55 protein-coding genes and 1 tRNA gene (1 of these 56 cut by a window edge) are annotated in these 56614 nt (G+C 67.4%); 31 read left to right on the top strand and 25 right to left on the bottom strand.

Features of this window, described 5'->3' with window-relative positions; all coding sequences use genetic code 11:
• Window positions 1–147 carry the start of an acetate--CoA ligase gene (acs, locus tag ACR2JI_RS11045; protein WP_526390110.1) on the bottom strand. 1815 nt of this gene lie to the left of the window's left edge, so only the first 147 of its 1962 coding nucleotides appear in the window; it begins with the start codon at window positions 145–147; the stop codon falls past the left edge of the window.
• Window positions 148–314: 167 nt separating this feature from the next.
• Here acs and ACR2JI_RS11040 point away from each other — a divergent pair, with 167 nt between their 5' ends.
• On the top strand, window positions 315–1073 hold the full coding sequence (locus ACR2JI_RS11040) for an oxidoreductase (protein ID WP_526390109.1): 759 nt from the start codon (window positions 315–317) through the stop codon (window positions 1071–1073).
• A gap of 384 nt (window positions 1074–1457) precedes the next feature.
• Here ACR2JI_RS11040 and ACR2JI_RS11035 read toward each other — a convergent pair whose 3' ends face one another.
• The gene (locus ACR2JI_RS11035) at window positions 1458–2306 is read right to left on the bottom strand and encodes an HAD-IB family hydrolase (RefSeq protein ID WP_526390108.1); all 849 of its coding nucleotides are present in this window, start codon (window positions 2304–2306) and stop codon (window positions 1458–1460) included.
• Window positions 2307–2662: 356 nt separating this feature from the next.
• Between ACR2JI_RS11035 and ssd the strand changes: the two genes are divergently transcribed.
• From ssd to ACR2JI_RS11000, 7 genes are read left to right on the top strand one after another with little or no spacing between them, the layout of a single operon-like run.
• The gene (gene ssd / locus ACR2JI_RS11030) at window positions 2663–3718 is read left to right on the top strand and encodes a septum site-determining protein Ssd (protein ID WP_526390107.1); all 1056 of its coding nucleotides are present in this window, start codon (window positions 2663–2665) and stop codon (window positions 3716–3718) included.
• Window positions 3715–4875 (top strand): TadA family conjugal transfer-associated ATPase, encoded by a 1161-nt coding sequence (locus tag ACR2JI_RS11025; RefSeq protein ID WP_526390106.1) that lies wholly within the window; start codon window positions 3715–3717, stop codon window positions 4873–4875. Before ssd ends, ACR2JI_RS11025 begins: the two co-directional genes overlap by 4 nt.
• Complete coding sequence (locus tag ACR2JI_RS11020; RefSeq protein WP_526390105.1) at window positions 4875–5663, top strand: type II secretion system F family protein; 789 nt, start codon at window positions 4875–4877, stop codon at window positions 5661–5663. The genes ACR2JI_RS11025 and ACR2JI_RS11020 overlap by 1 nt, the downstream gene beginning before the upstream one ends.
• Entirely contained in the window at window positions 5660–6232 is a 573-nt protein-coding gene (locus ACR2JI_RS11015) for a type II secretion system F family protein (RefSeq protein WP_526390104.1), read from the top strand. Before ACR2JI_RS11020 ends, ACR2JI_RS11015 begins: the two co-directional genes overlap by 4 nt.
• Before the next feature lie 42 nt (window positions 6233–6274).
• The gene (locus ACR2JI_RS11010) at window positions 6275–6478 is read left to right on the top strand and encodes a DUF4244 domain-containing protein (protein WP_526390103.1); all 204 of its coding nucleotides are present in this window, start codon (window positions 6275–6277) and stop codon (window positions 6476–6478) included.
• Window positions 6475–6801: a TadE family type IV pilus minor pilin gene (locus ACR2JI_RS11005; protein WP_526390125.1), complete on the top strand. Its 327-nt coding sequence runs from the start codon at window positions 6475–6477 to the stop codon at window positions 6799–6801. Before ACR2JI_RS11010 ends, ACR2JI_RS11005 begins: the two co-directional genes overlap by 4 nt.
• Complete coding sequence (locus ACR2JI_RS11000) at window positions 6785–7150, top strand: Rv3654c family TadE-like protein (protein WP_526390102.1); 366 nt, start codon at window positions 6785–6787, stop codon at window positions 7148–7150. The genes ACR2JI_RS11005 and ACR2JI_RS11000 overlap by 17 nt, the downstream gene beginning before the upstream one ends.
• Here the strand turns inward: ACR2JI_RS11000 and ACR2JI_RS10995 are convergent.
• Together ACR2JI_RS10995 and sftH are read right to left on the bottom strand one after the other, a co-directional pair.
• Entirely contained in the window at window positions 7147–8175 is a 1029-nt protein-coding gene (locus tag ACR2JI_RS10995) for a PAS domain-containing protein (RefSeq protein WP_526390101.1), read from the bottom strand. The genes ACR2JI_RS11000 and ACR2JI_RS10995 overlap by 4 nt on opposite strands.
• A gap of 297 nt (window positions 8176–8472) precedes the next feature.
• Window positions 8473–10815: a DNA 3'-5' helicase SftH gene (gene sftH, locus ACR2JI_RS10990; RefSeq protein WP_526390100.1), complete on the bottom strand. Its 2343-nt coding sequence runs from the start codon at window positions 10813–10815 to the stop codon at window positions 8473–8475.
• 261 nt (window positions 10816–11076) lie between these two features.
• Here sftH and ACR2JI_RS10985 point away from each other — a divergent pair, with 261 nt between their 5' ends.
• From ACR2JI_RS10985 to topA, 3 genes are all read left to right on the top strand, one after another.
• On the top strand, window positions 11077–11280 hold the full coding sequence (locus tag ACR2JI_RS10985; RefSeq protein ID WP_293307026.1) for a cold-shock protein: 204 nt from the start codon (window positions 11077–11079) through the stop codon (window positions 11278–11280).
• 119 nt (window positions 11281–11399) lie between these two features.
• The gene (locus ACR2JI_RS10980; protein WP_526390099.1) at window positions 11400–11978 is read left to right on the top strand and encodes a hypothetical protein; all 579 of its coding nucleotides are present in this window, start codon (window positions 11400–11402) and stop codon (window positions 11976–11978) included.
• 139 nt (window positions 11979–12117) lie between these two features.
• Window positions 12118–14919, top strand: coding sequence for a type I DNA topoisomerase (gene topA, locus ACR2JI_RS10975; RefSeq protein WP_526390098.1), 2802 nt, complete (start codon window positions 12118–12120; stop codon window positions 14917–14919).
• Window positions 14920–14929: 10 nt separating this feature from the next.
• On the opposite strand, the gene ACR2JI_RS10970 is transcribed toward topA, so the two are convergent.
• A complete protein-coding gene (locus tag ACR2JI_RS10970; RefSeq protein WP_526390124.1) occupies window positions 14930–16576 on the bottom strand; it encodes an adenylate/guanylate cyclase domain-containing protein in 1647 nt (548 codons plus the stop codon).
• A gap of 44 nt (window positions 16577–16620) precedes the next feature.
• Here ACR2JI_RS10970 and ACR2JI_RS10965 point away from each other — a divergent pair, with 44 nt between their 5' ends.
• From ACR2JI_RS10965 to ACR2JI_RS10955, 3 genes are all read left to right on the top strand, one after another.
• Window positions 16621–17835 carry a DNA polymerase III subunit delta' gene (locus ACR2JI_RS10965; RefSeq protein WP_526390097.1) on the top strand — a complete coding sequence of 405 codons (1215 nt, stop codon included), beginning with the start codon at window positions 16621–16623 and terminating at the stop codon, window positions 17833–17835.
• A 56-nt stretch (window positions 17836–17891) separates the two neighbouring features.
• A tRNA-Thr gene (locus ACR2JI_RS10960) sits at window positions 17892–17967 on the top strand.
• Between the two features lie 7 nt (window positions 17968–17974).
• Window positions 17975–18139 (top strand): DUF2256 domain-containing protein, encoded by a 165-nt coding sequence (locus ACR2JI_RS10955; RefSeq protein ID WP_526390096.1) that lies wholly within the window; start codon window positions 17975–17977, stop codon window positions 18137–18139.
• Window positions 18140–18141: 2 nt separating this feature from the next.
• Here ACR2JI_RS10955 and ACR2JI_RS10950 read toward each other — a convergent pair whose 3' ends face one another.
• The 3 genes from ACR2JI_RS10950 to ACR2JI_RS10940 all read right to left on the bottom strand — a co-directional run bounded on the left by ACR2JI_RS10950 (window position 18142) and on the right by ACR2JI_RS10940 (window position 20620).
• On the bottom strand, window positions 18142–18609 hold the full coding sequence (locus tag ACR2JI_RS10950) for a hypothetical protein (RefSeq protein ID WP_526390095.1): 468 nt from the start codon (window positions 18607–18609) through the stop codon (window positions 18142–18144).
• A 77-nt stretch (window positions 18610–18686) separates the two neighbouring features.
• A complete protein-coding gene (locus ACR2JI_RS10945; protein WP_526390094.1) occupies window positions 18687–20339 on the bottom strand; it encodes an alpha/beta hydrolase in 1653 nt (550 codons plus the stop codon).
• Window positions 20324–20620, bottom strand: a complete 297-nt coding sequence (locus ACR2JI_RS10940) for a hypothetical protein (RefSeq protein WP_526390093.1) — start codon at window positions 20618–20620, stop codon at window positions 20324–20326. The genes ACR2JI_RS10945 and ACR2JI_RS10940 overlap by 16 nt, the downstream gene beginning before the upstream one ends.
• Before the next feature lie 168 nt (window positions 20621–20788).
• On the opposite strand from ACR2JI_RS10940, the gene ACR2JI_RS10935 reads away from it, so the two are divergent.
• Window positions 20789–21286 (top strand): hypothetical protein, encoded by a 498-nt coding sequence (locus ACR2JI_RS10935; RefSeq protein ID WP_526390092.1) that lies wholly within the window; start codon window positions 20789–20791, stop codon window positions 21284–21286.
• A 5-nt stretch (window positions 21287–21291) separates the two neighbouring features.
• Here ACR2JI_RS10935 and ACR2JI_RS10930 read toward each other — a convergent pair whose 3' ends face one another.
• Window positions 21292–23109 (bottom strand): hypothetical protein, encoded by a 1818-nt coding sequence (locus ACR2JI_RS10930; protein ID WP_526390091.1) that lies wholly within the window; start codon window positions 23107–23109, stop codon window positions 21292–21294.
• Between the two features lie 44 nt (window positions 23110–23153).
• On the opposite strand from ACR2JI_RS10930, the gene ACR2JI_RS10925 reads away from it, so the two are divergent.
• Window positions 23154–24092, top strand: coding sequence for an NAD-dependent epimerase/dehydratase family protein (locus ACR2JI_RS10925; RefSeq protein ID WP_526390090.1), 939 nt, complete (start codon window positions 23154–23156; stop codon window positions 24090–24092).
• A gap of 25 nt (window positions 24093–24117) precedes the next feature.
• On the opposite strand, the gene ACR2JI_RS10920 is transcribed toward ACR2JI_RS10925, so the two are convergent.
• The 5 genes from ACR2JI_RS10920 to ACR2JI_RS10900 are packed head-to-tail and all read right to left on the bottom strand — an operon-like array spanning window position 24118 to window position 31656.
• Entirely contained in the window at window positions 24118–24456 is a 339-nt protein-coding gene (locus tag ACR2JI_RS10920) for a DUF2304 domain-containing protein (protein WP_526390089.1), read from the bottom strand.
• Window positions 24453–25160, bottom strand: coding sequence for a polyprenyl-phospho-N-acetylgalactosaminyl synthase PpgS (gene ppgS / locus ACR2JI_RS10915; protein ID WP_526390088.1), 708 nt, complete (start codon window positions 25158–25160; stop codon window positions 24453–24455). The genes ACR2JI_RS10920 and ppgS overlap by 4 nt, the downstream gene beginning before the upstream one ends.
• 24 nt (window positions 25161–25184) lie before the next feature.
• Complete coding sequence (locus ACR2JI_RS10910; RefSeq protein ID WP_526390087.1) at window positions 25185–26456, bottom strand: polysaccharide biosynthesis protein; 1272 nt, start codon at window positions 26454–26456, stop codon at window positions 25185–25187.
• On the bottom strand, window positions 26453–27757 hold the full coding sequence (locus ACR2JI_RS10905; RefSeq protein WP_526390086.1) for a M1 family metallopeptidase: 1305 nt from the start codon (window positions 27755–27757) through the stop codon (window positions 26453–26455). The genes ACR2JI_RS10910 and ACR2JI_RS10905 overlap by 4 nt, the downstream gene beginning before the upstream one ends.
• The gene (locus tag ACR2JI_RS10900) at window positions 27754–31656 is read right to left on the bottom strand and encodes a Pls/PosA family non-ribosomal peptide synthetase (protein WP_526390085.1); all 3903 of its coding nucleotides are present in this window, start codon (window positions 31654–31656) and stop codon (window positions 27754–27756) included. The genes ACR2JI_RS10905 and ACR2JI_RS10900 overlap by 4 nt, the downstream gene beginning before the upstream one ends.
• Window positions 31657–31834: 178 nt before the next feature.
• Here ACR2JI_RS10900 and ACR2JI_RS10895 point away from each other — a divergent pair, with 178 nt between their 5' ends.
• Window positions 31835–32803: a TerC family protein gene (locus ACR2JI_RS10895; protein ID WP_526390084.1), complete on the top strand. Its 969-nt coding sequence runs from the start codon at window positions 31835–31837 to the stop codon at window positions 32801–32803.
• Window positions 32804–32806: 3 nt separating this feature from the next.
• On the opposite strand, the gene ACR2JI_RS10890 is transcribed toward ACR2JI_RS10895, so the two are convergent.
• On the bottom strand, window positions 32807–33274 hold the full coding sequence (locus ACR2JI_RS10890; RefSeq protein WP_526390083.1) for a 2-oxo-4-hydroxy-4-carboxy-5-ureidoimidazoline decarboxylase: 468 nt from the start codon (window positions 33272–33274) through the stop codon (window positions 32807–32809).
• A gap of 70 nt (window positions 33275–33344) precedes the next feature.
• Complete coding sequence (locus ACR2JI_RS10885) at window positions 33345–33833, bottom strand: inorganic diphosphatase (RefSeq protein ID WP_526390082.1); 489 nt, start codon at window positions 33831–33833, stop codon at window positions 33345–33347.
• Between the two features lie 148 nt (window positions 33834–33981).
• Between ACR2JI_RS10885 and dacB the strand changes: the two genes are divergently transcribed.
• From dacB to hpt, 4 genes are read left to right on the top strand one after another with little or no spacing between them, the layout of a single operon-like run.
• The gene (gene dacB / locus ACR2JI_RS10880) at window positions 33982–35349 is read left to right on the top strand and encodes a D-alanyl-D-alanine carboxypeptidase/D-alanyl-D-alanine endopeptidase (protein ID WP_526390081.1); all 1368 of its coding nucleotides are present in this window, start codon (window positions 33982–33984) and stop codon (window positions 35347–35349) included.
• A gap of 7 nt (window positions 35350–35356) precedes the next feature.
• Entirely contained in the window at window positions 35357–36403 is a 1047-nt protein-coding gene (locus tag ACR2JI_RS10875) for an Rv3626c family coenzyme F420 biosynthesis-associated protein (RefSeq protein ID WP_526390123.1), read from the top strand.
• A complete protein-coding gene (gene tilS / locus ACR2JI_RS10870) occupies window positions 36382–37344 on the top strand; it encodes a tRNA lysidine(34) synthetase TilS (protein ID WP_526390080.1) in 963 nt (320 codons plus the stop codon). Before ACR2JI_RS10875 ends, tilS begins: the two co-directional genes overlap by 22 nt.
• A gap of 21 nt (window positions 37345–37365) precedes the next feature.
• Window positions 37366–37974, top strand: coding sequence for a hypoxanthine phosphoribosyltransferase (gene hpt, locus ACR2JI_RS10865; protein ID WP_526390122.1), 609 nt, complete (start codon window positions 37366–37368; stop codon window positions 37972–37974).
• 8 nt (window positions 37975–37982) lie between these two features.
• On the opposite strand, the gene ACR2JI_RS10860 is transcribed toward hpt, so the two are convergent.
• Together ACR2JI_RS10860 and ACR2JI_RS10855 are read right to left on the bottom strand one after the other, a co-directional pair.
• Entirely contained in the window at window positions 37983–38684 is a 702-nt protein-coding gene (locus ACR2JI_RS10860) for an SIMPL domain-containing protein (protein ID WP_526390079.1), read from the bottom strand.
• Window positions 38681–39649 carry an alpha/beta fold hydrolase gene (locus ACR2JI_RS10855; RefSeq protein ID WP_526390078.1) on the bottom strand — a complete coding sequence of 323 codons (969 nt, stop codon included), beginning with the start codon at window positions 39647–39649 and terminating at the stop codon, window positions 38681–38683. The genes ACR2JI_RS10860 and ACR2JI_RS10855 overlap by 4 nt, the downstream gene beginning before the upstream one ends.
• Window positions 39650–39803: 154 nt before the next feature.
• Between ACR2JI_RS10855 and ftsH the strand changes: the two genes are divergently transcribed.
• Genes ftsH through ACR2JI_RS10825 form a run of 6 tightly spaced genes read left to right on the top strand, consistent with a single transcriptional unit; the run spans window position 39804 to window position 44970 of the window.
• Window positions 39804–42116 carry an ATP-dependent zinc metalloprotease FtsH gene (gene ftsH, locus ACR2JI_RS10850; protein ID WP_526390077.1) on the top strand — a complete coding sequence of 771 codons (2313 nt, stop codon included), beginning with the start codon at window positions 39804–39806 and terminating at the stop codon, window positions 42114–42116.
• A gap of 15 nt (window positions 42117–42131) precedes the next feature.
• Window positions 42132–42734, top strand: a complete 603-nt coding sequence (gene folE, locus ACR2JI_RS10845; protein ID WP_526390076.1) for a GTP cyclohydrolase I FolE — start codon at window positions 42132–42134, stop codon at window positions 42732–42734.
• Between the two features lie 38 nt (window positions 42735–42772).
• Window positions 42773–43585: a dihydropteroate synthase gene (gene folP, locus ACR2JI_RS10840; protein WP_526390121.1), complete on the top strand. Its 813-nt coding sequence runs from the start codon at window positions 42773–42775 to the stop codon at window positions 43583–43585.
• A complete protein-coding gene (gene folB / locus ACR2JI_RS10835; RefSeq protein ID WP_526390075.1) occupies window positions 43578–43976 on the top strand; it encodes a dihydroneopterin aldolase in 399 nt (132 codons plus the stop codon). The genes folP and folB overlap by 8 nt, the downstream gene beginning before the upstream one ends.
• The gene (gene folK / locus ACR2JI_RS10830; protein ID WP_526390074.1) at window positions 43973–44494 is read left to right on the top strand and encodes a 2-amino-4-hydroxy-6-hydroxymethyldihydropteridine diphosphokinase; all 522 of its coding nucleotides are present in this window, start codon (window positions 43973–43975) and stop codon (window positions 44492–44494) included. Before folB ends, folK begins: the two co-directional genes overlap by 4 nt.
• Window positions 44494–44970 (top strand): DUF3180 family protein, encoded by a 477-nt coding sequence (locus ACR2JI_RS10825; RefSeq protein WP_526390073.1) that lies wholly within the window; start codon window positions 44494–44496, stop codon window positions 44968–44970. Before folK ends, ACR2JI_RS10825 begins: the two co-directional genes overlap by 1 nt.
• A gap of 7 nt (window positions 44971–44977) precedes the next feature.
• Here ACR2JI_RS10825 and ACR2JI_RS10820 read toward each other — a convergent pair whose 3' ends face one another.
• Genes ACR2JI_RS10820 through ACR2JI_RS10805 form a run of 4 tightly spaced genes read right to left on the bottom strand, consistent with a single transcriptional unit; the run spans window position 44978 to window position 48999 of the window.
• Entirely contained in the window at window positions 44978–45235 is a 258-nt protein-coding gene (locus ACR2JI_RS10820) for an HPr family phosphocarrier protein (protein WP_526390072.1), read from the bottom strand.
• Window positions 45236–45251: 16 nt separating this feature from the next.
• On the bottom strand, window positions 45252–47246 hold the full coding sequence (locus ACR2JI_RS10815; protein ID WP_526390071.1) for a PTS fructose transporter subunit IIABC: 1995 nt from the start codon (window positions 47244–47246) through the stop codon (window positions 45252–45254).
• Window positions 47243–48223, bottom strand: a complete 981-nt coding sequence (locus tag ACR2JI_RS10810; protein WP_526390070.1) for a 1-phosphofructokinase family hexose kinase — start codon at window positions 48221–48223, stop codon at window positions 47243–47245. Before ACR2JI_RS10810 ends, ACR2JI_RS10815 begins: the two co-directional genes overlap by 4 nt.
• Entirely contained in the window at window positions 48220–48999 is a 780-nt protein-coding gene (locus tag ACR2JI_RS10805) for a DeoR/GlpR family DNA-binding transcription regulator (protein ID WP_526390120.1), read from the bottom strand. The genes ACR2JI_RS10810 and ACR2JI_RS10805 overlap by 4 nt, the downstream gene beginning before the upstream one ends.
• 126 nt (window positions 49000–49125) lie before the next feature.
• Between ACR2JI_RS10805 and ptsP the strand changes: the two genes are divergently transcribed.
• Window positions 49126–50814 carry a phosphoenolpyruvate--protein phosphotransferase gene (gene ptsP, locus ACR2JI_RS10800; protein ID WP_526390069.1) on the top strand — a complete coding sequence of 563 codons (1689 nt, stop codon included), beginning with the start codon at window positions 49126–49128 and terminating at the stop codon, window positions 50812–50814.
• On the opposite strand, the gene ACR2JI_RS10795 is transcribed toward ptsP, so the two are convergent.
• A complete protein-coding gene (locus tag ACR2JI_RS10795; RefSeq protein ID WP_526390068.1) occupies window positions 50811–52961 on the bottom strand; it encodes an FUSC family protein in 2151 nt (716 codons plus the stop codon). The two genes, ptsP and ACR2JI_RS10795, sit on opposite strands and share 4 nt — an antisense overlap.
• Window positions 52958–53521: a TetR/AcrR family transcriptional regulator gene (locus ACR2JI_RS10790; RefSeq protein WP_526390067.1), complete on the bottom strand. Its 564-nt coding sequence runs from the start codon at window positions 53519–53521 to the stop codon at window positions 52958–52960. The genes ACR2JI_RS10795 and ACR2JI_RS10790 overlap by 4 nt, the downstream gene beginning before the upstream one ends.
• A 178-nt stretch (window positions 53522–53699) precedes the next feature.
• Between ACR2JI_RS10790 and ACR2JI_RS10785 the strand changes: the two genes are divergently transcribed.
• Together ACR2JI_RS10785 and ACR2JI_RS10780 are read left to right on the top strand one after the other, a co-directional pair.
• Window positions 53700–54257 carry a TetR/AcrR family transcriptional regulator gene (locus ACR2JI_RS10785; RefSeq protein ID WP_526390066.1) on the top strand — a complete coding sequence of 186 codons (558 nt, stop codon included), beginning with the start codon at window positions 53700–53702 and terminating at the stop codon, window positions 54255–54257.
• Between the two features lie 31 nt (window positions 54258–54288).
• Window positions 54289–55251: a class I SAM-dependent methyltransferase gene (locus ACR2JI_RS10780; protein ID WP_526390065.1), complete on the top strand. Its 963-nt coding sequence runs from the start codon at window positions 54289–54291 to the stop codon at window positions 55249–55251.
• A 69-nt stretch (window positions 55252–55320) separates the two neighbouring features.
• Here the strand turns inward: ACR2JI_RS10780 and ACR2JI_RS10775 are convergent, their stop codons facing one another.
• A complete protein-coding gene (locus ACR2JI_RS10775) occupies window positions 55321–56166 on the bottom strand; it encodes a type IV toxin-antitoxin system AbiEi family antitoxin (protein WP_526390119.1) in 846 nt (281 codons plus the stop codon).
• Window positions 56167–56330: 164 nt separating this feature from the next.
• Here ACR2JI_RS10775 and ACR2JI_RS10770 point away from each other — a divergent pair.
• On the top strand, window positions 56331–56614 hold a 284-nt coding region (locus ACR2JI_RS10770), incomplete at its 3' end, for an SDR family NAD(P)-dependent oxidoreductase (protein ID WP_526390064.1).

Below are 56614 nucleotides of genomic sequence, written 5' to 3'. Positions count from 1 at the left end.
CCAGGACAGCCGATTCGCCTGTCGTGCCCAGAAGGCGAGCCGGTCGGCCTCCGCCTCGTCGTAGAGGTCCGCCGTCGCGTTGGCCGCAGCGGCGAACTCCGCGGACGGCGGGTAATGGGTGGGAGCTTCGTCGTGCGCCTCGGTCATGGTGTGAGCGTAATCACCGGAAAAGGTTTGAGGAGAAGCACGTCACAACTCTCGCCGGGCGGTGCATGTTGCGCGGCGAACGGCAGTCGGACGCCGGGCCAACGGTTCCGAACCCACGCCGCGACCCGGGTTCGTCCGGGTCGGTGGGCGCGGCTAGCGTGGCCGAGGTGACCACCGGCGGGCTCCAGCGACGCGATCTGCTTGCACCCCTTCTGCAGCTTCCGGATGTCGCTGATGCCGCCGAGGCGGCGCGGGCGGCGCTGGGCAAGGCGCACCGGCATCGCACCAATCTGCGCAACTGGCCGCTGACCGCCGCCGAGTCCGCGGTCCGTGGTTCGCGATCCTCCTCGGCACTGGACGGCGGCGGCATCGAACTCGACGCCATCTCCGAGGACCCGGTACTGGCCGGTGCCCTGCGCGCGGGTCAGGCTCTTGAGGGTGGGGCGACCACACTGGTGGGCGTGTGGCAGCGGGCGCCTCTGCAGGCACTGGCACGTCTGCATGCGCTTGCGGCGGCGGACTTGGTCGAAGAGGAGCATCTCGGCCGGCCGCGACAGCAACCGGAAACAGCGGCTCGACTGGACCTGCTCAGCAGCCTGGTGACCGGGGGGAGTTCGGTCGCAGCGCCGGTGCTCGCCGGCGTGGCCCACGGTGAGCTGCTCACGCTGGCGCCGTTCGGAAGTGCCGACGGCGTTGTCGCGCGGGCGGTTTCGCGGTTAGTGTCCATCGCCACCGGGCTGGATCCGCATGGACTCGGTGTGCCGGAAGTGTATTGGCTGCGCCGCGCTGAGGAGTACCGCGCCGCGGCTGCCGGGTTCGCGACCGGCACGCAGGAGGGCGTCGGTGCCTGGCTGCTGATGTGTTGCCGTGGAATGGAAGATGGTGCGCGCGAGGCGTTGTCGATTGCCGAGGCCGCGGCGAAGTAGTCGCCGGTAAATGTCGGAGACATGAAACGGGCGGCGCTCCGAACATTGTGTTCGGCTCGCCGCCCGCTAGCACGGTTCCGAGGTTACCAAGCGTGCTGTGTGGGTTGCGTGGGTCGGCCTCGGCGATATTGCGCCGCGCTGCGACTACGACTCGACCCATGGAGTCGCAGCCCGACTGCTCTGCGCAATTTCGCAGGCCCGCAACACTTCTGCCATCTCCGCGGCGTGCTCCGCGTGGGTGCCTGGAACCGTGCTGGGCCGCTCAGGTCGGGAAGTGGAATCTTCTCTTCCGATGCCACCTTGGCCTCGCCGAGCGTCCGTACACACTGTTTTACTCCGTGACGACCGTCACAGCAAGAGGGAAACGGCAACAGTTTCAAAACACTAGAAACCCAAGCGCCGCAAGACCGAAGAGGTGAGGGCATAGGTCAGTGCGCCGGCCGCCAGCGCGCTGAGTCCGAGTGCGGCGGTGGTCGCCACCGCGGCACCCGATGGTGCGGAAATACGTTCGCGCAGTGGCACCGGCCGGGAGAAGCTCAGCACCGGCCAGCCGCGGGCGGCGGCCTCCCTGCGCAGGGCCCGGTCGGGGTTGACCGCGCACGGATGACCGACCTCCTCGAGCATCGGCAGGTCGGTGACCGAGTCGGAGTAGGCGTAGCAGTGTTCCAACGGGTATCCCTCGATGGCGGCCAGCTCCCGGATCGCGGCTGCCTTGCCCTCGCCATAGCAGTAGAACTCGATCTCGCCGGTGTACTTGCCGTCGGCCACCACCATCCGGGTGGCCATGGCGTGCGTCGCGCCGAGTGCCCGGGCGATTGGCGAGACGATCTCTTCGCCGGAAGCCGACACCACCACGACATCACGCCCGCAGAGGCGGTGGTCGGCGATCAACTCAGCGGCCTCGGCGAAGACCAGCGGATCGACGATGTCATGCAGGGTCTCGTTGACGATCGTCCTGATCTGCTCGACGTCCCATCCGGTGCACATGTCGGTCACGTGCGACCGCAGCCGGTCGATCTGGTCGCGGTCGGCGCCGGGCATCAGGAACAGGAACTGGGCATAGCTCGACTTCAGGACCGCCCGGCGATTGAGCAGGCCCTGATCGAGGAACGGTTTGCTGAAGGCCTGAGCGCTCGGTTTCGCGATGACGGTCTTATCGAGGTCGAAGAATGCGGCCGTGCGGGCTGCGGTCACGGCGTCAAGGATAGGCGCGCCGGCACCGGACGCCTCCACCGGAGCGGCCGAAGATGACAGTCCATGCCACCTGGCGGAGGGTGTAATTTCACAGCAAAATCCTGGTTTTCCAGGGCGGTTCACCCTTGCGCCCGACCGCCGCGCCGTGTGTATAGTGAGGATCACTCGGCTTATGCTGAGTGTGCATCAGCCCGACCCCCCGGGGCTGATACACGACGACCCTCGCCTACTCCCCCCCTGGCGAGGGTCGTCCTTTATTTGTGGCCACACATGTTTATGGCCGCACATAGTTTGTCTAGGCGCGCAACACCGTAGGCAATCCACCGATCGCTACTCATCCACAGCGCAGCAATTGCTGGCTGGCGGCCGCACCGCTGGCGGACCACCGTGTCGGCATGGCTTCCGGCGCAACAGTGCTCACCGTGATCAGTGACCCGAAGTTGGCGGAAAGCGCAGATCGTGTGGCAGCGGCGGTGGGCGTTCGGGCGGTTCGACGGCATACGCCGACCAGCCGCGGTTGGTTGAGTGCGGCGGCGGTCATTCTCGACGTCGACGGTGCCCGTCGTTGCGCGCGGGACATGCTTCCCCGCCGCGACGCGGTGTTCCTCGTAGGCGCGGGCGAACCGTCCCCGGGTACCTGGGAGGTGGCGGTCGAGGTTGGGGTGCGGCATCTCTTCACGCTGCCCGCCCAGGAGGCCCAGCTGGTGCACCGGTTGTCGGAGGCGGCGGAGAGCGGGCACGCGGCCCAGCGCCGGGGTCGGTCACTGGCTGTGATCGCCGGTCGCGGTGGCGGGGGAGCGTCGGTGTTCGCGACCGCGCTGGCTCGATGTGCGGGTGAAGCGCTCCTGGTGGATCTGGATCCCTGCGGCGGCGGCGTCGATCTGCTGCTCGGAGCGGAGCGCTCACCCGGACTGCGCTGGCCCGATCTGCGGGTACAGGACGGCAGGCTGACGTGGGCGGCGGTGCGCCAGGCACTTCCGAGCCGTGACCGTGTCCTGATTCTGTCGGCAGCCAGGACCTATCACGAGATCGAGGTGGCGTCGGTCAACGCGGTGACCGACGCGGGACTGCGTGGTGGCGCGACGGTGATCTGCGATGTCCCGCGCCACCTCAGTCCGGCGTCCGCCTCGGCGATCGAGGGCGCGGACATGGTCGTCGTCATCACCAGTTGTGATGTTCGCGGCATCGCAGCGACCGCGGCGCTGGCCGGTGTTCTGCGGACGGTGAATTCCAACCTCGGACTCGTGGTGCGTGGACCGGCGCCGGGGGGATTGCGGCCCGCGGAGGTTGCGCGGGCAGCCGCAATGCCGCTGCTGGCCGCGATGCGACCCGAACCCGGACTTGACCACCAGCTCGAGACCGGCGGATGGCGGATGCGGCGCCGTTCCCCGATCACACAGGCGGCCCGGACCGTCCTTGCCGCCGTGCAATCTGAGCCGGGGGGAGCATGAGTGGGTCACTGATCGACCGGGTCCGCGAACGGCTCGCCGCTGAGTCTGTGCCGCTGCGTCCAGCTGTCGTCGCCGCCGCGATTCGCGCCGAGTCCGGCGGTGTTCTGGGGGACACCGAGATGCTGACCAGTCTCCGCATGCTGGAGACCGAGCTGAGCGGTGCCGGAATCCTGGAGCCGCTGCTGGCAGCCGAAGATACCACCGATGTCCTGGTGATCGCCCCCGGGGAGGTCTGGGTCGATGATGGAAATGGGCTGCGCCGCAGCGATATCCGATTTCCAGACGAGGCAGCGGTACGCCGCCTGGCGCAGCGTCTCGCGGTTGCCGCGGGTCAGCGTCTCGACGATTCGCAACCGTGGGTGGACGGGCAACTCGTCGGCCTGGGCACCAGGGGTAGTGCGGTTCGACTGCATGCCGTACTGCCGCCGATTGCCATCGCCGGCACCTGTCTGTCGCTGAGGGTGCTGCGGCCTGCGACCCAGGATCTGGCGGCACTGGAGGCCGCCGGCGCGATACCGGTGGAGGCCGGGCGCCTGCTGGCCGGAATCATCGCCGCGCGGTTGGCTTTCCTGGTGTCCGGCGGAACCGGGGCGGGTAAGACCACTCTGCTGGCCGCCGCACTCGGTGCCGTTGACGCCGGGGAACGCATCGTCTGTGTCGAGGATGCGCCGGAACTGGCGCCCACCCATCCGCACCTTGTCCGCTTGGTGGCCCGCGGCGCCAACGTGGAGGGAGTAGGGGAGATCACCCTTCGGCAGTTGGTTCGGCAGGCACTGCGAATGCGGCCGGATCGCATCGTGGTCGGTGAGGTTCGCGGCGCTGAGGTGGTTGATCTCCTGGCGGCCTTGAATACCGGCCATGACGGTGGGGCAGGCACAGTGCACGCCAACAGCCCGGCGGAGGTGCCCACCCGACTGGAGGCTCTCGGAGCCCTCGGCGGTTTGGACCGGGGCGCTCTGCACAGTCAGCTTGCAGCTGCAGTGCAGGTGGTGGTGCATGTCAGCCGCAGCGGGCGCGGCCGACGACTGGCTGAGATCGCTCTGCTGCAGCGCGACGAAGCTGGATTGGTCCGGGCGATACCGGCCTGGCGGACCGGACTCGGAATCCTCGAGGGTTCGGCGACATTGAACCGGATGATCGAGCGGCGGTGCGGCTGATGACGACCGTATCGTTGGTCGCGCTGCTGCTGGCCGTCGCAGCGTTGGTGGCACCGGCGCATGTGCGGCGGCACCTGTTTGTCCCGTCCCCGAGCAGGCCGGCGGCCGCACCGCTGGCACTACCGTTCGTGGTGCTGGGTCTTATGTACGCGGGCGTGACGTCACCGGCGTTGGCGTTGGTCTGCGCCGCCGCGGCGGCCGCAGTGCAGTCGCGCCGCCGGCGGAGCCGCCTTCAGCGGGAACGCCGAGCCGAAGGCGAGGCCATGACGGCAGCGCTGGAAACTCTCGTCGGAGAACTGCGGATCGGGGCACACCCGTTGCGTGCCTTCGGTATCGCCGCATCCGAATCGGGCGACACGGTCGGTGCCGCCCTGCACATGGTCACCGCACGAGCGGGCCTGGGCGCCGACGTCGCCGCCGGCCTGCGTGAGGTGGCCGATCAGTCCAAGGTTCCGTTCTACTGGGAGCGGATAGCGGTCTGCTGGCGGCTGGCCTCCGATCACGGCCTTGGGATGTCAACGCTGATGCGAGCGGCCCAACGCGACATCGTCGATAGGCAACGGTTCAGCGGCCAGGTCGATGCTGGCCTAGCGGGGGCTCGGGCCACGGCGGCGATCCTGGCCGGGCTGCCGGTGCTGGGGATCCTGCTGGGTCAACTCATCGGTGCCCATCCGATGCGGTTCCTGCTCGGTGGTGGCGTTGGCAGTTGGCTGTTGCTGATCGGCGCCGGCCTGACCTGGGCCGGGGTGTCCTGGTCGGACCGCATCGTGGACAGGCTCGCGGCATGAGCGTCGCGGCCCTGTTGCTGGCCGCCGCTCTTCTCTGCGGGGTGGGTCCGATTTCGGCGCGAGCCCGCGCAGGTCTGGTGAATCGTGGTGATACCAGCGCGCTCGGAAGGTGTTGCCCCACTGATCCTTTCGCTGTCGCCTCTGCCCTCGATGTGCTGGCTGTATGCCTCGGGGCGGGTATGAGCGTCGCGCGTGCCGCCGCCGCCACCGCACCGGCGGCTCCGCCGGGTATGCGTGCAGTCCTGCAACGGGCTTCCGATCTGCTGGCACTGGGCGCCGACCCGGAGACCGCCTGGTCGGCGGACAGCCATGACGTCGATATGGAAGCGCTGATGCGACTCGCGAGGCGGTCGGCGAGTTCCGGAAGCGCGCTCACGCACGGTGTGACCGAGCTCGCCGACCAGTTGCGTCTGGACGCGGTGCACGCCGCGGCGGCGGCTGCCGAACGAGCCGGTGTTCTCATCGCGGGTCCGCTCGGCCTGTGCTTCCTACCGGCGTTCGTCTGCGTGGGCATCGTGCCGGTGGTGGCTGGGCTTGCCGCCGACGTTCTCGGCTCGGTGATCGCATGAGTGCAGTGAGGTTCACCCATCAGTCTGAAGAAGGGAATCACCATGTTCAACAGAGCTATCCGCCTCATGAAAGCTCGGATGAATCTACTGATGGTCGAGGAGTCCGGAATGTCGACGGTGGAGTATGCGATCGGAACCATCGCGGCCGCCGCGTTCGGCGCAATCCTCTACAGCGTGGTCACCGGCGACTCGATCGTCGGTGCGTTGACCAACATCATCAACCGGGCACTGACAACCAGGGTCTGACCGGCGATGCCGGGTTCAGCACCGTCGAGGCCGCGCTGGCCATCGCGAGTCTGGTCAGCGTTCTGCTGCTCTGCCTCGCCGGTGCGACGGCGCTGTCGATGCAGGTGCGTTGTATCGACGCAGCCCGCGAGGTCGCTCGACTGGCTGCCCGCGGTGACAGCATGGCCGTCGGTGTCGCCGGTGGCCTGGCTCCCCCCGGTGCTGCGGTGGAACTGCGCGACAGCGGAGGTTATGTCGTTGCGCGGGTTACCGATCGCGCGTCAATCCTGCCCGGGGTGGTCATCAGCGGCGAAGCTGTCGCGGCCCGTGAACCGGTTCGGTGACCGGACAGGCGATGAGACCGGCGCGGCCACGGTGTTGGCAGCCACGTTCATCGCGATCCTGGCGCTGGTATCGATTGCCGGCATCTGGTTGGGGTCTGCCGTGATCGCGCGCCACCGTGCGCAGTCCGCCGCCGATCTGGCCGCACTGGCCGCGGCCGCGGGGATGCCCACCGGTACGGCGGCGGCCTGCGGTCAGGCGGCCGCCCTGGCCCGCGCAATGGCGGCCAGGGTCCTGGCCTGTACAGCAGAACAGCTGGATGTGACCGTCGTCGTCTCGGTCCCGGTCGGCGCAGTGTTCGGCCGCCATGCCCGGGCGTCGGCTCGGGCCGGCCCCGTGACGAGTGACTAGGTGCGGAATCCCTCCGACGGTCCCAGGTCGGCGTGGGTGAGTTCGTCCTCCGTCGGCAACCGCAGTGTCACCAGTCCGGCGTACACACCGCCCTCCAGCTCCATCCGATTGATGGTGACGTGCAACGGAACCCACTCGCCGTCGGTGTTACCGGAGAGACGTAACACCGCGCTGGTGGTCCCATGCTCCAATTCTTCGGCCATCTGCTCGGCGAGATGGGCGCGGTCGGCGGGGTGCATTTCGGCGACCCGCCAGTTGAAGTAGGGGCAGGGCTCATCGAGCCACTTGAGCAGCGTCCAGGTGTTGATGTCGGCCACCGCCCGGTAGACCCCGGGCTGGGCCATGCCGCTGAGGATGCGGTCGGCGAATGCACTCGGGGGCACCGGCGAATCGCTGACGCTCTCGAGCACGTTCATCGCTCGACACACCAGGTGTTCGGTGCCGTCGTCGTACGGTTCCATCAGGGTGCGCGCGCACCAGCCGACCCGGCGGAAAGCGCCCTGCTTGTCGGGGAAGTCCCAGGTGGCACAGTAGGTGCGGCCCGGGGCCGCGTCGATCGCCATGGACAGCGCTTTGGACTCGTCGCGATTGAGACTGCGGCTGGGCACGTCCTCGGCGAAGGCACGGCCGGTGCTGGCCTCGGCCTCGGGATCCATGCCCGCGTTGACGAAGTATTCCGCGGTCGCGGACCCCTCGCTGATGGTGATATCCCATATCAGCGGACCGGGGATGGGCCGATCGGGAGGTCTCTCGTCGACCGGCCCGCACCAGACGTGGACCGCGTGCACGCGTCCGTCGGACATCTGGACCGGCTCGGTGCGGATGACCCGGTTGGTCTTCGGGGTGATACTGGCCAGTCCGGTGCCGGATGCGACCGTCTCGGCGATCGCGGTCTGGATGGCCGCCAGATTCGGATTCCGGCGCAGGAAAACAGCGATCGGCACAAAGTTCTTCATCTGCCTGCCCTGGGCAACGACCACGGGTTGGTCGCCAAGTGTCTCCACCAGCAACCAGTCCCCGATCACCTCACTAGGTTAGCCGCCCACCGGGCCATTCGTACTGGCGGGTAGCTCCGAAATCGCAGGTAAGAGGACATCCCGCTGGATGACCGGTCGGGCGGCCAGCGCGGTTGCATTGCTCGCGCCAGCGCGCGTCTCTGTTGGTACGTCCCCAAAAGGGACTTGCCGAGCGGGTCGCGTTGTCCGACCGCTTGTTGCCGCTCCTGCGGTTTCGTCGTGGCTAACGGCCTCCCGACCGTGGGGCGCCGGATCAGCACGCGGGGTGGCTGTCGACCGTTTGAGGGGTCGGTCGGCAGCCAAGGGTCAGGCGTCCCCCGGTTCGGGGCCTGATTCCAGTGCGGCCAGCACCAGTCGCAGCACCCGGATCGCGCCGGCCTTGTCCAGAGGATCGTTTCCGTTCCCGCATTTGGGTGACTGCACGCATGACGGACAACCCTGTGGGCACTCGCAGGCCTCGATCGCCTCGGCCGTCGCCCCGAGCCAGGTGCCGGCCAGCCGGTACCCGCGCTGCGCGAAGCCGGCTCCGCCCGGGTGGCCGTCGTAGACGAACACCGTCGGCAGCCCGGCTTCACCGATCGCCGTCGACACCCCACCGATGTCGCCGCGGTCGCAACTGGCCACCAATGGCAGCAATCCGATGGCGGCGTGTTCGGCGGCGTGTAATGAGCCGGGCACCTGAGACCATTCAATACCGCTGTCCTGCAACGCCTCCGGGGTGATGGTGTACATCGCCGCAATCGTCGACAGGGTTTGCCGGGGCATGTCGAGTTCGATGAAATCGATCACCTCACCGGACATCCTGCGGCGCAGATAGCCGACCACCTGGTGGGTCACCGATACCGGGACCAGTCCCAGTGTCACTGCTCCATAACTGACCCGCTCGCCCTGTCCGGTCACGGTGATGTCGGTGATCTCCCGGGCGAATGTCGAATATCCGGGGTCCTCGGCGTGCACGAAGGCGATTCCGCCACCGAGATCGAGCGAGTCCACCACATAGCTCTCACCCTGGTGCAGGTACACAGCGCCGGGGTGCACGGCCGACGGCGCCTGCCCGGCCTCGGTGCTGCCCAGCATCCGTCCGGTGTCGACCTCCAGTATCGCCACCTGGCCGCCGGAAGTTCCCCGGATATCGACGCCGTGGTGTGGGTCCAGGCCGGGCGCGGGGAAGTACTTGTCGCCGCGTCGGCGCAGCAGTCCGTCACAGACCAGTTCGGTTGCCACCGCCTCGGAGTCCCAGTCGGTGACCTCGCTTTGGTGCAGCGGCATTTCCGTTGCGGCACAGAGTAACTGCGGCCCAACCACATACGGGTTGGCCGGGTCGATGACCACCTGCTCGACGGGCTTGCCGAGCAGGGCCTCGGGGTGGTGCACCAGGTAGGTGTCCAGCGGATCGTCGCGTGCGATGAGGACCACCAGTGCGCCCTGTCCGCGCCGCCCGGACCGGCCGGCCTGCTGCCAGAACGACGCGACGGTGCCGGGGAAGCCGGCCAGCAGCACCGCATCCAGACCAGCGATATCGATGCCGAGTTCCAGTGCGTTGGTGGTGGCCAGCCCGCGCAGTTCCCCGTCGGTCAGGGCGCTTTCCAGTGCGCGGCGGTCCTCGGCCAGATAACCGGCGCGATAGGAGGCGACGGTGTCGACCAACTGCGGGGCGATCTCCGCCAGGCGGGCCCTTGCGCCCAGGGCCGTCAACTCAGCACCGCGGCGACTCCGGACGAAGGTCAGGGTCCTCGCTCCTTCGGCCACCAGATCGGCCAGCATTCGGGCCGCCTCGGCGCCGGCCGATCGCCGCACCGGTGCACCGTTCTCCCCGGATAGATCCTCCCGGAGTTCGGGTTCCCATAGCGCGATGGTTCGCGCGCCGTGCGGGGACCCGTCCTCGGTCACCTCGACCACCGGGCGGCCGATCAGCTGCGCGGCGGTAGCACCCGGTGCGGCGGTGGTGGCGCTGGCGAAGATCACCGTCGGACCCGCTGATCCGGCGGGGGCGTAGTGTTCGCACAGCCGAAGTAGACGGCGCAGCACCATGGCAACGTTGGAGCCGAAAATCCCTCGGTAATAATGACATTCGTCGACCACGATGTAGCGCAGGCCGCGTAGGAAGACCGCCCAACGGGTGTGGTTGCGCAGTATCGACAGGTGGATCATGTCCGGATTGGAGAACAGCCAGCGGGACCGCTCGCGGGCGAACCGCCGCACCTCCGCCGGGGTGTCACCGTCGTAGGAGGCCGGTGCGGCATCGGCCAGTGCAGGCACTGCCGCGGTCAATGCGTGCGCGCTGCGTAACTGGTCATGCCCCAAGGCCTTCGTCGGCGAAAGATAGAGGGCCCTGGCACGGGGATCGGCGGCCAGCGCGTTGAGAATCGGAAGCTGGAACGCCAGGGATTTCCCGGACGCCGTCCCGGTGCTGATCACCACATCCAGGCCGGCGTGGGCAAAGTCGGCTGCCTGGACCTGATGTGACCACGGGGCACCGATCCCGCGGACCTGCAGAGCCGCCCGCACATCGGTATCGACCCAGGCCGGCCAGTCCCGCGCCTGCGCGGACCGGGGGGCGATCTCGGCGACATGACGCAACGCGGCACCCGAGTCCGCATCGGCCCCGGCGCACACCGCCGACAGCAGTTCGCCGCCGAAAGTGGCCATCCGGACCCTCCCCTCACCGCTTCTTGGAGCCGAATTGTGTCTCCGACTGTTCTAGCCGGGCAGAACGTGGTTGGATGAAAGAGGTCGCAGCTTCTGTGTTCGTGTCTCCACAATCGCAGGATCGACGTTGCGGTCGCGGTTCCTGCGAGGGTCTCGATGCCGGGAGTATTCCGGATCACTCTCCGAAGGTATGGCGGTCGGAACTGGCCCGGCCTGCCGAAACATCGGCGGACCGCCCGTAGTAAGAGAAGGAAAGTTTCAATGCCACAGGGAACTGTGAAGTGGTTTAACGCGGAAAAAGGCTTCGGCTTCATCGCCCCGGAGGACGGCTCGGCCGATGTGTTCGTCCATTACACGGAAATTCAGGGTAACGGCTTCCGCACCCTGGAAGAGAACCAGAGGGTTGAGTTCGAGGTAGGCCAGAGCCCCAAGGGGCCCCAGGCCACCGGCGTCCGCGCCATCTGACCAACGACGATCTGACAAACACCCCCGCCAGCCCCGTTCACGGGTGCTGCGGGGGTGTTTTCTTTCCGGCACGGGGCGGATCGTCGCTGCCCGGGTCCCGGCTGCCTTAGTGTCAACCCGTGAGTCAGCTGTCCTTTTTCTCCGCTGAGTCGGTGCCCCCTGCGGTCACCGACCTCACCGGGGTACTGGCGGCAGCCGGCCAGGTGGTGACGGTGAGCTCTGGCGCACGGCTGTCGGTGGTGGTCGACGCCCTGTGGCGGGCCGCCGCGCTGGCCGACATGATGGCCGCAGCAGGTCTGCAGCCTGAGATCACCCGGACCGAGGAGGAGACCCCGCTGGTGCGCACCGCCGTCGACGTGCGATTGGTCGGTATTGCGGCGGACTGGACCCGGGGCGCGGTCAAGACGGTGCCTCCGCAGTGGTTGCCGGGGCCACGCGAGCTGCGCGCATGGACACTGGCCGCTGGCGTCCCCGAGGCCGACCGCTATCTGCTGGGCCTTGATCCCCACGCCCCCGACACTCATTCCCCGCTGGCGTCGGCTCTGATGAGGGTGGGCATCGCCCCGACCTTGATCGGAACCCGGGGGGCCAGGCCCGCTCTGCGAATCAGCGGCCGCAGGCGGCTATTACGCCTGGTGGAGAACGTCGGGGAAGCTCCGGATGACCCGCAGGCGCTGACCACCTGGCCGCAGGTCTGAGGGTCTCGCGCCGGGGAGTCGGGTTGCATCCCCCGGTCAAGTGGTGCCACTGTGTCACATGCCCGCTCGGCGGGGTGTCAAGGCCTAAACGGCATGAAGCGGCTGTCGGGCTATAAGAAGAAGTGGAGCGTAAGCGCAGTTGGCTGGCGACGACCGTCCCGGTAAATCCGGCAGCGTCCGGCGGCTCGTCATCGTCGAGTCGCCGACTAAAGCGCGCAAAATTGCCGGGTATCTGGGACCGAATTACATTGTCGAGTCCTCCCGCGGCCACATCCGTGACCTGCCCAAAGGCGCTGCCGACGTGCCGGCGAAGTACAAGTCCGAGAAATGGGCGCGCCTGGGAGTCAACGTCGATGCGGACTTCGAACCCCTCTACGTCGTCAGCCCCGATAAGAAGGCAACCGTCAGCGAGCTGAAGGGGTTGCTCAAGGACGTCGACGAGCTCTATCTCGCCACCGACGGTGACCGCGAGGGTGAAGCCATCGCCTGGCACCTGCTGGAGACGTTGAAGCCCAAGATCCCGGTGCGTCGGATGGTGTTCCATGAGATCACCGAGTCCGCGATCAGGGCGGCCGCCGAGGACCCCCGCGATCTGGACACGGACCTGGTCGACGCCCAGGAGACCCGCCGCATTCTCGATCGGCTCTACGGGTACGAGGTCAGCCCGGTGCTGTGGAAGAAGGTCGCCCCGCGCCTCTCGGCCGGCCGGGTTCAGTCGGTCGCGACCCGGATCATCGTTCAGCGCGAACGGGAACGGATGGCCTTCCGCAGCGCCGGCTACTGGGACGTGCTCGCAGAGCTCGACGCCAGTGTGTCCGACCCCGGCGCCACCCCGCCGCGGTTCACTGCCCGGCTGGTCGCCGTGGACGGCAAGCGAGTGGCCGCCGGACGGGATTTCGACGCCAGCGGCTCGGTGAAGAAGCCCGATGAGGTGATGGTTCTCGATGAGGCCGCCGCCACCGCGCTGGCAGCCGGGCTGCGGGGCGCTCCCCTGACGGTGGCATCGGTGGAGGAGAAGCCCTACACCCGCCGGCCGTACCCGCCGTTCATGACCTCCACGCTGCAACAGGAGGCCGGCCGCAAGCTGCGGTTCAGCTCCGAGCGCACCATGAGCGTTGCGCAGCGGTTGTATGAGAACGGTTACATCACCTATATGCGAACCGACTCGACCACGCTGTCGGGGTCGGCGATCAACGCCGCGCGTACCCAGGCCCGCCAGCTTTACGGCGAGGAGTTCGTCCACCCGTCGCCGCGGCAGTACACCCGCAAGGTCAAGAACGCCCAGGAGGCGCACGAGGCGATCCGGCCCGCCGGTGACACGTTCTCCACCCCGGGTGCGTTGCGCGCCGAACTCGACACCGACGGCTACCGCCTCTATGAGCTGATCTGGCAGCGCACGGTGGCTTCGCAGATGGCCGATGCCCGCGGCACCACGCTGAGTCTGCGCATATCCGGGTCTTCCTCCGATGGCCGCGACACGACCTTCGCCGCGAGTGGGCGCACCATCACCTTCCCGGGCTTTTTGAAGGCATACGTCGAGACCGTCGATGAACAGGCCGGTGGTGAGGCCGACGACGCCGAGAGCCGGCTGCCGAACCTGCGACAGGGCCAGCGCGTGGATGCTGTCACCCTCAGCCCCGAGGGTCACGCCACCAGCCCGCCGGCCCGTTACACCGAGGCATCGCTGATCAAGGCGCTCGAGGAACTCGGAATCGGCCGTCCCTCAACGTATTCCTCGATCATCAAGACCATTCAGGATCGCGGCTACGTGCACAAGAAGGGCAGCGCTCTGGTGCCGTCCTGGGTGGCGTTCGCAGTCACCGGACTACTCGAGCAACATTTCGGCCGGCTCGTCGACTACGACTTCACCGCCGCCATGGAGGACGAGCTCGACGAGATCGCCTCGGGCCACGAACATCGCACCAACTGGCTGCACAACTTCTACTTCGGCGGCGAACACGGTGTGCCGCACTCGATTGCGCGTGCGGGCGGCCTGAAGAAACTGGTCGGAGTGAATCTGGAGGGCATCGATGCCCGCGGGGTGAACTCCATCAACCTGTTCGAGGATGCCGAGGGCCGGCCGGTCTATGTCCGGGTCGGTAAGAACGGGCCGTATCTGGAACGCATGATCACGGGCGAGGACGGCGAGCCGACCCCGCAGCGGGCCAACCTCAGCGACGAGATCACGCCGGACGAACTGAGCCTGGAGTTGGCCGAAACCCTCTTCGCGACACCGCAGGAGGGCCGGGTTCTCGGTGTCGATCCGGAGACCGGGCACGAGATCATCGCCCGCGACGGCCGTTACGGGCCGTATGTCTCCGAGGTGCTGCCGCCGCCGCCCGACGATGACGGTGGAGTGACCGCCAAGAAGACCAAGAAGCCGACCGGTCCCAAGCCTCGTACCGGGTCGCTGTTCCGTTCCATGGATCTGCAGACGGTGACACTCGAGGATGCGCTCAAGCTGCTCTCGCTTCCGCGCCTGGTCGGCGTGGACCCGCAGAACGGCGAGGAGATCACCGCGCAGAACGGCCGCTACGGGCCATATCTCAAGCGCGGCACCGACTCTCGCTCGTTGGCCAATGAGGACCAGATCTTCGGCGTAACCCTCGATGAGGCGCTGAAGATCTACGCCGAGCCCAAACGACGCGGGGGCAGCGGTGCGGCGGCCCCGCCACTGCGTGAGTTGGGTAGCGACTCCGCCACCGGCAAACCGATGGTGATCAAGGACGGCCGATTCGGGCCGTACGTCACTGACGGCGAGACCAACGCGAGTCTGCGCAAGGGTGACGACGTGCTGACGATCAGCGATGAACGCGCCTCGGAACTGCTGGCTGACCGCCGCGCCCGCGGGCCGGTGAAGCGCGTCGCCAAGAAGGCTGCCGCCAAGAAGGCTCCGGCGAAGAAGGCTGCCCGCAAGAAGGCTCCCGCCAAGAAGAGCTGAACCTAGCCGGTCAGTTCGCGAGGTCGCTGATTATCTCGGCCGGCGCAGCGGGAATCACCAGGTTCACCGGACGTGCCAACTGGGTGGGTGCTGATCGTCCCCGCAGTTCGACTATCTCGCCGACATTCCAGCACAGCGCCTCGGCGTCGAGAGCACCGCTGACCGCAATCGCCGACGCGAGAACGTGTTCCTCTTCGAGCTTGGCGAGTTCGGTCAGTCGGGCAGCCTCGTTGACCGGGTCGCCGATCACGGTGTATTCGAAGCGGGCCTGCGCGCCGATGTGCCCGGCGATCGCCCGCCCGGCCGACACCCCGATACCGAAGTCGGTTTTGCCCAGGACGGCCACCAACCTGTCGTGCAATGCGCGGGATGCGGCCAGTGCCGCACCGGAGGCGTCCGGGTGTTCGAGCGGGGCGCCGAAGACGCACAGCGCGGCGTCACCGAGGAACTTGTTGACGAACCCGCCATGTTCCTGAACCGTGTCGACGACGACTCGAAAGAACTCGTTGAGCAGTCCGACGACTTCGCCGGGTGGGCGGGTGGCGGCCAACTGCGTCGAACCGATCAGGTCCACGAACAGCACCGCGACATCGCGCTCCTGGCCGCCGAGTTCGGTACCCCGTTCCAGAGCTCGTCGCGCGACGTCTTCTCCGACGTAGCGGCCGAAGAGGTCACGCATCCGCTGGCGCTCGCTGAGTTCGCGAACCATGTCGTTGAAACCCGCCTGCAGGAGCCCGAGCTCGGAGGCATCGTAAATCTGCATGTGCGCGTTGTAGTTTCCGCGCTGAACCTCGCCGAGCGCCCAGCGCAGCTGACGCAGCGGATCCGAAATCGCCATCGCCGAGAGGATGTTGCCGAGTAGTCCGACAACCAGTGCCGCGATCGCCATCATCAGAATCGGCGTGAACAGGCTCTCCGGTGGGGAGTCCAGCAGAGCGAACTTGCTGGCAACCACCGACAGAAGGATCATCAGAAGGGGCACTCCGGTGGACAGCATCCAGGTCAGCACCAGTCGCAGCACCACCCCCGGCCGGCGGAAGTTCTCCGGGACGCCGCCGCGCAAGGCGGCCACCGCGACAGGTCGCAGCACCCGCTCGGATTGCAGATAGCCGATGATCGCGGTTGCGGTCGCCCCCAGCAGAATCGCGACGGCGAGCTCCGGTGCAGCATGGCTGGCCACCGGCCAGCTCGCCCCGATGAACACCACGGCGCCGAGCAGCCACAGGGTCATGCTGATGGTCGAGCGGTAGGCGGGCATCCGAAGTACCCGTAGCCGGGCCTGCTCGGCGGCTACCGGGTCGTCCTCGGTCAGCAGGGCATCGCGGCGCTGCCAGCGGAACACCGGTCGCAGCAGGGTGAGACTGACAAAGCTGCCCACGGCGAATGCGATGAACAGGTAGCCCAGGAAGATCGCGAGGTTGTGCGGCGGCAGATCCTGGAGTTTCAACCGGTCGGCCGGCGGCAGGCCGAAGCGTAGGAAGCCCAGCACCAGCAGCGCCCCGATGATGTCGGCCTGCAGGATTCCGAGGGAGAAAACCGCCCACGGCGTGCGTACCACCCAGCGGACGAATTCTCTGACCCGCCCGCGCGTCGCCGGCGCGCTGTTCACCCACTTACCGTAGCGGTCGGGCGGGTATTCCAAACCCCGGCGCGGTATCCGCGACCTGCTCTGTCGTGGTCCCGCAGTAGTGTTGGCAGGCGATGTCAGGGGTTTTTTCGCGGCTGGTCGGCCAAAGCGCGGTGGTGCCGGAGCTGGTGGCTGCCGCGATGGTGGCGCGGGGTGATTCTGCTCACGGTGCGACGATTTCGGGTTCGATGACCCATGCCTGGCTGATCACCGGACCGCCCGGCTCGGGTCGTTCGGTGGCGGCATTGGCCTTCGCCGCCGCCCTGCAGTGCACCGGCGATGGTGTTGCCGGGTGCGGTCAGTGTCGGCCGTGCACGACGACGATGGCCGGGACCCATGCCGATGTGCGCCGGATCATCCCCGAGGGTCTCTCGATCGGGGTTGAGGAGATGCGGGCGATCGTCGCAACCGCATCGCGACGGCCGGCCACCGGCCGCTGGCAGATCGTCGTGATCGAAGACGCCGACCGGCTGACTGAGGGTGCGGCCAATGCCCTGCTGAAAGTCGTGGAGGAGCCACCACCGTCGACGGTATTCCTGCTGTGCGCCCCCTCGGTGGATCCCGAAGATATCGCGATCACGCTGCGCTCCCGCTGTCGGCATGTGGCCCTGGTGACACCATCGCCGGCCGCGATCGCTGAGGTTCTGATGGACGTCGACGGTCTGCGGGCCGAGGACGCGCAGTGGGCGGCCGCCGCGGGCGGAGGGCATGTCGGGCGGGCCCGTCGCCTGGCCACCGATCCGGATGCCAGGGCCCGCCGGACCAGGGCGCTGGGCTTGGCCCGGGATGCCGCAACGCCGACCCGGGCGTATGCGGCGGCCGAGGAGCTCGTCGCCACCGCCAAGGCTGAGGCTGAGACGCTCAATGTCGGGCGTGATGAGGCCGAGGTCGACGAACTGCGCACCGCACTGGGTGCCGGTGGTACCGGCAAGGGAACGGCGGGAGTGCTGCGCGGAGCAGACAAGGCGATCAAAGACCTTGAGAAGCGCCAGAAATCGCGGCAGACGCGAGCATCCCGCGACGAGTTGGACCGCGCCCTCCTGGATCTTGGAACCTACTTCCGTGATGCGTTGATGGTTTCCACCGGCGCGGTGACGGTGTCGGTCAACCATCCGGATATGGCGTCTTCGGTGGCTGCCATGGCCAACCACGCCACCCCGGAGCGTCTGCTGCGCTGCATAGAGGCGGTGCTGGCCTGCCGGGAGGCCTTGGCCACGAACGTCAAACCGAAATTCGCAGTAGATGCGCTGGTCGCCACCGTGGGCCAAGCGCTGCGCCCGGAAGGGTAGACTTCACGGTCGGCCCAGCGAGAAGCTCGTCGCGCAAGTGCTCATCGCAGTGCCACGCCGCCTTAGCTCAGTCGGTAGAGCAATTCACTCGTAATGAATAGGTCAGGAGTTCGATTCTCCTAGGCGGCTCCAAATCTCTATGGTCGGTCTCGTGCCGCCCGAACCCCGCGTCAAAAACGGCCACCCTCCGAAGATCTGCCAGAGCTGTGATCGGCCCTTCGAATGGCGTAGGAAGTGGGTCCGCGACTGGGACAGTGTGAAGTACTGCTCGGAGGCGTGCCGGAAACGCGGCCCCCGCTCCTGAGGTCATCCGGCGCGAAGGACCTTCGGGATCGGTATGTCATCGCGGGCGATCTGAGGAGGGAAGCACGGAGAACTGGCCTGCAGTGTTGGCGGGTGGCCCGGCGCGGCGGCGGTGACGATCTGCAGGCGGTATCCGTCTGGTCCGTAGCCGAATCGGTTGGGTTTGCGGAACCCGTCCCGTTCGTCCACCTGCCAACCCCAGTGTCGCCAGACATCTCCGACCGCGGTGACGAGCTCGGTCGCGTCGCTGTTCACCGGAGGTGTGAGTTCACCGATGGTGTGGAAGCGCATCGAGGCGGACGGACCGGTGTCGTCATCGGTGCAGTAACTGTTGTGGCCCGCTCCGGGGAAGCGGGTGGCATCGAGCACGGTCCCCGGTGGCAGAGCCGCCAGGGTGCGCCGTAGATGGTCGACGACAGTGTTCTGGACCTGTTGTTGAGATTCTGTTGTTTGTTGGGACTCGGTTGTCATCGGGAGCGCTCCCTTCCCAGCACATGCTGAAAGAACAATGGCGGCGGTGATGATGACTGGCGTGAGCGCGGGGAGTGTCATCGCACCACCGCTATCGGCCCGATGCCGGCGATGATGGCCCCGATATTGCCGAGTCCGGGGTTGCCCTCGTCCCAGTAGCTGCCGTGCGCGGACAACCCGGGTAACACCCCGGCCGAATAGGGCAGTGCCGCTCCGGAATCGGTCACCAGACGTACCGCACCGTAGTCGGCGCCGTTGGGATCGGCACCCAGGGTGAGATCGGTGACCAGACTGATCGGATCGTTTCCGGCCGTCATGGAGTAGACGGTGGCGCCGGAGTCCAGCGCAAGGTCTGTGGCATGTCTGCTCAGCATTCCAGGACTGCCGACCGCTATCACATTGTCTGCCGCTAGGTGGTGTCCATCCGTGGCTGCCCCGCCCACCAGGGTGGAGCCGTAACTGTGTCCGATGACGGTGTCCACGGCGGCGGATCCCCGATGTGAGGCGTGCAGGCCGTTCATCCAGGAATCCAGTGCGGCTCCCCCACTTCTGGCACGATCCGGCCAGGCCGCCTCGGCAAGCGTCATCGGCCGGTCGTACCCAGCCCAGGTGGTGATCGATACATCACGCGCGGACAGCGACGGGTCAGCATCGAGGGTGGCCCCGAACATGTCCAGCGATCGTCGGCTGCTTCCGTCGATGACGGTCATGTCCTGGCCGGTCCCCGGTACGAAAACCGCTGTGCGCCTGGCGGAATCGGGATCGCCGATCGATATCGCCGCGTGTCCCTGATCATCGATGAGGCCCAGTAGACGGGGCACCCCGTCGCTGGCTGTGAGTGCCCTGCGGACCGACTCATATCCGTCGAGTCGGCGCCGGGCCTTAGCGAGTCGGGGAGTCAGAGCCCGTAGTTCGTCGGTTGTCGGACCGCTGTGATCACCGGTGTAGACCCGGGCAGCAAGCTCGTCGAAGCGGGTCTGCAGAGTATCGACCTCGGACTGGGAGGCCGCCTGCAACCGATCGAGGTGGATCCGGTTGTAGGTGTCCCGATCAGTGAACGGCATACCCGGTCGGTTGCCGATCGCGTTGTCCCGGTGGAAGATCTGGTCCCTCTCGTGGCGGCCGAGACTGTTCCACTGCTCGTTGAACTGTTGTGGGTCCTCCGCGAGGGACACCGGATTGCCGGGTTCTGGATGCTCGGGTGGACTCTCGGTGAAACGATGCACCGTCTGCGGCGGAGGAGCTGTGAGAAAACTGATCCGCAGTCCGGCTGCGGCGGAGGTGATCTCAGCTGCTATCTGCCGGTCGGCAGACACCAGACGGTCGAGTCGCGAACTCAGTTCGCGACCCAGTGCCCGGGCCTGCACTCCACGCTCCGGACCGGTGGCCGAAACGCGAAAGTTCTCACTGACGGTGAACCCGGCGCCCTCGGCACGGTTGACGGCGTCGAGGATGCCCCGTCTGACATCCGCGATCCGCTGCGCACCCGCCCGGGCGACTGTGGAGGCGGCGTGCAGCCGGTCCGCGATGCCGACGACGTCTCGGCGATCCACGATGGCGCGTTCACGCGCGTGCTCAGCGGCGGCGCCGTCCCAGTCGTCGAGACCGTGGGCCAGTTCGGTGAAGCGGGTCTCCCAAGTCGAGGCCGTGGTGGTCCATCGGGTTGCCGCCTCGGTCAGATGACCGGGGTCCCAATGCCGAATCTCCCTCAGCGTCAGAACCCGTCCCACGAGGCCTCCAACAGGTGGCGCAGTGCTGTTGCCGAATCGGTGTCGGTGGCCCGATAGGCGTCGGCGGCATCGACGAGCGCCGCGGCGGTTTGCCGCATCCGGGCGGCGAGTGCCTCCGAGGCGGCGGCGAGGCCGCGCTGCACTTCTGCGGCGGCGACCGCGGAGCGTAAACCCGGCGCCGATTCCGTGGGCATGGTCGGCTCGGCGAGATCGTCCGACCAGGTCCTGTACCGGCCGGCCAACCGGTACAGGCCGGCTACATCCACCGCTGACTCGCTCACGCCCGAAACGTGTCATAGGCACCCCGGACAATGAACTCCGAACAGGCGCGACTGTGCATGGCACAGACACTGGGGATAGCCGCAGAAACTCGACTAACCGCAGATGTAGATGGATTTTCGGGATTCGCGAGGCCGAAATATGTCAGACCGCTTTGGGAAAATAGGCGCATGTTCGAGACCACACCGCCCCAGTCGCTGCCGGAACTGCCCGCTGATTTCGACCTCTCCGACCTTGATGATCCGACCGCCGGAATCATCGCCGTCGAGGTCTCACATCTGTTTGTTCGGCTGTGTCTGAAGTCTGCCGAAACACTCGTCAGCGAGCTCGCAGCCAAGGAAGGGTTCCTTCGTCAGGCCGGCGGCCCGGAGGTTGCCTCCCGGCTCTTCGCGATGCGCCTATTCCAGAAAATCGACGCCGCCGTCTATCACCAGTTGCGCTACTGCGTGGCGTTGGACCAGGTCGCGGCGGCGCAGGCGCGCACCGAAGAACTGCTGCGCGCGCAGCTTCTCGATGTGGTCGGCACTGCGGTCACGTACCTGCTCAGCGACGGCCGTGATGTGGCCATCCAGATGACGGCGGTCGCAGCGACGACGGCCGGTAGCGAATTGCGTACTGCGATGCCCGCCGTGATCGCGGAGTTCCAGTCGGCGGAGGGGGATTGCTGATCGGGTCAGCGCGGCGCGAGGTAGCCGACCGGGCCGGAGGCAAGACACACGGCCAGGGTGGCGGTGGTTGCCTTCGCGGTGATTGCGTCGCCGGCTCCGGAGAGCCGGACGAAGACGCGGTTCAGTCCGGGCTTGACCGCAACCTTCGTCTCCGGGCCGACGGGCAGTGAAAGCGCCATGGTGCCCTCGGTATTGGCGAGGTAGCTGATCTCCGCGGTCCATTCGGCCGGCAGTAGCGGCCCGTCAAGTGGCATCAGGACTGGGGAGTTCGGTTGTGCGAAGTATCCGCATTGCGGACGGGGACCCGGCGCGATCCGACGCGTCCAGGTCACCTTCGCGTCGATGATGTGACCGCTGCTGTCGAGCATGCGCAGCCGGTCGGTGAAGCGGGCGAACTCGGGCCGATCGCCGATCAACGCGAACATGTGGCTGGCGAGATTCTCCGGCCCGACCACCCGCTGCAGAATCAGCGGATCGACTTCCTGATCCAGCAGCGCCGCCGGGGATGTCGCTCTGGCATCGGCGAGACCGCGTACAGCGTTCTGCAGATAGGCCTTTGTCGGGTTGTCCTGCCAACTGATCAGAAAGGTTCGGGTGGACAGCAGGCTGGCGGCCATGAAGCCGACGGCCACGACGGCGACTGCCATCGACCTCGCGGGGGAGGTGTCGAGCCACCGGGTGTTCGGCCGGTTGGGTGCGCAGAGCCCGACCGCGGCCAGCATCGCCAGCACCACCACCAGATCCGGCAGATATCTCAGGGTCTGGGCCAACTCGAGGGCGGTGAACTCCGAGGATCGCATCAGATAGATGGGCACCTGGCAGGCCAGCGCGTAGCCCGCTGCCACCAGCCATACCCCGGCGATGCGTTGCTTCCGCAACACCGACAGTGCCACCGCGGCGATCAGCACCGCCCACCCCAGTGCCATCGCAGCGGTCGGCGGCACCGCCCATGGCGAGGCGGGAGCCCAACGCTGCCAGTCCCAGGGTCCGCCGGCCAGGCCGGGCACGATGCCGTGAGTCACCGAGCGGCGCAACAGGTCCCATGTCATCGCGAGATTCCAGCTCCACCGCCGCTGGTCGACAACGGCTACGTAGAGCACGGCCCAGATCGCCGTCAGAACCGCCGCCGCAACCCACAGGCCTCGGCCACGAGCCCAGACAGTCCGCACAGCGGAGCGCTCACCCCGTACGTGGTAGAGCAGGGCGGTGACGGCGAACGCCACCACCGGGATCACCGCGGACTTCTCGAAGAACAGCAGCCCGCCGAGATAGACCAGCGCGGCGGTGATCGCGTGACGCCTATTGCCGTCGCGCACCAATAGAATCGCGTCACCGCACACCCAAGCCATCGCCGCGAGCATCGGCAGACTGTTCAGCCCGGCGGCCCACCAGGCGAACGCCGGAATGCCCAGCGGGGTGAACAATGCGAAGCACAGCGGGATGAGCAGCACCCGGCGCCAGCCGAGGACGATGTGCAGTACGCGAAGCAGGCTCAGTGAGGCCAGCGCCTGCAACACCATCAGGCTCAGCGCGGGCCAGGCCCAGACCAGCGGAGCGGCCCGGGTGATGGCACCGCCGAGCAGGAACGCCGCCGGCATCACATGACCGTCGTGGTCGGTGAACAGGTATGCCGCCGAGAGCAGTGGTTGGGTGCCGGCCCGGCCGACCAGTATCAGGTCATCCCAGTAGAAGTAGCCGCCGAACGCCAACACGCCGCGCACCGCCAATTGCAGCCCGATCAGGCCCACGGCCGCGACGGCGACCAGTGGCACGCGCGCGGGCAGATCGGACGCGGGCAGATCGGACCCAGACTGATCGGACATCGGCCACGACTGTACGGTGCGGCTGCATCGGTATGGTGGTCCGAATGCGGGCACTGGTCACCGGAGCGGCCGGCTTCATCGGCTCAACCCTGGTAGACCGTCTGCTCGGTGACGGGCACAGCGTTGTCGGCGTCGATGATCTGAGCACCGGCCGATTGGTCAACCTGGAAAGCGCCGGATCCGCCGCCGGGTTCGAGTTCGTGCAGGCCGATATCGTCACCGCCGACCTGATCACGCTGCTGGCCGGCACCGAGCCCGAGGTGGTCTTCCACCTCGCCGCACAGATCGACGTACGCCGTTCGGTCACCGACCCGGAGTCCGACGCGACCGTCAACGTTCTGGGGACGGTCCGGCTGGCCGAGGCGGCTCGCCGGGCGGGTGTCCGCAAGGTGGTGCACACCTCCTCGGGTGGATCCATCTACGGGGTGCCGATCGACTACCCGACCGACGAGAGCGCGCCGCCGGACCCGGGATCTCCGTATGCCGCGGGAAAGATCGCCGGGGAGGTCTACCTCAACACCTTCCGCCATCTGTATGGCATGGACTGCTCGCATATCGCCCCGGCGAATGTGTATGGGCCGCGGCAGGATCCGCACGGTGAGGCCGGCGTGGTGGCGATCTTCGTCAGGGCGATGCTCGCCGGTGAAGCGACCAGGGTCTATGGCGATGGATTGAACACCCGCGACTATGTCTTCGTCGATGACGTCGTCGACGCGTTCGTGCGTGCCTCCGGCGCTGCCGGCGGCGGTCAGCGGTTCAACGTCGGCACCGGCACCGAGACCACCGACCGGCAGCTGCACACCATCGTTGCGGCCGCGGTCGGAGCGCCTGACGAGCCGGCCTACGAACCGGCACGGCTCGGCGATCTGGCCCGGTCGTGTCTGGATCCGGGTAGGGCAGAAGCGGTGCTGGGCTGGCACCCGCGGGTGAGTCTCGACGAAGGTGTGCGACGCACGGTCGAGTACTTCCGCTCGAATCCGTGATCCCGCGAATCAGTGATCCCGTGATTCAGTGATCGGGAGTGCGCGCACCCTCGAGGGCGACCGCGCGGGCCAGTCGCGCATAACGCAACTCGAGTTCCTTGAACCGCAGATACGTACTCAGCGTGGTGAATACGAACGCGATGATCAGCGCGTAGGTCAGCAGGTCGGTTCCGCGGTCGACGCCCAGCCAGTTGGCCACCACGGTCGTGTCGTCGGGTCGAAGGATTGCGTAGACGGCAGCGATCACGAACAGTACGTAACCGACCTTCACCCAGGCTTTGGCCTTGGCATTGGTCCGGGAGCGCAGCAGGTAGACCAGCAGTGCGATGACCGCCGCGATCAGCAGCCCCTGGATGACATTCATCGCCGCATCCTTCCGCGCAGGAATCCGTCGAAGACGATGTTCACTCCGTTGAGTAGGGGTTGGCCCTTGGACAGCGAGTACTCGGTGTAGAGAATCTCGACCGGTTCTTCGGCCACCCGCCAACCGTTTTCGCCGATCAGCTTGATGAACTCGCCGGCGTGGCTCATACCGCTCATCGTCAGGCTCAGATTGTCGGCCACCGTCCGGTTGAACACCCGCAGGCCGGTATGAGCGTCGGTCAGATGCAGCTGCCGACTGCTGGGGCTCAGCGAAGCGGCGATACGCAGGATGAGTTTTTTCAGCGGCGGTGTGTGGCTGATGGTCGACCCGGCGAACCGGGTGCCGATCACGGTGTCGACATCGCCGTGCGCTAACCGCTCGATCATCGTCACGACGTCTTTGACCCGATGCTGACCGTCGGCATCGAAGGTGGCGAACACCGTCGCGCCGGGCCGGCTGCGGGCGTACTCCACACCGGTCTGGATGGCGGCTCCCTGGCCGAGGTTGACCGGGTGACGCACCACATGCGCCCCGGCACGCAGCGCGATCTCGCCGGTGTCGTCGCGGCTCCCGTCGTCGACGACGACGACGGTGGAGAAAACCGATCGCAGGTCCGCGACGACGTCGCCGATGACCTGTGCTTCGTTGAAGGCCGGGACGATGATCCACACGCCCTCGGTGCTGATGTGACTGTCGATGCCCACAAAGCTACATTCTGCGCCGCTGATTCAGCGGTCGGCGCGAGACAACGCGATCAGGTGCACCGCGATCCCCACCACCGGCCCGCACAGCAGAGCCACCACGGTTCGGGTCTCAAGACCGATCGGCAGGCTCAGCAGAGCCGCGGCGGCCACCGTCGCGCCGATCCACCCGATCGCATATGCGCGGTGCAGGGCTGCGGACACGGCCGCCGCGCCGGTTACGGTCAGCAGCGCGATCGACACCGCCCCCGCCGTCAGCCAGGCCAGTAGCGCCCCGCCGGTCTGGTAGTCCGGGCCGAAGGCGACCCGCAGCAGCCATGGACCGACCAGGGCGGCCGCTGCCACACCCACCGAGCCGAATACCAGGACCACCGCCGAGGGGGCGCGCAGCGAACGCAACCGGGTTGACGGCCCGGCCGCGTGATCGACGAAGTATGCGATCAGATTGCCCTGCATGGCCGTCAGCGGCACCAGCAGTGGTGCCCGGGTCAGCGTCACCGCGAGGATCACCACACCGCCTGCCGCGCCGAGCTCGCCGGAGGTGGCTTTCAGCAGAACGGGAAAACCCATCACCAGAATCGCGCTCGCACCCGCCGCCGTGATCGAGTGCGCCGCGCCGTTGAGAAACGCCGACGGGCCGCCTGCGGTGCGCAGCAGCGCCGCCGCCCGGGCCGCGCCCGACACCACCAGCACAAGCAGCCAGGCCACCGCACCGGCGACGGTCGCCCAGAGGAATCCGGCCAGACCCCAACCGAGGACGAACGCGGCCGCAGCCACCGCGACCCGGATCACCGCGTCGGTGACCATCAGGGATCCGTACTGCGTCCAGCGGCCGGTCCCGGCGAGCATTCCGAGCAGCGTCGCGTGCAGGCAGAATCCAGCCAGCCCACCAGCCAGCAGTGCCACCGACAGCGATCGTTGATCGGCGAAGACATGCCGGGCCCACAGCGGTGAGGTACCGGCGATCAGCACGGCGGCGCCGACCCCGGCTACCGCGGCGACGCGCATCGGAGACGTCGACGGTCCGCCGCTCGGCCCGGCGTGCTGGCTCGAACGCACCTCGCGGGTGGCCTCCTGCAGCAGACCGTTGGCCGCGCCGGTGACCAGACCGAAGGCGCCCCAGAACACCCCGAACACCGAGAAGCCGGTCGGGTCCAGATTCCGCGCGGCCAGATACAGCACGGTGTAGCCGCACACCGCGGTGACGGCGGTGGCGATCCCCACCCGGGTGACACTGCTGCGCGTCACCGGTCCCTCCGCCGCGCTCAGCGCGTCGAACTGCGCACCGGCGTCGGTCATCGCGGCGGGACACCGGTGGAATACAGCCACGCATCCCACAGCGGCTTCAGCGGAGCCACGGCGTAATGAGCGGCCAGCCCGATGAAATCGTCGGTGACGACGGTGCTGTGCCGATAGCGGGTGGTCCACTCGCGGAGTAGTCCGAAGAATTTCTGGTCACCCAGCAACCCCCGCAGCGCGTGCAGTGTCAGCGCTCCGCGCTTGTAGACCCGGTCGTCGAACATGTCCGCCGGGCCGGGATCGGCCAGCAGCAGATCCTGCGGCGCCGCGGCTAGTCGCCGGTGGAACTGCGCGGCCAGTTCGTCGGCCGACGGACCACCTGAGTTCTCCGACCACAGCCACTCGGCGTAACAGGCGAACCCCTCGTGCAGCCAGATGTCCCGCCACCGGCGAACAGTGACGCTGTTGCCGAACCACTGGTGTGCCAACTCGTGGGCGATGAGTCGCTCGGAGCCGCCCTTACCGTCGCAGTGGTTGGCGCCGAATATCGAAATACCCTGTGTCTCAAGCGGTATCTCCAGATCATCGTCGGTCACCACCACGGTGTAGCCGTTGGAGAACGGGTACGGGCCGAATAGCTTGATGAATGTCTCCATCATCTGAGACTGGTAACCGAAATCGCGATCAAAATTGGCGTTCAGCCGCGCAGGCAGCACCGCATACATGGGAACCGGGGTGTCGAGCAGTTGATGTTCGGTGTACATCCCGATCTGCAGCGTGGCCTGATACGTCGAGGTCGGCTCCGGCTGCTCGAATACCCAGTCCGTCTGGCCGGCGCGGGTCCGGCGTGACACCAGCTCGCCGTTGGACACGACGTGGTAGGGGCTGTCGGTGCTGATCTGGATGCGATAGCTCGCCTTGGAACTGGGGTGGTCATCGCAGGGGAACCACGACGGTGCCCCATTGGGTTGGCCGGCGACCAGCACGCCGTTGGTGAGTTCCTCGAATCCCACTTCGCCCCAGAGGCTTCGGATCGGACGCGGCGAGCCGCCGTAGCGCACCACGATCGATATCGGCGCCCGCGCCGGCAGTGGTGTATCCAGCCGGATCCGCAGCTTGCCGGTCGAGGTGGAGAAATGCGCGGGTCGGCGTCCGTTGACGGTGACCTTCGTGACCGCCATGGTGTCGGCGAGGTCCAGGGTGAACGTCTTCAAAGACGCCAGTGTGACGGCGGTGATGGTCGCAGTTCCGGTCAGCCGGTTACTGGCGACCTTGTAGGCCAGTTCCAATTCGTAGCGCGATACCCGATAACCGAAGTTGCCGTTGTTGGGTAGATAGGGATCGATGACGGGTTGTTTCACGCGGCGTCCACCGCGGCCCCTGGGGAGCTCTTCGACTTCTTACGGCGAATCTGCCACGGCGCGATGGGATTGCCCTGCCACCGTGTCGAAGCGGGCACCTCGTCGCCACGCATGACCAGGGACGCCGGGCCTACCGTGGCGCCCGCTCCGATCCGGGAGGCCGGTAGCGCCACGCAGTGCGGTCCCAGAGTCGCGCCGTCCTCGAGTACGACGGTGTCCATCCGCATGATCCGGTCGTGGAACAGATGGGTCTGGACGACACATCCGCGGTTGACGGTGCTGCCGTCACCGAGGGTCACCAGATCCGCCTCGGGCAGCCAGTAGCTCTCGCACCAGACGCCGTGGCCGATCTTGGCCCCGAGTGCGCGTAACCAGACGTTCATCACCGGGGTACCCGCTGCGGCCCGGGCGAACCAGGGGGCGGCGACGGTCTCCACGAAGGTGTCCGCCACCTCGTTACGCCACACGAATGAGGACCACAGTGGCTTTTCGCCGACCGGAATGCGGCCCACCCATAGCCATTTGGCCAGCACCGCCGTGGTGCCGGCAATCGCGCCGGCCACCAGCATCAGCACCCCACCGCCGGCGGCAGCCAATCCGTAACCGCCCCGCAGTACGAGCACCTGCAGTCCGGCCAGCATGCCGGCGCCGATGGCGAAGGTCAGCATCACCGGGATCAGCCGGCAGGTCTCGACCACGCCGCGCATGACCTTCAGCCGTGTCGGTGGGTCGAAGGTCAGCGCCGCATCCGCCTGGTCGGCGTGCCGGCGGAGCCGAATCGGTGGGCTGCCCAGCCAGGAGGAGCCGGTCTTGGCCTTGGGTGGGGCGGCCGACAGCACCGCGACAAGTCCGTCGTCGGGAACCCGGCGGCCGGGTTGGGTGATCCCGGAGTTGCCCAGGAACGCGCGCTTACCGACAGTGGCTGTGGCGACGTGGATCCAGCCGCCGCCCAGCTCATAGGAGGCCACCATGGTGTCATCGGCCAGGAAGGCGCCGTCCTGGATCACGGTGAACTTCGGTGTCAGCAGTGCGGTGGAGATCTCGGTGTTGCGGCCGACCCGGGTGCCGAGGATCCGCAGCCACACCGGGGTCAACATGCTCGCGTAGATCGGGAACAGGTAGTTACGCGCCGCATCCATCAGGCGTTCCGTCGCCCACAGCTGCCAGCCGGTCCGGCTGCGCACCGGGTGGTAACCCTCACGCAGTCCCACCGAGAGCAACCGCACCCCGATCACCGTCAACGCGGCGTACACCGCCAGCGCGACCCCGGTCGCCGCCGGGATCCACGGCGCGGCCGCTAAGACCGCGGCCCCCAGCGCATCGGCGTCACGGGCGGCCCACCCCAGCACCGCCAGGCCGGCGGCGAGCGCAACCAGTGGCAGCGCGCCGAGTAGCAGCGAGGACACCCCGTAGATCACCAGCCACTGCGGCGCCCGCGGCGGACGCCGATCCGGCCAGGGGTGTCGTGCCTTACCGGACTTCACGGCGGGTGAACCCTTCCAATACTGGCGGTTCTTCACCTTCCCGATGACCGCCGATCCAGGTGCGACGTCGGCATCCTTGCCGACGACCGCCCCGGGCAGCAGGGTGGTGCGCGCCCCGATGGCGGCGTCCTCACCGATCGTGATCGCGCCGACGTGGAAAAGATCGCCGTCGATCCAATGCCCGGTCAGGTCGACCTCGGGCTCCACACAGCTGCGGTGACCCAGCGTGAGCATGCCGGTGACAGGTGGCGCGGAATGCAGGTCGACACCCTTGCCCACCGAATTACCAAGTGCCCGAGCGTAATACACCAGCCACGGGGCACCGGCCTGGTTCTCCGCGCCGCTGGCTTCGGCGAGCCGCTCGGCCAGCCAAACCCGAAGGTGCTGCGATCCGCCGCGCCGGTAGGTCCCGGGTTTCAGACCGCTCAGCAGTAGCCGGGCGCCGACCACTGCGATCCCCATCCTGCCCAGGGGTGTGATGAACAGCGCGAAGGCCACCGCGATCACCCACCAGTCGACGGTGACCAGCCAGGGCAGTGGATGCAGCGTTGCTGCCACATTGTTGGCCAGTGCCAGCCAGGTCAGCCATTGCAGGGCGGTCAGTGTGGCCAGTGGCAGCGTCAGCAGAACCTGCGCCGCGCGCGCCGATGCCGGCATCGGCGCGACGACGCGCGGCGGGACATCCGGTTTCGTCTCTTCTGGTTCGAACTCACCGAGGAAGCCGGCCAGCGAACCCAGCCGGGGATGGTCGTAGAGGTGGGCAACCGTCATCTCGGGGTACCGGCCGCGCAGCGACACCACCAGTTGCGCCGCGGACAGCGAGCCACCGCCGAGGGCGAAGAAATCCGCCTCCGGCCCGTCGACCGCGGTACCCAGCACGTCCTGCCAGAGTCCGGCCAGCCAGCCCATCGTCCCGCCCAACTGCAAGCCGACATCCGGCACGTCTCCCGGCGGCGGCCACGGCAACGCGTCGCGATCCACCTTCCCGGAGGTCCGAGTGGGCAACTCGTCGACGAGCACCAGTCTCGGCACCATCGCCGCCGGCAGTAATTCGGTCAGCTGCGCGCGGGCGGCGGCCAGATCGAATTCGGGGTCGGCGGAGGCGATGTAACCGACGAGAACCGGTGTGCCACTTGCGCTCTTGCGTACCGCCGCGGCGCCGCCGCTGACACCGGGGAGATTCACCAGCGCCGAGTCAACCTCACCGAGTTCGATCCGGCGCCCACCGACCTTCACCTGGTCGTCGGCGCGGCCCTGGAAGAACAGGCCGTGTGGCTCCAGGCGTACCAGATCGCCACTGCGGTAGGCGCGATCCCAGCCCAGCGAGGGCATCGGGGCGTACTTCTCGGCGTCCTTCTCTGGATCGAGGTAGCGGGCCAGACCCACACCGCCGATCACCAACTCACCGACGTCACCGATGGCGACCGGTGCTCCGTCGGCGCCCACCACGGCAAGGTCCCAGCCGGGTAGTGGAAGGCCGATGCTGACCGGTGCACCCGCCTGCAGGCGGGAACCGCAGGACACCACGGTTGCCTCGGTGGGGCCGTAGGTGTTCCACACCTCGCGGCCCTCGACGGCCAGGCGCTCACCGAGTTCCGGTGGGCAGGCCTCGCCTCCGAAGATCAGCAGCCGCACCGCTTCGAGCGCCTCGGCCGGCCACAGCGCGGCCAGCGTGGGAACGGTAGACACCACGGTGATGTCACGGGACACCAGCCATGGCCCGAGGTCCATGCCGCTGCGCACCAGTGAGCGAGGAGCCGGAACCAGGCAGGCGCCGTGTCGCCAGGCCAGCCACATCTCCTCGCAGGAGGCGTCGAAGCCAACTGACAGCCCGGCGAGTACCCGGTCGTCGGGGCCGATCGGGTTGTCCTGCAGGAACATCCACGCCTCGGCATCGACGAAGGCCGCGGCGTTGCGGTGGGTCACCGCGACACCCTTCGGTACGCCGGTCGAACCGGAGGTGAAGATGATCCACGCGTCGTCGCGCGGGGTGGGCGGCGCGGCGCTCCACCCACGCGATGCACCCGGACCTCTGGTCAGTCCGTCCTCGGTGATGACGCCGGCAACACCGGCCTCGCCGAACACCAGCTCGGCCCGTTCCGGGGGATCGTCGGCGTCCACTGGCACGTAGGCTGCGCCGGCGGCCAGGGTGGACAGGATCGCCATATAGAGGGAATAGCCGCCCGAGGGCATCCGGATACCGATCCGGTCGCCGCGGCCGATGCCGCGACCGGCCAGCCACGCAACGCCCCGTTCGATATCGGCGATCATCTCGGCGTAGGTCAACTGGACGGTTCCGTCGTCGATGCCGGTGGCGTCCGGGTAGCGGGCCGCGGTGTCGTAGAGGATATCGACGAGGGTTCGGGCTGCCGGAGCGTGTCCGTACAGCAGATATTGAGTGGGGACCTCCGGCATCCTGTGGATACTAGGGTGCTCGGGTTACGCGCGCGTGAGACACTGGTGACGCAGAGGGGAGTATTCCTTCGTCGCGGGGTCGTCACCACGTCGGTCTTCGATGACCGTCCGGCTCCGCGGGTCGCATCAGCGGCGGAAGAGACCTCGGGCGTTGGTCACCACCCCGGAGGTCTGTCGCGTGAATGTTTCGGTCATCGAGTGGGCTGTAACGCTGGCCGTCACCCTCGCTGTCCTGCTTGCCGATCTGTTGATCCTGGGGCGGCGTCCGCACGCGCCAAGCCGTCGGGAGTGCGCGGCCTGGCTGGGTTTCTACGTCGCTCTCGCGATCGGGTTCGGCGTATGGGTGTGGCACGCGCACGGCAGCCAGTTCGGCGTTGAGTTCTATGCCGGCTGGCTCACCGAGTACAGCCTGTCGGTCGACAACCTGTTCATCTTCATCATCATCATGAGCAGCTTCAAAGTGCCGAAGGAAAATCAACAGGAGGCGTTGTTCGTCGGCATAGTCTTGGCGCTGATCTTCCGGGGAATCTTTATCGCGCTGGGAGCCGTTGCGATTGAAGAGTTCTCGTGGATCTTCTACGTATTCGGCGCATTCTTGGTCGTTACGGGGATCCGTTTGGCCCGCGACACCGAGCACAGCGACGACGGTGACAATGCGGTGGTCCGCTTCGCCAGGACCTACCTCAACACCACAGACCGCTGGGACGGTCTGAAGCTCTACGTCAAGCAGGACAGCAAGCGGCTGATGACGCCGATGTTTCTGGTGATCGTTGCCCTGGGGACTACCGACCTCTTGTTCGCGGTGGACTCCATCCCGGCGATCTACGGGCTCACCAAGGAGCCGTACCTGGTATTCACCGCCAACGTTTTCGCCCTGATGGGTCTGCGCCAGCTCTACTTCCTGCTGGGCGACCTTCTCAGCCGGCTGGTTTACCTGTCCCAGGGCTTGGCGTTCATCCTGTTCTTCATCGGAGTCAAACTTCTGCTGCACGCGCTGCACGAGAACGAAGTGCCATTCGTCAACGGCGGTGAGTCGGTGCATGTGCCGGAGATCCCGACGCTGCTGAGCCTGGCCGTGATCGTCCTGACGCTGTTGGTCACGATGGTGGCCAGCTTGATCAAGACCCGATTCGACCAGACCCGCTGAGCCTCAGACCCAGTTGTCGTAACCGCCCTCGGGACCGAGCATTCGTTCCAGTCGGTGCCGGTTGATCTTCGCGATCTCGTTGCGCAGCACTTTGCGCTCGGTCTCGTAGTCGTTGTGCATCCGGTCGTCGAGTGCGGCTGTCACCAGACCGACGTCGCTTCCGGTGGCCCCGAGGTACATCACGAATTCGAAGCCGAACTTCTCGGCGTAGGGCCGGGTCGTCTCGTGCAGGCGGACCATCAGTGCGGGACGGGTGTAGGCCTCGAGGATCTCGTCGATCGACTCCTCCGACAGCCCGAACAGCACCGAGTCGGCCTTCCGGAACAGTGCCGAGTGGTCGGTGTAGGGGCGTCCGGCGGCCAGGTCAGCGGCCATGATCACACTGTTGCAGCACTCGTACAGTGCATGCGCGGCCTTGCTTGCCGGCAGGCTGTTGAAGGCATCTAGCCCGATCCCCTGGTGCATCAACACCTGATGATCATCGGAAACCCAGGGTACGGCCGGGTTACCGGACGTTACGGCCAGGAAAACTCTTCGGGGTTCAGTGGCCTTCGGCGACGAAACGCTGCCGGGAGCGCTCCACCTCGGCTTCGGCCTCGACGCGACCGACGAAATCTGCGGCCTCGACGAACTTGCCCGGTTCCAGGTCCTTGTAGTGCATGAAGAAGTGCTTGATGGACTCCAACTCGTGGTTGGGCACATCGGCGAGGTCCTTGATGTGGTCCCAGCGGTGGTCACCGGCCGGCACACAGATCACCTTGTCGTCGCCACCGGCGTCGTCGACCATCTTGAACATGCCGACCGGTCGGGCCTCGACGATCACGCCCGGGTGCACCGACTCAGGCAGCAGCACCAACGCGTCGAGGGGATCGCCGTCCTCGCCGAGGGTGTCCTCGATGAATCCATAGTCGGTGGGGTATCCCATCGGGGTGTACAGGTGGCGGTCCAGGCGCAGCCGACCGGTCTTGTGATCGACCTCGTACTTGTTGCGCTGGCCCTTCGGGATCTCGATCGTGACGTCGAACTGCACCGCCCGCTCCTTCTAGCTGTCCGGCCGCGCTCTGTCAGTGAAACCTGGCGGCGACGGTGTTCAACCCTAACGGAGCGATACCCTTCGCTACGGCGCCCTGAGAAAATGAGGGCGCACAATGGCACGAAACCCGTTGGTCAGGAGAGTCATGGTTGGCAGGCGCGGCACCCACCTGGTGCTTGCCGCGGTGGTGATCGCGTTCGTCGCAGCCCTGGTCGCGGCGGCAGCTTTTCTGACCGGCAGCGACGGCAATGCGAAGGCGCCGCCGCCGCGACCGGCCGCCGCCGTCAACCCGGGGTTGGTTCCGCTGTCGGATTCCGCCGCCGTGCCCACCACCAACGGGATTACCGTGGCGCTGTCCAAGGCCGTCGCCGATCCCAACCTGGGCAATCTGACCGGCCGGGTCACCGATGCGCAGACCGGTCAGCAGATCTGGGAGCAGCGCGCGCAGATGCCGATGCAACCGGCGTCGACCAATAAGCTGCTCACCGCCGCCGCCGCTCTGCTCACCCTGGATCGCAATGCCCGGGTGACCACCTCCGTGCAGGCCGCCGATCAGACTCGGATGCCCGGCACCGTGGTGCTCGTCGGCGGTGGAGACCCGACCCTGTCGGCCGCGCCGCCGGGGGAGCAGACCTGGTATCGCGGGGCTGCCCGGATCTCCGATCTGGCAGATCAGGTGCGAAAGAGTGGGGTGACCGCGACGGCCGTTCAAGTCGACACCTCGCTGTTCTCCGGCCCGGATATGGCGCCGGGCTGGGACCCCGAGGACATCGGCGGCGGTGACATCGCCCCGATCCAGTCCGTCATGCTCGACGCCGGCCGGATTCAGCCCACCACGGTCGAGTCCCGCCGATCGGTAACCCCGGCACTGGATGCGGGCCGTGCTCTGGCTATGGCCCTGGGCGTCGACCCGGCCAGGGTGACCTTCGCCCCCGGCCCGGCCGACGGCAGGCAGCTGGCGTCGGTGCAGTCGGCGCCGCTGATGGGGCGGTTGCTGGAAATGATGAACTCCTCGGACAACGTGATGGCCGAGACAATCGCCCGCGAGGTCGCCAAAGCCACCGGGCGGCCGCTGAGTTTCGCCGGGGGTGTCGATGCGGTACTGAGCAAACTGGCCGCAGAGAAGATCGATGTGACCGGTGCATCGCTGGTCGACGCCAGCGGACTCTCGGTGGCTGATCTGCTGACTGCCAAGACCCTCGACGAGGTGGTCAACGCCGCGGCCGGACCCGACCACCCGGCGCTGCGGCCACTGGTCGACCTACTTCCGGTGGCCGGCGGCAGCGGCACGCTGTCCAATCGTTTCTTCGACACGGACGTGACCAAGTCGCCCACCGGATGGCTACGAGCCAAGACCGGATCGCTGACCAAGACCAATGCCCTGGCCGGAATCGTCACCGACAGCGGCGGCCGGGTGCTGACCTTCGCCTTCATCTCCAACAACGCCGGCATCTCCGGCCGCACGGCCATCGACGCACTAGCCGGGGTACTGCGCACCTGCGGATGTGGCTGACCAACCGATGAGCGGTTCCTCGAAGCGCTCCGTCGGCCACGCCGTCGACTGGGAGTTCGCGGGGACCCTCGGCGCCCGGCTGGCCCGGCCAGGTCCGCCGGCCACCGACTACACCCGGCGGCAGGCCATCGACGAACTGGCTCGCGCCTCCCGCGCCGCGGAAGCGCCGGTGCGGGAGGTGACCGGACTTTCCCCCGATGCCCCGGTGCCCGACGCCCGCATCATCGACCGTCAGGAGTGGGTCGCCGCGGCCGCTGACTCGATGCGACTGATGACGGGCGGCGAGGAGGGTTCCGGCGGCCGTATCACCGGGCGGGTGGCCGGCGCCCAGACCGGTGCGGTGCTGGCCTTCATCTCGTCGGGCATCCTCGGGCAGTACGACCCGTTCACCGGGCCCGGCGGGGGATGCCTGCTTCTGGTGTACCCCAACGTGATCGCTGTGGAGCGTCAGTTGCGGTTGTCCCCCAGTGATTTCCGGCTCTGGGTGTGTCTGCATGAGGTGACCCACCGGGTGCAGTTCACCGCCAATCCCTGGCTGGCGCACTACATGTCGGACACCCTCGCGGTGCTGACCGCCGACCGCGGCGACGACTTCGGTCAGGTGGTCAGCCGTCTCGCGCAATTCATGAAGGACCGCCGTACTCTTGACCCCGAACCCAACTCCGCCGGCGTGCTCGGATTCCTGCGCGCCGTGCAGTCCGAGCCACAACGTGCGGCATTGGATCGGCTACTGGTGCTCGGCACTCTGCTCGAAGGTCACGCCGACCATGTGATGGATGCCGTCGGTCCGGCCGTCGTCCCATCAGTGCACCTGATTCGCCGCCGCTTCGATGACCGCCGGCAGCGCAAGCAACCGCCACTGCAACGGGTATTGCGGGCGTTACTCGGGGTGGACGCCAAAATCAGTCAGTACACCCGCGGTAAGGCTTTCGTGGATCACGTCGTCGATTCCGTCGGGATGGCCCGGTTCAACACGGTGTGGTCGGGACCGGAGACGCTGCCACTGCCCGCCGAGATCGAAAGACCGCAGCAGTGGATCGACCGGGTCCTGTAGAGCGGCTCCGGGCGCAGGTGGCCGATTTCGCCGCCACCCGGTTACCGCAGGCGAGGCAGTGCTGCGTGGCGTTGTCGGGCGGTCCGGACTCGCTGGCGCTGACCGCGGCCGTGGCCGCGGTGCTCCCGACGACGGCGCTGATCGTCGACCACGGTCTGCAGTCCGATTCGGCCGAGGTCGCGACCGCCGCGCACGAGCAGGCGCTGGCGCTCGGCTGCATCGCGGCCAGGGTCCTGACGGTGCGGGTGGGAACCGACGGCGGACCGGAGGCAGCAGCCCGGGCGGCCCGGTACGCGGCGCTTGAAGGGGCCCGGGAGGGCTCTCCGGTCCTGCTCGCCCACACCCTCGACGACCAGGCTGAGACGGTGCTGCTGGGCCTGGGCCGGGGCTCCGGCGCGCGGTCGATCGCGGGGATGCGCGCCTGCGACCCGCCCTGGTACCGACCGCTGCTCGACGTTCGGCGCAGCACCACCCTCGCCGTCTGCGCGGAACTGGGTCTTACGGCGTGGGACGACCCGCACAACAGCGACCCCCGTTTCACCCGGGTCCGGCTGCGACGCGAGGTGCTGCCGTTGCTCGAGGACGTGCTCAACGGCGGAGTAGCCGAGGCGCTCGCCCGCACCGCCGCCGCATTGCGGGAGGACACCGACGCCCTCGACGCGCTGGCTGAGCACCACCGGGTGGCCGCCCAGTCCGGTGCCGGTCTCGACATCGCCGTGCTGCGCGAGCTGCCGGTGGCGCTGCGCCGCCGGGTGATCCGCGGCTGGCTGCTCACCGGGGGAGCAGTCGGCCTCACCGATATCCAGATCCGTGCGGTTGATGCGTTGGTGACCGACTGGCACGGCCAGGGCGGAGTCGCGGTCGGCGGTGGTGTGCCGCGGACACGGTTGTTCGCTCAGCGGACCGGGGCGGTGTTGACGCTGCGGCACGAACCCGTCTGAGGTGTCCCCGGGTCGCCCCCGATTGTTCGCCGATCCCGGACATGGCACGCTGTGATCGTGTCGGCGCACGAGCTGTATCCCGGGGACATCAAATCGGTGTTGTTGTCCGAAGACGAGATTCGGGCTCGCACCATCGAACTCGGCGAGCATGTGGGCCGCGACTACGCGAGCACCCTGGGCGACAAGGACCTTCTTCTGGTGACCGTTCTCAAGGGAGCGGTCATGTTCGTCAGCGATCTGGCCCGCGCCATCCCGGTGCCGACCCAGCTGGAGTTCATGGCGGTCAGTTCCTACGGTTCGTCCACCTCATCATCGGGTGTGGTGCGCATCCTCAAGGATCTGGACCGCGATATCGCCGACCGGGACGTGCTCATCGTCGAGGACATCGTCGACTCGGGGCTGACGTTGTCGTGGCTGCTGCGCAATCTGGCCACCCGCCATCCGCGGTCGCTGCGGGTGTGCACGCTGCTGCGTAAACCAGATGCGGTGCGCGACGACGTCAACATCGCCTATATCGGCTTCGACATCCCCAACGAATTCGTCGTCGGTTACGGCCTCGACTATGCAGAGCGCTACCGCGACCTGCCCTATATCGGCACCCTCGAGCCGAAGGTCTACAGCAACTCCTAGACGGTGGCTCAGGTCAGCTCCCAGACCGCCGTCACCGCGAAGCTGACGGTCTGCTGGCCGGGCTGCAGTGGCACCGCGGAAGCCATGGCTCCCGGCATCGGCATCGGCGGCGGCGGAGCCGATCCGCCCGCGGTTTCGGAGATCGAGATGACCGTGCCCAGTGACAACCCGGAAAGCTCGGCGTACTGCTGCGCGCGACTGCGGGCGTCATTGAACGCCCGCGCCCGGGCGTCAGCGACGAGCTTGGAGTCGTCCTCGATCGAATAACTCACCGAATTGATCCTGGTGTTGTTGCCGCCGGCATTGACGATCGCGGTCAGTGCTCCCGAGGCCGTGTCGAGCTTGCGGATCTTGACCCGGATCGAGTTCGAAGCCCGATATCCGGTGATGGAGGAATTCTCGCCGTACTGCGGTTGCAGGCTGACCCCTGTGGTGCTGATATCAGCGGCGTCGATCCCGCCGGCCGTCAGCGCACTGATCACCGACTGCTGACGGTCATTGGTCTGGTTCATTGCCGCGGTGACATCAGGAGCCACCACCTCGATCGCCACATCGGCGGTCAAGGTGTCCGGAACACCCTGAACCTGACCGGACCCCACCACCGTCACCTGACGGGCGCCGGCGTTGACCGGCGGCGCCGAGTCACAACCGGAGAGCACCGCCGCGACGGTCAATCCCGTTGCTGCACAGGCGAGTAGTCGTCTCTTCATGTCCACCTCGTTTCAGATAGGAACCTCAGTAGTTCGGTATTGATATCGGCTGCCCGTTCCTGCTGGATCCAGTGCCCCGCGCCGTCGAGCAGCACCTGCCGGTAGGCCCCCGTGACGACTTCCCGCGCGCGGTCGGTGCGGGTGAAGCTCAGTGTCGGGTCATCGGTGCCGCCGACGAACAGGGCCGGGACGGTGATGGTGGCGGCGGCCGGATCGCCGAGGATGCTCCAGTTGCGATCGAAGCAGCGATACCAGTTGAGCGGGCCGGTGAAACCGGTGCGACTGAACTCGGTGACGTAGTGGTCGAGTTCGTCGGCCGACAGCCAGTCGGGCAGCCGGTCCGGCTCGGCCAGGCGGTCGAGGAACCCGGCCGGCCCGGCGGCGAGCATCCTCATCGCGGCTGCCTCGTCCGCGGGCGGCCGCATCCCACCGAGCATCAGGCGCATCGTTGCGGCCGGGTCACGGGAGAGTTCGGCATCAGCCGGGCCGGGCTCCTGGAAGTACAGGATGTAGAAGAAGTTCTCACCGAAGATCCGCCGGAACGCCTCGGTGGGCGGCGTCAGCGGCCGCGGCACCGGGGGATGGGCCAGGCCCGCGACCAGCGCCACCCGATCCGGGTGCAGCAGCGGCATGTTCCAGGCCACCACCGCACCGAAGTCGTGTCCGATCACCGCGGCCCGTTCAGCGCCGACCGCGTCGAGCAGGCCGACCACGTCCCCGGTCAGCGCGGTGATGTCGTAGTCCTCGACCCGCTCGGGTCGCGAGGAGCCGCCGTAGCCGCGCTGGTCGGGTGCCAGCACGTGGTACCCGGCGGCGGCCAGCGCCGGGATCTGGTGACGCCAGGAGTAGGCAAGTTCGGGGAACCCGTGGGTCAGGACAACCAGCGGGCCGCCGGCCGGGCCGGCCTCCAGTACTCGAAGCCGGACCCCGTTGACGTCGAAGAACCGCTCTATCATCGGTCCCACCCAAGCACAGCGGTTCCGGGGCCGGAAGTGCGGCGGTTTCGAACTAATCCCTGACGGAAACCATCGGGGCACCGTCGCACGTTATGGGTAGCGGTAGCCTGAACGTTCCTGGGCAGCGATTGGAAGGACGGGGCCCTTTGCGGGCCGATGCTTGATGAACCGGAAAACTGTATTCCGCACACTCACCGTTATTGCGGCCGTGCTGCTTCTCGGCTGGCTGTTCTTCTTCTTCAATGACGACACCCGCGGCTTCAAGCCGGTCGACACCTCGGTGGCGGTCCAGCAGATCAAAGCCGACAACGTCAAGAACGCCCAGATCGATGACCGCGAACAGCAGTTGCGCCTGGACCTGAAGTCCGCCAGCGCCGAGACGGCCAACTCCACGAAGGTCATCGCCAAGTACCCGACCGGCTATGCGGTTCCGTTGTTCGACTCCCTGACCGCCAAGGGCATCAAGACCAACACCGCGGTCAACACCCCCAGCGTGCTGGGTTCACTGCTGGTCTACCTGCTGCCGATACTGCTGTTGGTCGGCCTGTTCGTGCTGTTCTCGCGGATGCAGACCGGCGGCCGGATGGGCTTCGGCTTCGGTAAGTCGCGGGCCAAGCAGCTGTCCAAGGACATGCCCAAGACCACCTTCGCCGATGTCGCCGGCGCCGACGAGGCGGTCGAGGAGCTCTACGAGATCAAGGACTTCCTGCAGAACCCGGCCCGCTATCAGGCCCTCGGCGCCAAGATCCCCAAGGGCGTGCTGCTCTACGGCCCGCCGGGCACGGGCAAGACCCTGCTGGCCCGCGCCGTCGCCGGTGAGGCCGGCGTGCCGTTCTTCACGATCTCCGGTTCGGATTTCGTCGAGAAGTTCGTCGGAGTCGGCGCATCCCGCGTCCGTGATCTTTTCGAGCAGGCCAAACAGAGTTCGCCGTCGATCATCTTCGTCGACGAGATCGACGCGGTCGGCCGCCAGCGCGGTGCCGGCCTGGGCGGCGGCCATGACGAGCGTGAGCAGACCCTCAACCAGTTGCTGGTCGAGATGGACGGCTTCGGTGAGCGCCAGGGCGTCATCCTGATCGCGGCCACCAACCGGCCCGACATCCTCGACCCCGCGCTGCTGCGACCGGGCCGGTTCGACCGGCAGATTCCGGTCTCCTCGCCGGATCTGGCCGGCCGGAAGGCGGTGCTGCGGGTGCACTCGCAGGGCAAGCCTCTGGCGCCGGGTGCTGACCTCGACGGTCTGGCCAAGCGCACCGTGGGCATGTCAGGCGCGGACCTGGCCAACGTGATCAACGAGGCTGCGCTACTCACCGCCCGCGAGAACGGCACCGTCATCACCGGAGCCGCGCTGGAAGAAGCCGTTGACCGGGTGATCGGCGGCCCTCGCCGCAAGGGCCGGGTGATCAGCGAGACCGAGAAGAAGATCACCGCGTACCACGAGGGCGGCCACACCCTGGCGGCCTGGGCGATGACCGATATCGAGCCGATCTACAAGGTGACGATCCTGGCCCGTGGCCGAACCGGCGGACACGCGGTGAGCGTGCCCGAGGACGACAAGGGCCTGATGACCCGCTCGGAGATGATCGCCCGACTGGTGTTCGCCATGGGCGGGCGCGCAGCCGAGGAGTTGGTGTTCCGGGAGCCGACCACCGGTGCGGTCTCCGATATCGAACAGGCCACCAAGATCGCCCGCGCGATGGTCACCGAGTACGGCATGAGCTCCAAGCTGGGTGCGGTTCGCTACGGCACCGAACACGGCGACCCGTTCCTCGGCCGCACCATGGGCACCCAGGCCGATTACAGCCATGAGGTCGCCCGCGACATCGACGATGAGGTTCGCAAGCTCATCGAGGCCGCGCACGACGAGGCCTGGGCGATCCTGACCGAGCATCGCGATGTGCTCGACGTGCTGGCGGCCGAACTCCTGGAGAAGGAGACGCTGCACCGTGCCGAACTGGAGGTCATCTTCGCCGGCATCCAGAAGCGCCCGCGCCTGACCGTGTTCGACGACTTCGGCGGACGGATCCCGTCGGACAAACCGCCGATCAAGACACCGGGTGAGCTCGCTATCGAGCGCGGCGAACCCTGGCCACAGCCGATGCCCGAACCGGCTTTCAAGAAGGCCATCGCCCAAGCCAGCGCCGCCCACCAGGCACAGCAGCCCAACGGTGGCAACGGAAACGGCAACGGCAACGGTGCGCATCCGGCCGGCCGGCAGCCACAGCAGGGTCAGCCCGACTACGGCGCCCCGGCGGGCTGGCATGCGCCCGGTTGGCCACCGCCCCCGCACCAGCAGCAGCCGGGCTACTGGTATCCGCCGCCTCAGCAGGGTTGGGGTGCGCCGCAGCAGCAGAATCAGCCCTACCCGCCCTACCAGCCACAGCCGACACCGGGCCATCCCGGTTCCGGTCCTGCCCAACAGGACGCCGGCGGCGATGACGAAGGCCGTCCGAAGCACCGCGCATCGACGGATTAAACGGACGGAGCTTCGATGCCGCATCGCGATTCGGTCACGCTCAACATCCCCGAGTTCGACCAGCCTCGTGCTGAGGCCGCTGTTCGGGAGTTGTTGCTGGCCGTCGGTGAGGACCCCGACCGCAACGGTCTGCAGGACACTCCTGCGCGAGTCGCGCGCGCCTACCGGGAGATGTTCGCCGGCCTCTACACCGACCCGGATGCGGTGCTGGACACCACCTTTGACGAGGGTCACGAGGAACTTGTTCTGGTCAAGCAGATCCCGATGTACTCCACCTGCGAGCACCATCTCGTGGCCTTCCACGGGATGGCACACGTCGGCTACATCCCCGGTGAGGACGGCCGCGTCACCGGACTCTCCAAGCTGGCACGGGTGGTCGATCTGTATGCCAAACGCCCGCAGGTCCAAGAGCGGTTGACCGCCCAGATAGCAGATGCCGTGGTGCGCAAGCTGAAGCCGCGCGGTGTCATCGTGGTGATCGAGGCCGAGCATCTCTGCATGGCCATGCGCGGTGTGCGTAAGGCCGGTGCGATCACCACGACGTCGGCGGTGCGGGGTGTCTTCAAGTCCAACGACGCATCCCGATCCGAGGCGCTGGGTCTGATCCTGCGCAAGTGACGACGCAACCCCGCGTGCAGGTGACGGGCCCGGTCGTGATGGGTGTCGTCAACGTCACCGATGACTCTTTCTCCGACGGTGGACGCTTCCTCGATCCGGCACGCGCTGTGCACCACGGCGTGGCACTGGCCGCCGATGGCGCGGCGATCATCGACGTCGGCGGTGAGTCCACCCGTCCCGGGGCCGTCCGCATCGATGCGGATGTCGAGATCGCCCGCGTTGTCCCGGTCGTCAAAGGGCTTGCGGACCAGGGACTCACCGTCAGCATCGACACCATGCATGCCGCGGTGGCCCGAGCCGCACTCGACAGTGGGGCCGCCATCGTCAACGACGTCAGCGGTGGACGTGCGGATCCGGAGATGGCGCGGGTGATCGCCGAGGCCGGGGTGCCGTGGGTGCTCATGCACTGGCGCTCCGTTCAGGCAGACCAGCCGCACGAGGTACCCCACTACGACGACGTGGTGGTCCGGGTGCGCGACGAATTGCTTACCGGCGTCGAAGCGGCGGTCGCCGCCGGAGTCCAGCGAGACAATCTGATCATTGATCCCGGCCTCGGTTTCGCCAAGACGGCGCACCACAATTGGGCGCTGTTGCAGGCGCTTCCCATTTTGATCGCAACCGGGATACCGGTACTGGTCGGTGCGTCCCGCAAGCGTTTTCTCGGTTCGCTGCTGGCAGATTCGGACGGAACGCCGCGAACGCCGGACGGCCGTGAGACGGCCACCGCGGTCATCTCGGCACTGGCAGCTCTCCATGGTGCATGGGGAGTTCGGGTCCATGACGTTCGGGCGAGTGTCGACGCCCTCAAAGTCGTCGATGCCTGGCAGAACGGGAGTGATACCAGTGACTGATCGGATTGAACTGCGCGGCTTGATGATTCGCGGCAACCACGGCGTCTTCGACCACGAACGCCGTGACGGCCAGGATTTCATCATCGACATCACCGTCTGGATCGACCTGGCCGATGCCGCTGCCAGCGACGACCTGAACGACACCTTTGACTACGGGGTACTGGCTCAGCGCGCCGCAGATATCGTCACCGGGCCCGCCCGCGATCTGATCGAGACGGTGGCTGCCGAGATCGCCGAGGATGTGATGACCGATGCCCGCGTCCACGCCACGGAGGTCACGGTGCACAAGCCACACGCACCGATTCCGTTGACATTCGCTGATGTTGCCGTCGTCGCGCGCCGTTCCCGCCGCGGTGGGCGCGGCGGCCAGATCGTGCCGGCGGCCACATGAGCCGGGTCGTGCTGTCCATCGGTTCGAATATGGGTGATCGCCTGGGAAGGCTGCAGGCCGTCGTGGACGGACTCGGCGATGCGGTGCGCGCGGTCTCCCCGGTGTTCGAGACCGACGCCTGGGGTGGGGTGGATCAGGAGGCCTTCCTCAACGCCGTCGTGATCGCCGAGGACGATGCCGTCGATGCGCACGCCTGGTTGCGGCGTGCCCAGCAGTTGGAGAACGACAACGCGCGGGTGCGCACCCAGAAGTGGGGGCCCCGCACCCTCGACGTCGATCTGGTCAGCTGTTATGAGGCCGGGCGCGAAGTGCGTTGCAGTCAGACCGAACTCACCCTGCCGCATCCCTTCGCCCATCAGCGGGCCTTCGTGCTGGTGCCGTGGCTGGCCGTCGATCCGGCCGCCGCTTTGACCGTCGACGGCCGGTCGCAGTCGGCGCAGAGCCTGCTCGATGACCTCGACGCCGTCGAACGCGACGGCGTGCGTCCGACGGCGTTGGCGCTGGGCGGCGGTGACTGATGGGACCCACCCGCAAGCGTGACCTTGCTGCCGGGGTGGCGATCGCCGCAGTGCTCGGCTTTCTGCTGGTACATGTGCTTTACCGCTATTTCCCACCGATCACGGTGATGACCGGACTCTCACTGCTCGCAGTCGCGGTGGTGGAGGCGGGTTGGGGATGGTCGGTGCGGGGCAAGATCGCGGCCGGCCAGATCGGCGCCGGTGCGGGACGGCTGCATCCGCTGGCCGTGGCGCGCACGGTGGCCATCGCCAAGGCCTCCGCCTGGTTGGGCGCGGTTGTGCTCGGTTGGTGGCTGGGAGTGCTCACCTACCTGATGCCCAAGCGCTCGGAACTGCGGGTGGCCGCCGCCGATACGCCCGGGGTGATCATCGCGGCGGTGAGCGCGCTGGCACTTGTTGCCGCCGCGATCTGGCTGCAGGAGTGCTGCAAGTCGCCGGGGGATCGGAGCGACGATGCCGATGCGGTGCCCGAGTAGCGGCGGATCAGGCGTCGAGGTCGGACTCCACCAGTTCGGCGATCGCGGCCAGCACGGCCGGGTCATCGGTCTCGATGGTGATCGCAGCGCCCTTACCGGCGCCCAGGGTCATGATCATCAACGCCGACCCGGCGTCCACCGGCTCTCCGCCGTCCAGCGACAGTGTCACCGGCACGCCGGCGTTCACCACGGCCTCGGAGATCACCGCGGCGGGCCGGGCATGCAGTCCGACGGCTGAACCGACGGTAACGGTCTTACTGGGCATATCGGCTCCTTGTATCTCAGGCAGAGGCGAACGCGGCGTTCGCTTGCGCCTCGGCCTTCGGGTTGACGAACTGCTTGGCGGCGATGACTGCCAGTGCGCCGATCACCGTACCTGCCGCGAGCGCCACCAGGAACCACAACAGGTGACCGATCGCGAAGAACACGAAGATCCCGCCGTGCGGCGCTTTCAGTGTCACGTCGAATGCCATGATCATCGCCCCGGTCACCGCTCCGCCGGCCATCATCGACGGGATCACGCGGAAGGGGTCGGCAGCGGCGAACGGGATGGCCCCCTCGGAGATGAATGAGGCGCCGAGGAGCCAGGCCGCCCGGCCGTTCTCCCGTTCCGGCTCGCTGAACAGTCGCGGCCGCAGGGTGGTGGCCAGCGCCATCGCCAGCGGGGGCACCATGCCGGCCGCCATCACCGCGGCCATGATCCGCAAGCTGGCCGGCTCGGCGATGTTGAGCCCGGCGGTGGCGAACGCGTAGGCCGCCTTGTTCACCGGTCCGCCGAGATCGAAGCACATCATCAGGCCGAGGATGACGCCGAGGATGATGACCGATCCGCCGGTCAGTCCGCTCAGCCAGCTGGTCAGCCCGGAGGTGATGGCTGCCAGCGGTCGGCCCAGCAGCAGGAACATCAGCAGGCCGACGGCCAGTGAGGCACCGAGCGGAATGATCACTACAGGCATCAGGCCGCGCGCCCACTGCGGTACGTCGACCCGGCTGATCCACAGTGCGGCGAACCCGGCGATCAGACCACCGACGATGCCGCCGATGAAGCCGCCGCCGACGAATACCGCGACCGCGCCTGCGGTGAATCCAGGAGCGATTCCCGGCCGGTCGGCGATCGCGAAGGAGATGTAGCCGGCGAGGGCCGGCACCAGGAATCCGAATGCCAGCCCGCCCAGGGTGAACAACACCGCACCCAGATACTGGGCCAGGCCGCCGCTGGGCAGGTTGGTCAGCGTGTTCGTGGTGGCGATGATGTGAGCCAGCGAGTCGGTCTTACCCTCGGGCTTGTTGGCGATGTCGTAACCGGCCAGCAGGAAGCCCAGGGCGATCAGCAGACCGCCGGCCGCCACGAACGGGATCATGTAGCTCACGCCGGTCAGCAGGATCTGCCGCAGGCGGGTGCCCCAGCCCAAACTGCCGGATACGGAGCCCGGAGCCGCTGCGGCGGCAGTGCCCTCAACTTTCGCGGCGTTCGGGTTACCCACGGCGGCAACGGCTTCGGCGATCATTGCGTCCGGTTCGTTGATCGCGCGCTTGACCCCCGATGCGATCAACGGCTTACCTGCGAAGCGCTGTCGGTCTTTGACGCCCACGTCGGTGGCGAAGATGACTGCGTCGGCCTCGCCGATCGTCGCCTGATCTACCGGGGTGCTGCCCGAGGATCCCTGGGTCTCCACCGTGAGCCGGACACCGGCCCGCTCGGCGGCCAACTTCAGGGCGTCGGCTGCCATGTAAGTGTGTGCGATACCGGTTGGGCATGCGGTGATCGCGATGATCGACGTCGCGTCGCTGCCAATCGGTGCCGCCGCCGTGCCGGCTGCTGCCACACCGCCAACCGCACCCTCGACCAAAGTGACCACATCGGCCGGTGAGCCCGCCGCCCGCAACGAAGCGACGAACTCCGGACGCACCAGGGCGCGAGCCAGGTTGGAGAGCACCGCCATGTGCTCTGCGCCCGCGCCGTCGGGGGCGGCGATCAGGAAAATCAGCTCGGCCGGTCCATCGGGTGCGCCGAAGTCGACGGCGGGCCGCAACCGGGCGAATGCGATCGACGGCTCGCGCACGGTCGCCGACCGGCAGTGCGGAATCGCGATGCCGCCCGGTAGCCCGGTGGCCGACTGTGCCTCCCGCGCCAGCGCCGCATCGCGTAAAGACCGGGCGTCCGATGCCCGGCCCGCGGCGGTCAGCAGCGTTGACATCCGGTCGATCACGGCCGCCTTGTCGGCACCGCCGTCGGCATCGAGGAGGACGAGGTCGGTAGTGATTATCGTGCTCATGCCACACCTTCAGGGGGATCGGTGACCGACGTGACCACCACGTCGTCGAGGTTCAAGTGAGCCGGGGACGGTAGTGCCGAACCCGGCAGGGCGGCAGCGGCGCTGCCGTAGGCGACCGCCATCTGTAACCGCGCCTGCGGGCCTGCTCCGCTGACTTCGGCCCGCACATACCCGGCCAGGGCGGAGTCGCCGGCGCCGACGGTGCTGCTGGGTTGAACCGGGGGTGGGGTGGCCATCCAGGCCCCGGTGCGATCGACGAGCACCGCACCGGCTGCGCCGAGGGTTGCCAGCACCGCACCGACGCCACGGTCGAGCAGCAGTCGGGATGCGCGCACGACCGGACCGGTATCCCCCTGCGCCAGGGCGGCTTCCAGCGACTCCGCGGTGACTCCGGCCAATCCGGCCAGCTCCTCGGAGTTCGGTTTGATCAGATCGGGAGCGGCACGGTCCAGTCCGGCGGCCAGTGCCGCCAGCGGAGCATCGGAGGTGTCCACTGCGACCTTGCAACCGTAGGGTCGCAGCAGGTTCACCATGTCGGAGTACCAGCTGTCCGGAAGGCCCGGGGGCAGCGACCCGGACAGCACCACCCACTGCGCGAACTGAGCCCGCTCCAGTACGGCCTCGGTCAATGTCGCGCTGTCGGCTGCGGACAGTTCTGACCCTGGTTCATTGAGTTTGGTTGTGGTGCCGTCATTTTCGGTGATGGCGAGGTTGGTGCGCACAGCGCCTGACACCGGGACTGCGTGGAACCTGACGCGCTGGACGCGCAGGGCAGTCAGAAACGCGTCGTCCTCGGCCGCCGGCAGTACCGCGACGGTGTCCAGTCCGGCCAGGGTCAGCGCACGGGCCACATTGACACCCTTACCGCCCGGTTCCGAGGATACCGAGGTCACTCGGTGCACCGCACCGCGCACCAGTTCACCGGGCAGGGCGACGGTGCGGTCGATGCTGGGGTTCGCAGTGACGGTGACGATCATGGGTGTTCCTGCGCAACAACGACTTCGACACCGGCGTCAGTGAGAGCACGGTGGTCGGCGGTACTGATCTCGGAGTCGGTGACCAGAACGTCGACACGGTCGATCGGGGCGAAGCTGACGAACTCCTCACGACCGATCTTCGACGAGTCGGCCACGACGACGACCAAGTTGGCGCAGCCGACCATGGCCCGCTTGACGGCGGCCTCGTCCGGGTCGGGGGTGGACAGGCCGTGCCGGATGCTGATGCCATTGGTGCCGATGAAGGCTGTGTCGACGCGCAGCGACGCCAGCGTCGTCACCGCTTGCTCGCCGACGGTGGCCTGGGTCAGCCCCCGCACCCGACCGCCGAGCAGTTGCAGAGACACCGGGGCCAGGTTCGCCAGTCGCGCCGCGATCGGCACCGAGTTGGTGACGGCCAGCAGATCCCGGTCGGCGGGAAGCAGGGCGGCCAGTCGCGCCGTGGTTGTTCCGGCATCGAACAGCACGGTCGCTCCGGACTGCGGAAAGAACTCGGCGGCTGCGCGGGCGATCGACTGCTTGTGGTCGGACCGGGTGGACTGCCGTTCATCGACGCTGGATTCGACCAGGTGCAGTGCGCGCATCGGGACGGCGCCGCCGTGCACCCGCCGCAGCACCCCGGCCCGGTCGAGCACCGCGAGGTCGCGACGCACGGTCTCGGTGGTGACGTCGTAGGTCTGCGCCAACTCGGTCACCGATGCGCGGCCCTGTGACAGGACCTGCGTAGCGATGGCCTGCTGGCGTTCCTCGGGGTACACGACGCTCCAACTGCTGGGTGACGGCTGCTTCTGGCAACTAAGTGCGAACATACCTACTTTATGTGGGTATATGTTGTTTTACCGCCGCTCCTGTGGATTTGTCAACGTTTTGTTGTAATCCACGTCATGGCTGGAACATCCCCGGGGACATCCCCGACCATGCTGCAGGGCGTCCCGGTAGTACCGGGTGTCCGGTTCGCCCCCGTCATCCGGACCAACCGGTTGCCGTCGGTGGAACAGCTCGATCCCGGCGGTGAACTGGCCGAACCCGAGCGCCCGGTCGAGGCGGCCCGGTTCGGCGCCGCTGCCGCCGCCGTCGCCGGCCGGTTGCGGGAGCGTGCGGCAGCCGCCCAGGGCGCGGCCGCCGAAGTCCTCGGTGCCACCGCTCAACTCGCTCAGGACCGGGCCTGGCTCGGCGCGGCGGAGAAGGCGATCAATGCCGGAATGCCGGCGGTTCGCGCCACCGTCGCCGCGGCCACCCAGTTCATCGAGATGTTCACGAAGATGGGCGGGTTGATGGCCGAACGGGTCACCGACCTCAAGGACATCCGCGACAGGGTCATCGCCGAACTGGCCGGTCTGCCCGAACCCGGTGTGCCTATCCCGGATCAACCCTCGATCCTGTGCGCCGAGGATCTCGCCCCCGCCGATACCGCCGGCCTCGATCCGCACCGTGTCGTCGGACTGGCGACGTCGCTGGGCGGTCCGACGAGCCACACCGCGATCATCGCCCGGCAACTCGGCATCCCGTGCGTCGTCGCCGTCGGCGGCCTCGATGACGTCGCCGCCGGCACCATGGTGCTGCTCGACGGAAACCGTGGAACCGTCACCCTCGACCCCGACCGGGCCGACGCGGCGGCGGCGGTGGCCACTGCCGATGTCGCTGCCGCGGCGATGGCGGGCTGGTCCGGTCCCGGTGCCACCTCTGATGGTCACGCGGTGCTGATCCTGGCCAACGTGGCCGACGGTTCGGCCGCTCGGGCCGCCCGGCAGGCGCCGGTCGAGGGCGTTGGATTGTTTCGGACCGAACTGTGCTTCCTGGACCGGGACAGCGAGCCCACCGTCGCGGAGCAGGCGACTATCTACGCCGAGGTGCTCGATGCGTTCACCGGCCACAAGGTCGTCATCCGCACCCTGGATGCCGGATCTGACAAGCCGCTGAAATTCGTCGCCAGCCCGGAGGAGGAGAATCCGGCATTGGGCGTGCGCGGCTTCCGTATCGCAAAGGGCAACGCCGAACTCGTTGCGCGCCAACTGGATGCGATCGCCGCGGCGGGAACCCAAACCGGTAACGCACCCTGGGTGATGGCGCCGATGATCGCGACGGCCGACGAGGCGCGGCGGTTCGCCGAGTTGGCTCGCGACCGCGGACTCTTTCCGGGTGTGATGATCGAGGTGCCCGCGGCGGCGCTGTTGGCCGACAAGATTCTCGAGCACGTCGAGTTCCTGTCGATCGGGACCAACGACCTGACCCAGTACACGATGGCCGCCGACCGGATGTCCGCGGAATTGGCCACCCTCACCGACCCGTGGCAGCCCGGGGTGCTCGCCCTGGTCGCCCAGACCGCGCGCGCCGGAGCGGCGGTGGGCAAGCCGGTCGGGGTTTGCGGCGAGGCCGCGGCCGACCCGCTGTTGGCATGCGTGCTGATCGGGATGGGGATCACGTCGCTGTCGGCCGCCGCGTCGGCGGTCACCCCGGTGGGGGCCAAGCTGGCGTCGGTAACCATGCAGCAGTGCCGGGATGCCGCCGAGGCGGCGCTGGCGACGGCCGGTCCGGCCGACGCGCGGGCGGCCGCTGCCGCGGTGCTCGACTAGCGGATGTCGGTGACGTCCGGTGTGGTCGCGGCCGGATAGGTCAGTTCCAGTTCGCCCAGATTGGCCGCCGCGGTCACCAGTGGCAGTGCGGCGTGGGCCGCCAACTCACCGGGCTGCGCCTCGGCCCGCAGCGCGGGTATGAAATCGTCGCTGATCGGTGGCAACGTCGTCGCGTCGGGTGATGCCGGTGCGTGGCCGTCGATACGTGCACACAGCGCGGCGGTGTGGTCGTCGAGCACCTGCCGGGCCCGCGGGTACACCTCTGGCGGTGGGGGAGTGAGGTCGGCGATCAGATCGGCGGCGACGCGCAACCGTGGAATCCGGTTGCCGTCGTCGAGCAGTTCGGAGTCGATGGCCCCGGCGCTCTCCGACAGGTAGGTGCGGACCGCGTCGCCGTGGCTACGGGCGGCTTTGATGCTCTCCTGACTCAGGGCGGCGACCTCGTCGTCCGCCTGTTCGGACTCCCCGCGCGTCACCCGATGCACCGCGGCGGCAAGGTAACGCGATCCCGAGGCAACGGCTGCGTCGATCGCACTCCGCACCGCGGCCGCCGCACCCTGGGGCCACAGCAGTGCGGAGACGATCAGCCCGACCGTGGCGCCGACGACGATGTCCTCCACCCTGATCAGTCCGACCTGCCAGCCCATCGGCTGCATCAGGTTGAACACGATCAGCACCATCATGGTGAACATCGCCTGGCTGGCCACGAAGGAGCCGACCACGTTGACGTAGGTCGACCCGAAGGCCACCACCGGAAGCAGTATCCACATCACCACCGGGTCCACCCCGAGTGTCGTGATCACGATGGCGCCGACCACAAAACCGATCACCGTGCCGGCCACCGCACGCACGGCCGTGGATCTCGTCGTCAGTGCGCTGCTGCGCAACACCGACAGTGCGCCGAGTACCACCCATGGCGCGTTCTGGATCGGCAGTATCAGCGTGACGCCAAAGGCGATTGCAAGACTGGCACCGGTTCGCACACTCATCAGCGCCGACACCGACCCGGTGGTCAGGTAGCCGGCCAGGGATGCCAGGGCGGACCGCTTGGTCTGCAGGCGATCGGCGAAACCGGTTTCGGGCAGGCGCGCTCCGACGATGCGGGCCCAGAGTGGGCGGGAGTCGGCGATCGCAGTGGCCGCGATGATCCGTCCGGTCAGTCCGACGGTGAACCCGAACGCACGCCTGCTCAGAAGGACGCGACCGTGTTCGACGGCGGTCTGGTCATCGGGAAGCGCCAGAATCTCGGCGATAGCGTCGCGATAGCGGGCGAAGGCCAGTGTCCGGTGTTCGTATGTCGCGGAATCCAATTCGGCCTGCGCCGCCGGTTGGCGGTCACGTTGCCCCTCGCTGAGCACCGCTGCGCAGGCTCGCAGGATCCGGGTGCTCGGCCCGGTCAGTGGTCCGAGTAGATCCTGGGTCGACGGACTCACCCGATCACATAACCACTGCAGGTTGGACACCACCCGGATCAGTGACCGACTGCCCGCCGTCATTGCCACCGGCCGGGAGACCGCGAGGCGGACGAATCCGGCCCGCAGTGCCTCCATCGCGGTGATCACCTCCTGCTCCGACACCGTCCCTTCGATGCGATCGGCCAATGCCGCGCAGACCCGCGCGGCCTGCCGGCGCAGTTCGGTGTTGAAGCGCGGGGGAAAGATGAACAGAGCGGCCGGCACACAGATCGCCAACGCGATCAGCCAGCCGAGTAGCCGGTCGCCGAGTGGGCCGACCGGCCGGATGCAGATCGGCAGGATGAACATCATCAGCGTTGCGCGCTGGCCCGCGGCGGTGACCTCACTGAGCAGGCTGAGTAAGCTGACGCCTGCCCCGACGATGAAGCACAGTGGCACCGCCAGCCAGGGGTTCGGCGCCGCCAGGGTCCCAAGGGTGATCAGCGCAATGCCGTTGATGCCCAGCCCGCAATACGCCAGCGCGCGAGGGCCGAGGGTGCCGGGGAAGTCGGTCGCGATCAGCAGGGCGATCGCACCGATGATCGCGATCACCGGTGTCTGAGTGTCACCGCCGATCGCAAAGCCCACCGCAGCGGCGATCGGCACCATGATCCCGGCGCGCAACGCTCGGCGCAGGCCGTCGTTCTCGGGGTCGCGGCTGTGCAGACGGTCGATGAACTGCCGGGGCTTCACGTCGGCGGTGCGCCGGTGAATCGTCCCGCTTCCAGGTCGTCACACATCTGGTTCGCGATCACCTCATAGACCACCGGATCACGCTCGAGGGTGGTCTGCTCGTAGCCCACCAGGAGGTAAACCGACCAGTAGGCGAACAACTCGGCCTGCCGTTGATCCCCGGAGATCTCCATGGCGTAGTCGTAGCAGACCTTGAACCGCACCCGGTCGACCTCGACCTGTACCGCGTGCACCTCGGGGTCGATCGAACTCCACGCCCGGATGGCCGCCTCGGCACTGTGCGGCAGGGCGAGCACGGCGCTGATGATGAACTGCATCCGCGTGCGCGGATCCGGCTGCTGGCTGAACAACTCGCTGAGTCGGACGGTGAGGTCCTGCATCCAGTAGGCGACCAGCTCGCGGGTGTAGGCAGACCAACTGGTGAAGTAGTGATAGAAGGAGCCGGTGGTCACGCCCAGCCGCCCGCACACCTCGGCCAGTTTGAGTCCGCCGACACCCTGATCGGCGAGCACCTCCAGACCCGTCGTGAAATACGACTCGCGGGCGGCGATGGTGGCCATGCACCAAGACACTAGGCCGCAGTGGGCCGCAGCAGGCCCCACACGGCCATCTGATCGGATTTCCGTGCGAGCCGGTCCACCCCGTTGGCGTGGCAGACTCTTAGCTATGGCTACCCAAACCCGCCGAGGTCCCGGTAGGCCACCGGCGGCGAAGTCCGCAGAAACCCGAGGGCGAATCATGACGGTCGCTCGCGAGGTGTTCAGCGAGTTGGGGTATTACGGAGCCACCTTTCAGGAGATCGCGGCCCGCGCTGACCTCACCCGTCCCGCTATCAACCATTACTTCCCCACCAAGCTCACGCTGTACCGGCAGGTCGTCGATGAGATCAACGACCTGGTGATCGCTCCGGCCGTCGAGTTGGCCCGGACTGAGACGACCTTCGAGAGCCGCATGCGCGCTTTCATCGGTACGGCTCTGCGCGCTCAGCAACAGGACCCGTCCATCGCGGCCTTCCTGGTGTCCTCGGTGCTGGAGGCCCAACGCCACCCGCAACTCAACAAGGACCGCAACGGCGCTCTGGAGTGGACGCGCGAGTTCGCCTCCTGGGTGCTCGGTGACGCCGTCGCCGCCGGCGAACTGCCCGCCGGCATCAACCTCGACATCACCTCCGAGATGCTGGTGACCATGTTGCTGGGCCTGGCGGTATACGCCGGTTTCATCGGAACGCAGGAACAACTGGCGACTCTGAGCGAGCAGTTCCTCGGGATGCTGAGCGGCCACCTACACATCGAATAGCCGAGCTAAGTTTTCGTCTACGATGGCTTCCATGAGCAGCTTGCGCAGCAACGATGACACCTGGGATATCGCCACCAGCGTCGGTTCGACGGCGGTGATGGTGGCCGCCGCCCGGGCCAAGGAGACTGAGAGCCCAGATGCACTGATCCGCGATCCCTACGCGTCGATCCTGGTCGCCGGGGCCGGCACCGGCACCGGCACGTGGGAGGTCATGCTCGACGACACGATGCAGCAGCGGATCGCCGCCGTCGACCCGGGGGCCGCCGCCGCCTTCACCAACATGCTGGCCTATCAGGCCGTCCGCACGCATTTCTTCGACGCGTTCTTCGCCGATGCGGTGACAGCCGGTATCCGTCAGGTCGTGATCCTTGCCTCCGGGCTGGACTCCCGGGCCTACCGGCTGGACTGGCCGGCCGGCACCGTCGTCTTTGAGCTCGATCAGCCGAAGGTGCTGCAATACAAGGCGGAGAAGCTAGCCGAGCACGATGTGCAGCCGACCGCCGAGTTGCACGAGGTGGCGATCGACCTACGCCAGGATTGGCCGGCGGCGCTGAAGGAGGCCGGCTTCGATCCGTCCCGGCCCGCCGCCTGGCTGGCCGAGGGCCTGCTGATGTATCTGCCCGCCGAGGCTCAGGACAAGCTCTTCGAGCAGATCACCGACCTCAGCGTGCCCGGCAGCCGGGTGTCGGCCGAAGCGGTGCAGCACCACGACGAGGAGCGTCGCGCTCAGATGCGCGAACGCTGGGAGAAGATGGCCGACGGAATCGGCATCGAGCGCCCTGTCGCCATTCAGGACCTGACATACAACGATCCGCACCGCGCCGTGCTCGTCGACTGGCTCAACGCCCACGGCTGGACCGCGACCGGCCAGGTCTCGGCCGAGGAGATGCGCCGACTGAACCGCTGGGTCGAGGTGCCCGACCAGGATGAGCAGTACCGGGACGGCTTCTCCACCACCTTCGTCGTCGCCGAGCGCGGCCCGGTCACTGCCTGACATCCCGTCCAGCGCCGAGTGAGGAACCATGCAGACGAACTGTGAGTAACCCTCGGCAAGGCTCCTCACTCAACGGCGGTATCGAGGTACCCCCGCCGCCGCCACGCGGTCGATGATGTCTTCTCGGCGGTGCCCGTGGAGCACCCTGATCCGCCGCCAGCCGCACCCGTCGATGTATTCGGATCGGGCGATGTCGCCGCGGTATTGAGCGCTGTCGGTGCGATGCTGCTCGCCGTCGTATTCGACTGCCACCATGAATTCCTCCCAGCCCATGTCGAGGTAGTAGCGGGGATAGCCGTCGGGAGTGCGCACGGGGATCTGAGTCTGCGGTCGAGGAAAGCCGGCATCGATGAGCACCAGCCGAAGCCACGTCTCCTTCGGCGACTGCGCGCCGCCGTCGACTAGGTCGAGAAGCCGCGACACGCGCCGGCGACCTCTGACTCGCGGATGCGCGCCGACTATCGCCAGTACATCGTCAGCGCTGAAGTGCCTAGCCCGGAAGAGAGCATCCAGGTATGCAACGGCCTTGCCGGCCGGACCGCGCCGGGCGAGATCAAACGCCGTCCGCTCGACGGTCGTCAGCGGCATACGCCGTACTCGCGTCACTTCGCCACGCAGCAATGTGTCTCGGCGGGTGATGACACCGCTTGGCGACTTGTTGTGCGGATGATTCAGTTCGATGGGGATGTCCGGATCTACCCATTTCGCTCCGTGCAGTGCCGCGGCTGCGAGTCCGGTGATGACGCCGACGCGACCCGACCATAGCCAGGCCGCGGCGATACGTTCATCAAGCGACAGCTGAGTGCCTCTGGGAGCGTGCACGTTCGGGAGCACCCGGCGGTGATCTGCAACCAGTTCGTAGCGGGTGATCGCACCGGCCGCTAATGCCTCGCTGGCAATGAATGCCTCCACGATGACGACCCTGTCAGTTTCAGGCGAACGGGCTCGTCGCCCATCCACACCCTCCCGTTCAGTGAGGAACCCTGCAGGCAAAGCGCGAGAAGACCTCTGCAAGATTCCTCACTCAACGCGGGGCATACGATGGCTCCCAGCACACAGCTCTTCTAGAGAGGACCCCCATGCCCGGAGTGCAGGATCGTGTCATCGTCGTCACCGGCGCCGGCGGCGGACTTGGTCGCGAATACGCGCTGACCCTGGCCGGCGAGGGCGCCAGCGTCGTGGTCAACGACCTCGGCGGCGCTCGCGACGGCACCGGTGCCGGATCGGCCATGGCCGATCAGGTGGTGGCCGAGATCAAGGCGGCTGGCGGACGCGCGGTGGCCAACTACGACTCGGTGGCCGATGCCGCGGGTGCGGCCAACATCGTCAAGACCGCACTCGACGAGTTCGGCAAGATCGACGG

Source organism: Mycobacterium sp. (genome assembly GCF_051006775.1).
In the GTDB taxonomy this organism is placed as follows: Bacteria; Actinomycetota; Actinomycetes; order Mycobacteriales; family Mycobacteriaceae; genus Mycobacterium.
This window is presented reverse-complemented; position numbering and strand designations above follow the sequence as displayed.

Coding starts and splice junctions, on each gene's coding strand:
- ftsH (WP_526390077.1), top strand. CDS start 39,804: ATGAACCGGAAAACTGTATTCCGCACACTCACCGTTATTGCGGCCGTG.
- ssd (WP_526390107.1), top strand. CDS start 2,663: ATGGCTTCCGGCGCAACAGTGCTCACCGTGATCAGTGACCCGAAGTTG.
- ACR2JI_RS10780 (WP_526390065.1), top strand. CDS start 54,289: ATGAGCAGCTTGCGCAGCAACGATGACACCTGGGATATCGCCACCAGC.
- ACR2JI_RS10785 (WP_526390066.1), top strand. CDS start 53,700: ATGACGGTCGCTCGCGAGGTGTTCAGCGAGTTGGGGTATTACGGAGCC.
- ACR2JI_RS10965 (WP_526390097.1), top strand. CDS start 16,621: ATGTCAGGGGTTTTTTCGCGGCTGGTCGGCCAAAGCGCGGTGGTGCCG.
- ACR2JI_RS10955 (WP_526390096.1), top strand. CDS start 17,975: ATGGTCGGTCTCGTGCCGCCCGAACCCCGCGTCAAAAACGGCCACCCT.
- folP (WP_526390121.1), top strand. CDS start 42,773: ATGGGTGTCGTCAACGTCACCGATGACTCTTTCTCCGACGGTGGACGC.
- ACR2JI_RS10820 (WP_526390072.1), bottom strand. CDS start 45,235: ATGCCCAGTAAGACCGTTACCGTCGGTTCAGCCGTCGGACTGCATGCC.
- ACR2JI_RS10950 (WP_526390095.1), bottom strand. CDS start 18,609: ATGACAACCGAGTCCCAACAAACAACAGAATCTCAACAACAGGTCCAG.
- ACR2JI_RS10985 (WP_293307026.1), top strand. CDS start 11,077: ATGCCACAGGGAACTGTGAAGTGGTTTAACGCGGAAAAAGGCTTCGGC.
- ACR2JI_RS10935 (WP_526390092.1), top strand. CDS start 20,789: ATGTTCGAGACCACACCGCCCCAGTCGCTGCCGGAACTGCCCGCTGAT.
- ACR2JI_RS10900 (WP_526390085.1), bottom strand. CDS start 31,656: ATGCCGGAGGTCCCCACTCAATATCTGCTGTACGGACACGCTCCGGCA.
- ACR2JI_RS10910 (WP_526390087.1), bottom strand. CDS start 26,456: ATGACCGACGCCGGTGCGCAGTTCGACGCGCTGAGCGCGGCGGAGGGA.
- ACR2JI_RS10810 (WP_526390070.1), bottom strand. CDS start 48,223: ATGATCGTCACCGTCACTGCGAACCCCAGCATCGACCGCACCGTCGCC.
- ACR2JI_RS11020 (WP_526390105.1), top strand. CDS start 4,875: ATGACGACCGTATCGTTGGTCGCGCTGCTGCTGGCCGTCGCAGCGTTG.
- ACR2JI_RS10925 (WP_526390090.1), top strand. CDS start 23,154: ATGCGGGCACTGGTCACCGGAGCGGCCGGCTTCATCGGCTCAACCCTG.
- ptsP (WP_526390069.1), top strand. CDS start 49,126: ATGGCTGGAACATCCCCGGGGACATCCCCGACCATGCTGCAGGGCGTC.
- folE (WP_526390076.1), top strand. CDS start 42,132: ATGCCGCATCGCGATTCGGTCACGCTCAACATCCCCGAGTTCGACCAG.
- folK (WP_526390074.1), top strand. CDS start 43,973: ATGAGCCGGGTCGTGCTGTCCATCGGTTCGAATATGGGTGATCGCCTG.
- ACR2JI_RS11010 (WP_526390103.1), top strand. CDS start 6,275: ATGTTCAACAGAGCTATCCGCCTCATGAAAGCTCGGATGAATCTACTG.
- ACR2JI_RS10875 (WP_526390123.1), top strand. CDS start 35,357: ATGAGCGGTTCCTCGAAGCGCTCCGTCGGCCACGCCGTCGACTGGGAG.
- ACR2JI_RS10920 (WP_526390089.1), bottom strand. CDS start 24,456: ATGAATGTCATCCAGGGGCTGCTGATCGCGGCGGTCATCGCACTGCTG.
- ACR2JI_RS11015 (WP_526390104.1), top strand. CDS start 5,660: ATGAGCGTCGCGGCCCTGTTGCTGGCCGCCGCTCTTCTCTGCGGGGTG.
- ACR2JI_RS11025 (WP_526390106.1), top strand. CDS start 3,715: ATGAGTGGGTCACTGATCGACCGGGTCCGCGAACGGCTCGCCGCTGAG.
- sftH (WP_526390100.1), bottom strand. CDS start 10,815: ATGGCCACTTTCGGCGGCGAACTGCTGTCGGCGGTGTGCGCCGGGGCC.
- ACR2JI_RS10815 (WP_526390071.1), bottom strand. CDS start 47,246: ATGAGCACGATAATCACTACCGACCTCGTCCTCCTCGATGCCGACGGC.
- ACR2JI_RS10860 (WP_526390079.1), bottom strand. CDS start 38,684: ATGAAGAGACGACTACTCGCCTGTGCAGCAACGGGATTGACCGTCGCG.
- ACR2JI_RS10930 (WP_526390091.1), bottom strand. CDS start 23,109: ATGTCCGATCAGTCTGGGTCCGATCTGCCCGCGTCCGATCTGCCCGCG.
- dacB (WP_526390081.1), top strand. CDS start 33,982: ATGGTTGGCAGGCGCGGCACCCACCTGGTGCTTGCCGCGGTGGTGATC.
- ACR2JI_RS10790 (WP_526390067.1), bottom strand. CDS start 53,521: ATGGCCACCATCGCCGCCCGCGAGTCGTATTTCACGACGGGTCTGGAG.
- ACR2JI_RS10825 (WP_526390073.1), top strand. CDS start 44,494: ATGGGACCCACCCGCAAGCGTGACCTTGCTGCCGGGGTGGCGATCGCC.